The 57,671-nt window shown below is 58.2% G+C and carries 48 protein-coding genes (1 of these 48 running past the window's edge); 19 read left to right on the forward strand and 29 right to left on the reverse strand.

Annotation, left to right across the window (positions count from 1 at the left end; all coding sequences use genetic code 11):
* The 8 genes from RSQ48_RS12980 to RSQ48_RS13015 all read right to left on the reverse strand — a co-directional run.
* On the reverse strand, positions 1 to 837 hold the 5' portion of the coding sequence (locus RSQ48_RS12980) for an acetyl-CoA C-acetyltransferase (protein ID WP_003803235.1). It extends 348 nt beyond the left edge of the window; 837 of the gene's 1,185 nt are visible here — the first part of the coding sequence; its start codon is at positions 835 to 837; the stop codon falls past the left edge of the window.
* Positions 838 to 908: 71 nt separating this feature from the next.
* Positions 909 to 1,655 carry an acetoacetyl-CoA reductase gene (gene phbB / locus RSQ48_RS12985; RefSeq protein ID WP_039943686.1) on the reverse strand — a complete coding sequence of 249 codons (747 nt, stop codon included), beginning with the start codon at positions 1,653 to 1,655 and terminating at the stop codon, positions 909 to 911.
* A 5-nt stretch (positions 1,656 to 1,660) separates the two neighbouring features.
* Positions 1,661 to 2,101 (reverse strand): phasin family protein, encoded by a 441-nt coding sequence (locus RSQ48_RS12990; protein WP_230406189.1) that lies wholly within the window; start codon positions 2,099 to 2,101, stop codon positions 1,661 to 1,663.
* A 54-nt stretch (positions 2,102 to 2,155) separates the two neighbouring features.
* The gene (locus RSQ48_RS12995; protein ID WP_003803229.1) at positions 2,156 to 3,280 is read right to left on the reverse strand and encodes an ABC transporter permease; all 1,125 of its coding nucleotides are present in this window, start codon (positions 3,278 to 3,280) and stop codon (positions 2,156 to 2,158) included.
* Between the two features lies 1 nt (position 3,281).
* Positions 3,282 to 6,023 (reverse strand): ribosome-associated ATPase/putative transporter RbbA, encoded by a 2,742-nt coding sequence (rbbA, locus tag RSQ48_RS13000; RefSeq protein ID WP_415301867.1) that lies wholly within the window; start codon positions 6,021 to 6,023, stop codon positions 3,282 to 3,284.
* A 3-nt stretch (positions 6,024 to 6,026) separates the two neighbouring features.
* Positions 6,027 to 7,106, reverse strand: a complete 1,080-nt coding sequence (locus RSQ48_RS13005; RefSeq protein WP_415301868.1) for an HlyD family secretion protein — start codon at positions 7,104 to 7,106, stop codon at positions 6,027 to 6,029.
* Positions 7,103 to 8,608 carry an efflux transporter outer membrane subunit gene (locus RSQ48_RS13010; protein ID WP_003803222.1) on the reverse strand — a complete coding sequence of 502 codons (1,506 nt, stop codon included), beginning with the start codon at positions 8,606 to 8,608 and terminating at the stop codon, positions 7,103 to 7,105. Before RSQ48_RS13010 ends, RSQ48_RS13005 begins: the two co-directional genes overlap by 4 nt.
* A 136-nt stretch (positions 8,609 to 8,744) precedes the next feature.
* Complete coding sequence (locus RSQ48_RS13015; protein WP_131070819.1) at positions 8,745 to 10,505, reverse strand: PHA/PHB synthase family protein; 1,761 nt, start codon at positions 10,503 to 10,505, stop codon at positions 8,745 to 8,747.
* Between the two features lie 452 nt (positions 10,506 to 10,957).
* Between RSQ48_RS13015 and RSQ48_RS13020 the strand changes: the two genes are divergently transcribed.
* The 3 genes from RSQ48_RS13020 to queC all read left to right on the forward strand — a co-directional run bounded on the left by RSQ48_RS13020 (position 10,958) and on the right by queC (position 13,260).
* Positions 10,958 to 11,620 carry a TetR/AcrR family transcriptional regulator gene (locus RSQ48_RS13020; RefSeq protein WP_003803218.1) on the forward strand — a complete coding sequence of 221 codons (663 nt, stop codon included), beginning with the start codon at positions 10,958 to 10,960 and terminating at the stop codon, positions 11,618 to 11,620.
* A 240-nt stretch (positions 11,621 to 11,860) separates the two neighbouring features.
* On the forward strand, positions 11,861 to 12,535 hold the full coding sequence (locus RSQ48_RS13025; protein WP_003803216.1) for a 7-cyano-7-deazaguanine/7-aminomethyl-7-deazaguanine transporter: 675 nt from the start codon (positions 11,861 to 11,863) through the stop codon (positions 12,533 to 12,535).
* Entirely contained in the window at positions 12,532 to 13,260 is a 729-nt protein-coding gene (gene queC / locus RSQ48_RS13030; RefSeq protein WP_003803214.1) for a 7-cyano-7-deazaguanine synthase QueC, read from the forward strand. Before RSQ48_RS13025 ends, queC begins: the two co-directional genes overlap by 4 nt.
* Here queC and RSQ48_RS13035 read toward each other — a convergent pair.
* The 3 genes from RSQ48_RS13035 to serC form a co-directional block, all read right to left on the reverse strand.
* Positions 13,254 to 14,069, reverse strand: coding sequence for a DUF6216 family protein (locus RSQ48_RS13035; RefSeq protein WP_336579233.1), 816 nt, complete (start codon positions 14,067 to 14,069; stop codon positions 13,254 to 13,256). The genes queC and RSQ48_RS13035 overlap by 7 nt on opposite strands.
* A 51-nt stretch (positions 14,070 to 14,120) precedes the next feature.
* Positions 14,121 to 15,410, reverse strand: a complete 1,290-nt coding sequence (gene glyA / locus RSQ48_RS13040) for a serine hydroxymethyltransferase (protein WP_003803210.1) — start codon at positions 15,408 to 15,410, stop codon at positions 14,121 to 14,123.
* Between the two features lie 72 nt (positions 15,411 to 15,482).
* Entirely contained in the window at positions 15,483 to 16,565 is a 1,083-nt protein-coding gene (serC, locus tag RSQ48_RS13045) for a 3-phosphoserine/phosphohydroxythreonine transaminase (protein ID WP_415301869.1), read from the reverse strand.
* 126 nt (positions 16,566 to 16,691) lie between these two features.
* Between serC and RSQ48_RS13050 the strand changes: the two genes are divergently transcribed.
* The gene (locus RSQ48_RS13050; protein WP_415301870.1) at positions 16,692 to 18,197 is read left to right on the forward strand and encodes a PLP-dependent aminotransferase family protein; all 1,506 of its coding nucleotides are present in this window, start codon (positions 16,692 to 16,694) and stop codon (positions 18,195 to 18,197) included.
* A gap of 12 nt (positions 18,198 to 18,209) precedes the next feature.
* On the opposite strand, the gene glyA (RSQ48_RS13055) is transcribed toward RSQ48_RS13050, so the two are convergent.
* Positions 18,210 to 19,505, reverse strand: a complete 1,296-nt coding sequence (gene glyA, locus RSQ48_RS13055) for a serine hydroxymethyltransferase (protein ID WP_003803204.1) — start codon at positions 19,503 to 19,505, stop codon at positions 18,210 to 18,212.
* Between the two features lie 664 nt (positions 19,506 to 20,169).
* Between glyA (RSQ48_RS13055) and RSQ48_RS13060 the strand changes: the two genes are divergently transcribed.
* The 5 genes from RSQ48_RS13060 to RSQ48_RS13080 all read left to right on the forward strand — a co-directional run bounded on the left by RSQ48_RS13060 (position 20,170) and on the right by RSQ48_RS13080 (position 25,867).
* Positions 20,170 to 21,123, forward strand: a complete 954-nt coding sequence (locus tag RSQ48_RS13060) for an AurF N-oxygenase family protein (RefSeq protein ID WP_003803202.1) — start codon at positions 20,170 to 20,172, stop codon at positions 21,121 to 21,123.
* Positions 21,120 to 22,172, forward strand: a complete 1,053-nt coding sequence (locus tag RSQ48_RS13065; RefSeq protein WP_003803200.1) for a 2Fe-2S iron-sulfur cluster-binding protein — start codon at positions 21,120 to 21,122, stop codon at positions 22,170 to 22,172. The genes RSQ48_RS13060 and RSQ48_RS13065 overlap by 4 nt, the downstream gene beginning before the upstream one ends.
* Before the next feature lie 32 nt (positions 22,173 to 22,204).
* A complete protein-coding gene (locus tag RSQ48_RS13070; protein ID WP_003803198.1) occupies positions 22,205 to 22,927 on the forward strand; it encodes a glutamine amidotransferase in 723 nt (240 codons plus the stop codon).
* Entirely contained in the window at positions 22,924 to 23,790 is an 867-nt protein-coding gene (gene pdxK / locus RSQ48_RS13075) for a pyridoxine/pyridoxal/pyridoxamine kinase (RefSeq protein WP_003803196.1), read from the forward strand. Before RSQ48_RS13070 ends, pdxK begins: the two co-directional genes overlap by 4 nt.
* Positions 23,791 to 23,875: 85 nt before the next feature.
* Positions 23,876 to 25,867 (forward strand): BCCT family transporter, encoded by a 1,992-nt coding sequence (locus tag RSQ48_RS13080; protein ID WP_003803194.1) that lies wholly within the window; start codon positions 23,876 to 23,878, stop codon positions 25,865 to 25,867.
* Here the strand turns inward: RSQ48_RS13080 and soxR are convergent.
* Positions 25,864 to 26,340, reverse strand: a complete 477-nt coding sequence (gene soxR, locus RSQ48_RS13085) for a redox-sensitive transcriptional activator SoxR (RefSeq protein WP_003803192.1) — start codon at positions 26,338 to 26,340, stop codon at positions 25,864 to 25,866. The two genes, RSQ48_RS13080 and soxR, sit on opposite strands and share 4 nt — an antisense overlap.
* Before the next feature lie 331 nt (positions 26,341 to 26,671).
* Between soxR and RSQ48_RS13090 the strand changes: the two genes are divergently transcribed.
* The 3 genes from RSQ48_RS13090 to RSQ48_RS13100 are packed head-to-tail and all read left to right on the forward strand — an operon-like array spanning position 26,672 to position 32,291.
* A complete protein-coding gene (locus RSQ48_RS13090) occupies positions 26,672 to 27,745 on the forward strand; it encodes an efflux RND transporter periplasmic adaptor subunit (protein WP_059318595.1) in 1,074 nt (357 codons plus the stop codon).
* Complete coding sequence (locus tag RSQ48_RS13095) at positions 27,742 to 30,858, forward strand: MexW/MexI family multidrug efflux RND transporter permease subunit (protein WP_415301871.1); 3,117 nt, start codon at positions 27,742 to 27,744, stop codon at positions 30,856 to 30,858. Before RSQ48_RS13090 ends, RSQ48_RS13095 begins: the two co-directional genes overlap by 4 nt.
* The gene (locus RSQ48_RS13100) at positions 30,855 to 32,291 is read left to right on the forward strand and encodes a TolC family protein (RefSeq protein ID WP_336579227.1); all 1,437 of its coding nucleotides are present in this window, start codon (positions 30,855 to 30,857) and stop codon (positions 32,289 to 32,291) included. Before RSQ48_RS13095 ends, RSQ48_RS13100 begins: the two co-directional genes overlap by 4 nt.
* Positions 32,292 to 32,564: 273 nt before the next feature.
* On the opposite strand, the gene RSQ48_RS13105 is transcribed toward RSQ48_RS13100, so the two are convergent.
* From RSQ48_RS13105 to RSQ48_RS13120, 4 genes are all read right to left on the reverse strand, one after another.
* Positions 32,565 to 33,254 (reverse strand): ANTAR domain-containing response regulator, encoded by a 690-nt coding sequence (locus RSQ48_RS13105; protein WP_003803183.1) that lies wholly within the window; start codon positions 33,252 to 33,254, stop codon positions 32,565 to 32,567.
* Positions 33,255 to 33,257: 3 nt separating this feature from the next.
* Positions 33,258 to 34,412, reverse strand: coding sequence for a transporter substrate-binding domain-containing protein (locus tag RSQ48_RS13110; RefSeq protein ID WP_415301872.1), 1,155 nt, complete (start codon positions 34,410 to 34,412; stop codon positions 33,258 to 33,260).
* 134 nt (positions 34,413 to 34,546) lie between these two features.
* Entirely contained in the window at positions 34,547 to 35,029 is a 483-nt protein-coding gene (locus RSQ48_RS13115; RefSeq protein ID WP_415301873.1) for an AmiS/UreI family transporter, read from the reverse strand.
* Between the two features lie 512 nt (positions 35,030 to 35,541).
* A complete protein-coding gene (locus RSQ48_RS13120; RefSeq protein WP_003803175.1) occupies positions 35,542 to 36,465 on the reverse strand; it encodes a LysR family transcriptional regulator in 924 nt (307 codons plus the stop codon).
* A gap of 100 nt (positions 36,466 to 36,565) precedes the next feature.
* Here RSQ48_RS13120 and RSQ48_RS13125 point away from each other — a divergent pair, with 100 nt between their 5' ends.
* From RSQ48_RS13125 to RSQ48_RS13145, 5 genes are all read left to right on the forward strand, one after another.
* Positions 36,566 to 37,912, forward strand: a complete 1,347-nt coding sequence (locus tag RSQ48_RS13125) for an aspartate aminotransferase family protein (protein ID WP_003803174.1) — start codon at positions 36,566 to 36,568, stop codon at positions 37,910 to 37,912.
* A gap of 157 nt (positions 37,913 to 38,069) precedes the next feature.
* Positions 38,070 to 38,906: a glutamate racemase gene (murI, locus tag RSQ48_RS13130; protein ID WP_003803172.1), complete on the forward strand. Its 837-nt coding sequence runs from the start codon at positions 38,070 to 38,072 to the stop codon at positions 38,904 to 38,906.
* Between the two features lie 646 nt (positions 38,907 to 39,552).
* Positions 39,553 to 41,631, forward strand: coding sequence for a LamG-like jellyroll fold domain-containing protein (locus RSQ48_RS13135; protein ID WP_219235038.1), 2,079 nt, complete (start codon positions 39,553 to 39,555; stop codon positions 41,629 to 41,631).
* A 21-nt stretch (positions 41,632 to 41,652) separates the two neighbouring features.
* Positions 41,653 to 41,850: a hypothetical protein gene (locus tag RSQ48_RS13140; RefSeq protein WP_100214876.1), complete on the forward strand. Its 198-nt coding sequence runs from the start codon at positions 41,653 to 41,655 to the stop codon at positions 41,848 to 41,850.
* A gap of 21 nt (positions 41,851 to 41,871) precedes the next feature.
* Complete coding sequence (locus tag RSQ48_RS13145; protein WP_219235039.1) at positions 41,872 to 44,049, forward strand: phosphocholine-specific phospholipase C; 2,178 nt, start codon at positions 41,872 to 41,874, stop codon at positions 44,047 to 44,049.
* Positions 44,050 to 44,429: 380 nt separating this feature from the next.
* Here RSQ48_RS13145 and gspF read toward each other — a convergent pair whose 3' ends face one another.
* From gspF to gspG, 11 genes are read right to left on the reverse strand one after another with little or no spacing between them, the layout of a single operon-like run.
* A complete protein-coding gene (gspF, locus tag RSQ48_RS13150; RefSeq protein ID WP_003803166.1) occupies positions 44,430 to 45,632 on the reverse strand; it encodes a type II secretion system inner membrane protein GspF in 1,203 nt (400 codons plus the stop codon).
* A gap of 14 nt (positions 45,633 to 45,646) precedes the next feature.
* Complete coding sequence (gene gspE / locus RSQ48_RS13155; RefSeq protein ID WP_003803163.1) at positions 45,647 to 47,065, reverse strand: type II secretion system ATPase GspE; 1,419 nt, start codon at positions 47,063 to 47,065, stop codon at positions 45,647 to 45,649.
* Positions 47,062 to 49,374 (reverse strand): type II secretion system secretin GspD, encoded by a 2,313-nt coding sequence (gspD, locus tag RSQ48_RS13160; protein WP_131070831.1) that lies wholly within the window; start codon positions 49,372 to 49,374, stop codon positions 47,062 to 47,064. Before gspD ends, gspE begins: the two co-directional genes overlap by 4 nt.
* Before the next feature lie 13 nt (positions 49,375 to 49,387).
* Positions 49,388 to 50,134 carry a type II secretion system protein N gene (gene gspN, locus RSQ48_RS13165; RefSeq protein ID WP_003803159.1) on the reverse strand — a complete coding sequence of 249 codons (747 nt, stop codon included), beginning with the start codon at positions 50,132 to 50,134 and terminating at the stop codon, positions 49,388 to 49,390.
* Complete coding sequence (gene gspM / locus RSQ48_RS13170) at positions 50,131 to 50,682, reverse strand: type II secretion system protein GspM (RefSeq protein ID WP_415301874.1); 552 nt, start codon at positions 50,680 to 50,682, stop codon at positions 50,131 to 50,133. Before gspM ends, gspN begins: the two co-directional genes overlap by 4 nt.
* Positions 50,679 to 51,641, reverse strand: a complete 963-nt coding sequence (locus tag RSQ48_RS13175) for a GspL/Epsl periplasmic domain-containing protein (RefSeq protein WP_415301875.1) — start codon at positions 51,639 to 51,641, stop codon at positions 50,679 to 50,681. Before RSQ48_RS13175 ends, gspM begins: the two co-directional genes overlap by 4 nt.
* A gap of 4 nt (positions 51,642 to 51,645) precedes the next feature.
* On the reverse strand, positions 51,646 to 52,506 hold the full coding sequence (gene gspK / locus RSQ48_RS13180; protein WP_003803151.1) for a type II secretion system minor pseudopilin GspK: 861 nt from the start codon (positions 52,504 to 52,506) through the stop codon (positions 51,646 to 51,648).
* Positions 52,503 to 53,102 carry a type II secretion system protein J gene (locus RSQ48_RS13185; RefSeq protein WP_003803149.1) on the reverse strand — a complete coding sequence of 200 codons (600 nt, stop codon included), beginning with the start codon at positions 53,100 to 53,102 and terminating at the stop codon, positions 52,503 to 52,505. The genes gspK and RSQ48_RS13185 overlap by 4 nt, the downstream gene beginning before the upstream one ends.
* The gene (gspI, locus tag RSQ48_RS13190; protein WP_003803147.1) at positions 53,099 to 53,458 is read right to left on the reverse strand and encodes a type II secretion system minor pseudopilin GspI; all 360 of its coding nucleotides are present in this window, start codon (positions 53,456 to 53,458) and stop codon (positions 53,099 to 53,101) included. Before gspI ends, RSQ48_RS13185 begins: the two co-directional genes overlap by 4 nt.
* Positions 53,455 to 53,925, reverse strand: a complete 471-nt coding sequence (locus RSQ48_RS13195) for a type II secretion system protein (protein WP_003803146.1) — start codon at positions 53,923 to 53,925, stop codon at positions 53,455 to 53,457. The genes gspI and RSQ48_RS13195 overlap by 4 nt, the downstream gene beginning before the upstream one ends.
* Before the next feature lies 1 nt (position 53,926).
* Entirely contained in the window at positions 53,927 to 54,397 is a 471-nt protein-coding gene (gene gspG / locus RSQ48_RS13200; protein ID WP_003803143.1) for a type II secretion system major pseudopilin GspG, read from the reverse strand.
* Positions 54,398 to 54,522: 125 nt separating this feature from the next.
* Between gspG and RSQ48_RS13205 the strand changes: the two genes are divergently transcribed.
* Positions 54,523 to 54,963, forward strand: a complete 441-nt coding sequence (locus RSQ48_RS13205; RefSeq protein WP_003803141.1) for a hypothetical protein — start codon at positions 54,523 to 54,525, stop codon at positions 54,961 to 54,963.
* Between the two features lie 56 nt (positions 54,964 to 55,019).
* Positions 55,020 to 56,156 carry an HPP family protein gene (locus RSQ48_RS13210; protein ID WP_415301876.1) on the forward strand — a complete coding sequence of 379 codons (1,137 nt, stop codon included), beginning with the start codon at positions 55,020 to 55,022 and terminating at the stop codon, positions 56,154 to 56,156.
* A gap of 93 nt (positions 56,157 to 56,249) precedes the next feature.
* Here the strand turns inward: RSQ48_RS13210 and hppD are convergent, their stop codons facing one another.
* Entirely contained in the window at positions 56,250 to 57,326 is a 1,077-nt protein-coding gene (hppD, locus tag RSQ48_RS13215; RefSeq protein ID WP_003803137.1) for a 4-hydroxyphenylpyruvate dioxygenase, read from the reverse strand.
* Positions 57,327 to 57,671: the final 345 nt, after the last annotated feature.

The raw sequence follows: 57,671 nt of genomic DNA on the forward strand, positions 1-57,671 counted from the left end.
GCCCCGAACCCATGCCAATACGGGCAGGCCCAATGCCTTGGCCTTGTCGGCGCTGGCCAGCAAAAGCACGGCGGCACCGTCATTGATGCTTGAGGCGTTGCCCGCCGTGACGGTGCCCTCTTTCTTGAAGGCAGGGCGCAATTTGGCCAACGACTCCAGCGTGGTTTGCGCACGAGGTTGCTCATCGGTCTCCACACGCAGCGGGTCACCCTTACGCTGAGGCACCTCAATCGGGGTGATTTCTTCCTTGAAACGTCCCGCTTGCAGGGCAGCCACGGCTCTGCGCTGGGACTCAAGAGCAAACGCATCTTGCTGCTCGCGGCTGATGCCGTAACGCTCGGCCAGATTTTCTGCCGTAATGCCCATATGGTAGTTGTGAAACGCGTCTGTCAAACCATCACGCAGCAAGGTGTCATCCATCATGGCATGGCCCAGGCCCAAACCTGTACGCGCCTTGTGAACGGCAAACGGGGCCAGACTCATGCTTTCCTGTCCACCGGCCAGAACCAGATCGGCGTCACCTGCAGCAATGGCCTGCGCCGCCAGATGGACCGCCTTCAAGCCCGAACCACACAGCTTGTTGAGCGACATGGAGGGCACCTCGTAGGGCAGACCCGCATTCACGGCAGCCTGACGGGCCGGATTCTGGCCTGCGCCGGCGGTCAGGACCTGGCCCAGAATGACCTCGTCAATCTGATCGGCGGCTACGCCCGTCGCCTGGAGCACGGCACGAATCAATTGGGCGCTCAAATCGTGGGCGGGCACCGTGGACAGCCCCCCCTGAAAACGGCCGATGGGGGTACGGGTCGCGGCAAGAATCGCGATATCTTTGTGCATATCCATTCCTTTCCTAAGTCACAGGCCCGACAAGCGGGCCCCCTACAGGCAGCCAGTGGTCAGCGTCAGGATCAGTACATATGCTGGCCGCCATTCATGGCGACGTTACTGCCTGTCATAAAACCAGCCGCTTCGCTGGCAATAAAGGTCACCAACGCGGCAATTTCCTCGGGCTGTCCCAAACGGCCCACCGGAATGCCCGCGATAATGCTGTTGCGCACATCCTCGGGCACCGCCATGACCATCTTCGTGGCCAGATAGCCGGGAGAGACGGTGTTGACGGTCACACCCTTGCGTGCCACTTCCTGTGCCAGCGCCTTGGTAAAACCATGCATGCCCGCCTTGGCAGCCGAATAATTGGTCTGGCCAAACTGTCCCTTGCTGCCGTTGATGGAGGAGATGTTGATCACCCGGCCCCAGCCGCGCTCGAGCATGCCATCGATAAAGGGCTTGGTCACGTTAAACACCGAGTCCAGATTGACCCGCAAGACCTCGTCCCACTTGTCCTTGCTCAGCTTGCGAAAAGTGCCGTCACGGGTAATGCCGGCATTGTTGATGAGGATGTCAACGTGCTGGCCGTCCTTTTCAATGGCCTGGGCCATCTGCTGGCAAGACTCGAAATCGGCAACATCAACGTGATAGCCCTGAAACTCATAACCGGCCTCGGCCTGTTCCTTGAGCCAGACCTGGGCATCGGCCTCGCTGCGCGAGTGGGTCACCAGTACCCGATGACCCGCATCATGCAGGGCACGGGCGATCTCTTGACCCAGACCGCCCATCCCTCCCGTCACCAACGCCGTGCGTTTAACCGTAGACATACCGCTTATGCTCCCTTTTGAGTGTCAGAGGCGCTGGCAGCATTTGCCCAAGGCGCGCCCCACTGCTTGAAAATATCCATGACCGGTACTGCAGCACTGGTCTCGCTGACCACGGCCAGCACCGACTTTTGCCAGGCTTCCAGCGCTTCTTGCAAACCGGAGGTGAACTTGGTCTGGTTCTCAATAGCCAGCTGGTTGATGGCCTGGCTGTCATTGACCCCGTGCTGGAACAGACGCCAGAACGTGTCGGCCGGCAGAGTTGCCAACGACTGCCAGTTGCCGGTTTGCAGCAAGTTCTCAATCTCAGCCGTGGTCTGCTCCACGCTTCTCAGGCTGCTTTTCTGTACGGACTCCAGCCAGCGGTGACCGCCCTCCTGCAACAGGCGCGTGATACGCAATTGCAGCTCGACATTGGCCTTGTACAGGTCCAGGGGAAGTGTCTCCATGCTCATCGAAATCTCCTTAAAGGAAAAAAGTGCCCCCTGACGGGGCCCAGTCCATCAAGCCATCTGAGAGATGGTGTTACGAAAACGCCGTAGCGACAGAACGAACAAAACCGTCCCGATCACCAACAGGGCCAAAAAGGGTTGCCACACCGTTTCAATACCGGCACCACGGAACAAAATGGCCTGCCCTAACGACACAAAATGCGTGGTGGGGGCAAGCTGCATCAGATGCTGCACAATTTCAGGCATGCTTTCACGGGGCGTGCGCCCGCCCGAGAGCAGGTTCATGGGCAGCAGGGTCAGCATCAGCAACAGGCCAAACTGGGGCATGCTGCGCGACAAGGTCGCCAGATAGATACCCATGGAAGTCATGGCAAACAGACACAGCACTGCGCCGCACAGAAACAGCGCAATGGAACCTTCAATCGGCACACCCAGCAGACCTTGCACCACAAACTTGAGCGATGCAGCCGTGGCGATCAGAACCACCAGCCCCATGGCCGTCACTTTGGAGGCCATAATCTCGCCCGGCGTGACGGGCATCACCAGCAAGTGTTCAATGGTGCCGTGCTCGCGCTCTCTGATCAGGGCAGCCCCGGTGAGAATAATGGACAGCATGGCAACCGAGTTGATGACTTCGGCAATACTGCCAAACCAGGCTTTTTCCAACGTGGGGTTAAAGCGGACACGCAAGGCCAGGTCCACCGGCAAGGTGTCAACGCTGCGGTAGCGCCGCACGAATTCGTTGACCTCACCCATTACCACCTGCTGGATATAGTTATTGCCGGTAAAGGCCTGGCTCATGCGAGTGGCATCAATATTGAGCTGCACCTCGGGGCTACGCCCCGCCAGGACATCGCGCTGAAAATTGGGAGGAATGTTCAACACAAAAGTGAACTGCCCAGTGTCCATACCCGAATCCATTTCGCCGTATTCGATCATGTGCGGGCGAATGAACTCCGGCGGATAAAAGGCCGACGCAATACGGGCCGACAAGGGGCTCTGGTCCTGATCCACAATTGCGATAGGCGCATTGTTCAAGGTTTCCGGCTGGGCAGTGGCCGAGGTGTAAATCGAGACCGAGAACACGTACACAATCAGCAGCAGCATCATGGGATCACGCCATAGACTCCAGAGCTCCTTGCGACCCAGCAACAGTACATTCTTGAGTTTTCTCATCTCAGCTCTCCTGCTTTCTGAGCAGCATGACCGCAGCGCCCAACACCACCGGGATGGCCAGCAACAAGGCAAACAGGGCGCCATGCAGGTCTGAGAAGGTCAAGGCCTTGTTAAACACCCCACGACTGATGTTGAACATATGCGTGGCAGGGTAAAGCTCGCCCGCCCAGCGACTGAGACCTTGCATAGAGGACACCGGATTCAGCAAGCCGGACAGTTGGGTGGCGGGCAGCATGGTGCCAATCATGGCAAAAAACATGGCGGCAATCTGACTGCGAGTCACGGTAGAAGCCAGCAGCCCCATGCCGGTCGAAATCACGCAAAACATCAAGGTCGCCAGACTCAGGGTTAGAAAGCTGCCCTTGATGGGTACATCGAATATCGTGATGGCCAGCAAGCACATGCACAAAAAGTTGACCATCGCCAGGCCAATATAGGGAATCTGCTTGCCCAGCAGGAATTCCACGCGCGTAACCGGGGTCACGTAGAGATTGATGATGGAGCCCAGCTCTTTTTCACGTACCACAGACAGCGCGGTCAGCATGGCCGGCAACATCAACAAGAGCACAGGAATGACGGCCGGAACCATCGCAGGAAGGCTCTTGACATCGGGGTTGTAACGGTAGCGGTCCTGGATACTGGCGGGCGTCACCAGCGCCCCTGCTCCCAAACGTTCTTTGGCCTGCGTAATCAGCCACTGCTGATGCATGGCTTTCACATAGCCCTGGATGGTCTCAGCACGGGTGGGCATGGAGCCATCCACCCAGGCGGCAATTTCAGGATTGCGGCCACGCAACACATCGCGACCAAAGCCCGGCGGAATCTCAATGGCCAGGGCAATCTTGCCGCGTCGCATTCTATCGTCCAGATCCTGATAATCCGTCAGCGGCGGCTGCTCCAGAAAATAGCGCGACCCTGACAGATTCAAGGCGTAGTTCTGACTGATGCTGGTCTGATCACGGTCCAGTACCGCATAGCGCAAATCCTCCACGTCCAGAGTAATGCCAAAACCCATCACAAACAGAAGAATCAGGGAACCGGCCAGAGCCAGGGTTGCCCGCACCGGATCACGGCGCAGCTCCAGCGTTTCGCGCCAGGTGTAACTCAACAGACGCTGCAGACTGAAACGCTCCTGATGCTCCTGCTGCTCGGGCGCTTCGACAAGCGTCGTCTGTTCGGTCGCGGGCTCGGCCTGCGGCTCGGGGCCACTGGCCTCGAGCAGGTAGCCGATAAAAGCCTCCTCCAGCGTGGCCGCTCCCCGTTTTTTCACCAGATTGGCGGGCGTGTCGCTATCGAGCACTTTACCGGCATGCATCATGGACATGCGGTCACAACGCTCGGCCTCGTTCATGAAGTGGGTGGAAATAAAAATGGTGACCTTGTCCCGTCGGGACAGCTCGATCAACAAACGCCAGAAATTGTCGCGAGCCACCGGGTCCACCCCCGAAGTTGGCTCATCCAGAATCAGTAGCTCGGGCTTGTGGACCATCGCCACCGCCAGAGACAGGCGCTGACGCATGCCCAACGGAATGGCATCGGGCAGGCGATCCAGAATCTGGCCCAGCTCAAAGCGCTCCACCATTTCAGCGACACGCGCTTGCACCTGGTCATCAGGAACGTGGAAAAGCTGGGCATGCAGCACCAGGTTTTGTCGAACCGTCAGCTCGCCGTACAGGGAGAACGCCTGCGACATGTAACCCACACGACGGCGGGTATCGATGTCTTTGGGATTGACTTCGTGACCAAACAGCCAGGCCTGACCCTCTGAAGCCGGCAGCAGGCCCGTCAGCATCTTCATGGTGGTGGACTTGCCGCAACCATTCGAGCCCAGAAAACCAAAAATCTCGCCACGCCGGATGCGAAACGATACATGGTCCACGGCGGTAAAGTCGCCGAAACGGATGGTCAGTCCTTCGGCCTCAATGGCGATATCGTTCGCATCCACATCCAGTGGTGGTATCACAACCTCCTGGTGGCCCTGACGCTTGTCCTCGGGCAAGAGGCGAATAAAAGCCTGCTCCAGATTTTTGCTCTGTGTGCGTTCCAGCAATTCCCGGGGTGAACCCGTTGCCAGAATCCGCCCATCATCCATGGCCACCAGCCAGTCAAAGCGCTGAGCCTCATCCATATAGGCGGTGGCCACAATCACGCTCATGCCTGGGCGCTCACGTCGTATGCGCTCGATCAGGTCCCAGAACTGTTTGCGGGCCAGGGGGTCCACGCCGGTGGTGGGCTCGTCCAGCAGCAAGAAATCCGGGTCATGAATCAGCGCGCAACACAGCCCCAACTTTTGCTTCATGCCACCCGAGAGCTTGCCAGCCGGGCGCGTCAAAAAAGGATACAGTCCCGTGCTGCGTGTCAGATCGTCAATCCGGCGGCGGCGCTCGGCGGCATTGTGCCCAAATAAACGGCCAAAAAACTGCAGGTTCTCTTCCACCGACAAGGTGGGGTACAAATTTTTGCCCAGCCCCTGGGGCATGTAGGCAATGCGCGGGCAAATCTTATCGCGATGGCTTTTATCTGCCATATCGCCGCCCAGTACCTCAATGTGGCCTTCCTGAATCACGCGTGCACCGGCCAGCAAGGACAGCAAGCTGGACTTGCCCACACCATCCGGACCAATCAGTCCGACCATGCAAGCGGCAGGAACATCCAGGCTTAAACGGTCCAGGGCGAGCGTATCGCCATAACGCTGACTGAGCTCCGTTACACGAGCAACAGCCGTCGCTTGCTGCTTGGGCATGGTTTACTCCGTCAGGGTGGAAGTCAGCGACTCAGGCCAGCTGGCATTGGGGTCCAGCTTCACCCAGGCCACCCCAGGCAGGCCTGTCTTGACTTGCTCCAGGTGTTTTTTCAACAGCTCTGGAGCAATCTGAGCCTTGACACGAAACATCAGTTTTTGACGTTCTGACGCCGTCTCGACACTCTTGGGCGTGAACTGGGCCGAGCTGGCAACAAACGACACGGTGGCAGGAACAGGCATATCGGGGATCGCATCGAGCACCAGACGCACTTCGGAGCCCAGGGCCACCTTGCCCGCCACTTCACTAGGCAGAAAGAAGGTCATGTACACATCGGACAAGTCCAGCACATTGAGCACCCGTCCCCCGGCCCCCAGCACCTCACCAGGCTGGGCAACCCGAAACTGCACCCGTCCATCGCGCGGACTGACCAGCTCACTGTCGCGCAAGTCCGCTTCGATGCGGGCAACCGCGGCATGGGCGGCCTCAACCGCAGACTGGGCGCCGATCAACTGGGCCTTGGCCGCATTGATGGCAGCAACCGCCGCATTGGCTTGCGCTTGACTGGCAGCAACAGCTGCCTGAGCGCCCCGCACGCGGGCGCGGTCATCGTCCAGTTCCTGCACCGACGCGGCCCCTTCTTTGGACAAGGTGGTGGAACGAGCCAGACGACGCTGGGCAGCATCCAGTTCGGACTCACGCTGCCCGACCATCGCATTGGCGGCAATCGCATCGCTTTCACGCAGTGCCACCTGGGCCTGCGCAACGGCCACATTGTTCTCAGCCTGCCGCAAACCGGCAACAGCCTCATCACGGGCAGCCTCCAGACTGTCTTGCTGCATGACAGCCAGCACTTCGCCTTTCTTCACAAAGTCGCCTTCGCGTGCCTCAATGCTCTGGATACGGCCGGCAAACTTGGTGGAGATATCAATCTCGGTCGCCTCGATACGACCATTACCGCTGACAAAGCCGTCACCCGGACCGGTATTGGACATTTTCTGCCATGCCCACCAACCCAGGCCTAGAACCCCGGCAACAATCAGGACAGGAACAATGTTTTTTTTCAAGGTAGAGGGTGTGCTCATAACTGGCTCGAAGATGAATCCGATTGAGAAGGGATAGAAATGTTTGTCAGGGTGTCGGCGGGGTCCAAGCCACCGCCCAGGGCGCTGTACAGCGCAATCTGACTGGCTAGCAGTGCGCGGCGCGTTTGCACCACCTGCTGCTCCACATCCAGCAAGTCTCGTTGCGCATCCAGCACTTCCAGATAAGCAGCCGACCCATTGTCGTAGCGCATCTGCGCTAAACGGGCGCGCTCGGTCTGGGCCTGACGGGCGACCAATTGGACCTCCAGCTGCTGACTTAACCAGCGACGCGCCGACAAGGCGTCCGAGACTTCACGAAAGGCACTCTGAATGGCTTTCTCGTACTCCGCCACTCGTATGTCACGGCGTACATAAGCCGCATCCAGGTTGGCACTGCGGCGGCCGCCATCAAAAATAGGCAGGGAAATGGTAGGAGCGAATGTCCAGGCCTTGCTGCCGGAATCGAACAAACCGTCCAACTCAGCGCTAGCCGTGCCGAAACTACCCGTCAAGGCAATGCGTGGGAAAAAGGCCGCACGCGCCGCTCCAATGTTGGCATTGGCGGCGCGCAATGTATGCTCCGCGGCAATAATATCCGGCCGCCACAGCATCAGGTCCGAGGGTAAACCAGGGGCCAGCTCGGCCAACATCACGTTCTCGTTGAGCGGAGCGCCGCTCAGGGGGACGCCCGGGTCCGCGCCCAGAAGTTGCTGCAGGGCATGCACTTGTACCGCCCGCTGCTGCTCCAGTTGAGCCAGTAGCGACTGAGCCTGTGTCAGCAAGGTTTGCACCTGGGTGACATCCAGCCTGGAGGTGGCCCCCACCTCGTAGCGGCGGGAAAAGATACGATAGGACTCCTGACGGCTCTCGACACTTTTGCGGGCAATCTGTACGCGTTCATCCAGTTCGCGCACGACCAGATAGTTATTGGCTACTTGCGAGACCAAGGCCACATGCACCGCCTGACGACCCGCCTCACTTGCCAGCCAGCCCTGCAACGCTGCATCTTCCAGGCTGCGCACCCGTCCCCATAAGTCCAGCTCCCACGTGGTCAAACCGATCTGCGCACGGTAATCCCCGCCTGTAACGGCCTGCCCGGAGGGATTCATATCGCCCGGCACACGCGACCGGGCTGTCTGACCGCCCACCGTAAACGCCGGAAAACGCTCGCTACGCTGCAAGTTCAGCGCGGCGCGCGCTTCCTCAACCCGTAACACGGCCACTCGCATATCGCGGTTATTGGCCAATGCGGTTTCAATCAGCTTGCTCAGAACCGGATCTTTAAAGTACTGACGCCACCCCAGGTCCCGCGCCCGCACCGCCTCGGCCTGCCCTGCGGACAGATCCGGATAGGCGTGCGGAACAGGGGATGCGGGCTGAACATAATCGGGCGCCATCGAGGCACAACCTGCCAGCGTGACCAGCAAGGCAGCCAGCGCGAAATAAGGACGACGCGCAACGCTTTGATGCTTGATACTCACATCGTGGGTCTGTGGAGCCATTTGAAAACATGCCTAATGAGAAAAAGAAAACTGCCGTCAAGGCAATACAGCATGTCAGCAACTGGCGTTGCGCCGGTTGCCGACCTGGAACAAAGCGGCAAGCTCACTGTTGTGCAAGCTTGTATGACCAGACTGCTTACTTCACCAATACGTATTGACCGGGCGCGGGGCCTAGAGGGGCGTAACCCTGCTTGGCGGCACCCATCTGCGGTGGCTTTTTTGTTTGCGCGCCCGAGCGCGCTTTCAGCCATGCACTCCAAGCGGGCCACCAGGAACCTGAATGCGAAGCGGCTTGTGCCTGCCACTCGTCCACCAAAACAGGCGCTGTGCCTGCTGCACGGGTATGAATCTGATAATGACGGCGCGGATGGCCCGGTTCGCTGACGATTCCGGCGTTATGACCGCCTGTGGTCAAAACAAACGTGATCTCGGCAGGCACCAGATAATGCAGCTTATAAACAGAGCGCCAGGGGGCAACATGATCAGAAACAGTGCCGACGCAAAAAATAGGCAAATTAATGTGCGCAAGAGAAACGATACGACCTTCCACCGGATAACGGTTTTGACTTAAATCATTATTCAAATACATGCGCCGCAAATATTGCGAATGCATGGTGGCAGGCATACGGGTAGCGTCCGCATTCCAGGCCATCAGATCGTTAAGCGGACGGCGTTCACCCAATAAATACTTATTGACCAAAGGCGCCCATACCAAATCCGCGGAACGTAGAAGCTGAAAGGCCACTTCCATCTGATTGGCGCGTAAATACCCTTCATCGGCCATCTGGGCTTCCAGCAGACTGACCTGGCTTTCGTCGATGAACAAGGACAAATCGCCCGGCTCTGAAAAGTCCGTCTGCGCAGCAAAGAAGGTCAGGGAAGCGAGGCGCTCATCGCCATCCCGTGCCATGGCGGCTGCCGCGATCGCCAGCAGGGTGCCGCCCAGGCAATAGCCCGTAGCATGAATTTTCTGGCCGGGGACAATCGCGTTGATCGCATCAAGGCTGGCTTTCCAGCCCAGACGAATGTAATCGTCCATGCCAAAAGCATGATCCTGGGCCTGGGGGTTCTTCCAGGACACGCAAAATACGGTATGGCCTTGATCTACCAAGTATTTAATCAGGGAGTTATGGGCCGACAGGTCTAGAATGTAGTACTTCATGATCCAGGCCGGAACAATCAAAACGGGTTCCGGGTGGACCTGCTTGCTGCTGGGCGCATACTGAATCAGCTCGGCCAGCTCGTTGCGCAACACCACCTTGCCGGGTGTAGCGGCCACATCCTTTCCTACCTGAAAATCCTCGGTCCCGACAGGCGGCTCACCCGCTAGTTGGGCCTGCATATCCTGCTGCCAGTTCTCCAGACCGCGACTGAAATTCGCGCCCTGCTCGGCCAGGGTTCTGTCCCATACCAGGGGGTTGGTCCAGGCAAAATTGCTGGGACTCAGCATGTTCAGCCATTGCTCGGCACCAAAAGCGACCAGCTTTTGATGATGCGGCTCAACGCCAGCCACTCCTTCAGTGGCACTTTGCCACCATTGCTGCTGCGCCTGATAGGTCTGTCGCAATAAATTGAATGGCCAACGGTCCCATGCAGGATCAGAAAACCGACGGTCGGCAACAGCAGCAGACGACGGGGTCTGAACAGAGGCGTGAGCAGGAAGTTGAGCCGCCGCTGCCAGCTCTTGGCTCCATTCGCGAAACAACTGCTCCCACTGGCGTTGAGCCAGTTGTCTGAGCTGCTCCTGTTTACCTGGGCTCAAACCCAGATGGCGTATCCAGTCCATCCAGGCTAGAAACTGCGATTCAGGAGAGAGCGAGCTCCAGATACGAGCCCAAGCGGCTCGTGCGGATGCGTCCAGATGCTCAGTCTGATCAGGGGACTGCCTACTCACCATTGTCACTCCGCAAAAAGTACATCCAAAGAAAAAGCAGATACGACCGCTTAGTCTTTTTGATAATACACCAGTTTACATCTAAACTTTTTGCATGCAGGCCTTTTAACAAAAACCCATAAAAAACCTTTGCGTTAGATCAAGCTCATGACACATAAAAACACAACATCCAAGCTGCACTTGTTGTTATACCGTGCCTGAAATGAAATAGGGAAATAAAACGGAAATGAAAATAAATAAACCTTCCCTAAAAAGGGAAGAAACCTAAAAGAAAAACCAATGAAATCTATTGAAACAAATACGGTTTTAAAGTCAGGACAGAACTATTATTTCTGCCGCCATATGACAAAACAAGCATGTGCCCAGGACACGCTTACCTTCTGGCAAACCGGGGCCCGAAACTGACGGCCTGATATACTGCAGGCCCCATCTCTTGCCCATCCCTACAGGATGACATGACAGACTCACCTAGCAATAAATCGACAAAAAACGAAAGCACAAACAAGCGACGCTACCTGTCCTCGGCCGAGCGCAAACGCGAAATTCTGAGCGCCGCCTTTGAAGAGTTTTCTCACCGGGGATTTCTGGGTACCTCGCTGGAACGCATCGCGGCCCGCGCCGGCATTTCCAAGTCCGGAATTTACGCGCACTACAGCAGCAAAGACGAGGTATTCGAGGACATGCTTCGCCACACTCTGCTGCCTGCTCAAGGCCATGCCTTCGAACTATCGGATTCTTACCAGGCCGATACTTTGTCCTGTATCGTGGACGAGTATCTCAAGCAACTGTATGAACGTCTGTCCAGCCCGGATGTGCAAGCCATGTTCAGGCTATTGATGACAGAAAGCGGTCGAGTGCCTGATCTGGCGCATTACTGGGGCAAGCAGCTCCTGAGCCAGAACTACATGGCTAACCAGGCTTTCTTTGAAGCGGGAATACAGCGTGGGCTCATCCGCCCCGATGTCAGCGCCTCGGACTACACGCTGGCTGCCTCGCCCTCCCTGATGTGGCTGATGGTCCTGCTGGTCCTGGGACCGGAAAACTCGCCCGTGGCCTTTGAAGAAGTCCGTCTGTTGCACAAGCGCCTGCTGATGGAACAACTGCAACCCACCGCTTAAATGGGATCGGTCAGCCCAGCCCCAGGCGCCGGGCTGCTGCAAACCGCAAGCGGGGATGCAATCGCCCCACTCCTGCGTTGAGCCATAAGCCTTATCAAGCCAGACATATAAGGCGGTCGGGCGCCCACGCTACACTGGCGACCGGTACACATTCCCTCAAACCGCAACTGCCCGTACAATAATTGGTTGCAGTCCATTTTCAATGGGTTCCCTCACCCCATCCACCAAAAAGGTTCAGACATGATTCTGCCCGCTATGCCGTCTTCACGGCTGTCGCTGTATGTGCGACTTCTCATTGCCTTTCACGTATTCATCGTGATCGCCAGCAATTATCTGGTTCAACTTCCTATTGAGCTGTTTGGCTTTCATAGCACCTGGGGCGCTTTCAGCTTTCCTTTTGTGTTTCTGGCAACCGACCTGACCGTGCGCCTGATGGGTAAATCGCAGGCACGACGCGTCATCACCCGCGCCATGTTTCCGGCCCTGATCGCCTCCTATGTCGTCTCCGTGCTGTTCCATGAAGGCCAGTTCAATGGCTTGCAGGCACTGGGCGAGTTCAACAGCTTTGTCTTTCGTATTGCACTGGCCAGTTTCGCGGCCTATGTGCTGGGACAGTTGCTGGACGTACAGGTCTTTGACCGCATCCGCCGCGATTACACGCAGTGGTGGATCGCCCCGGCCGCCGCCTCAGTTTTTGGGCAGGCACTGGATACTCTGGCCTTTTTCGGCATCGCCTTCTGGCGCAGCAGCAATCCTTTCATGGCGGAGCACTGGGGCGAAATCGCGCTCGTCGATTACGTCATCAAGCTGGGGGTGAGCCTGTTGCTGTTTGTTCCTATGTACGGTGTCTTGCTCAACTCGCTGATCAGCACCATGAAACGCCGCGCCCTGAGCCCTGCGCAGGTCAAAGCATGAAGCCGCAGCTTGCCCGTCGTCGAGCCCTGGTCCTATTTTCGGGGGGACAGGATTCGGCCACTTGTCTGGCATGGGCTCTGGATCGTTTTGCGTTTGTGGAGACCGTGGGCTTTGACTACGGCCAGCGAAACCATGCGGAACTGCAATGTCGCCAGACGTTGCGAGAAAATCTGTGCCGACACTTTCCACATTGGGCAGAGCGCCTGGGCGAAGATCATGTGCTTGACGCCGGTGTTCTGGGACAGATAGGCGGCAGCGCCATGACTGAGCCTATGCGCATTGCGGTGCAGGACGATGGCCTGCCCAATACCTTCGTGCCCGGTCGCAACCTGCTGTTCTTTACTTTGGCCGCTGCCTTGGCCTACCGTCGCGGGCTGGATACGCTGGTAGGCGGCATGTCTGAAACTGACTACTCAGGCTACCCGGACTGCCGGGACAACACCCTTAAAGCTTTGCAAGTCGCCCTGAGTCTGGGCATAGAGCGTCCCCTAACCATAGAGACGCCCCTCATGTGGCTGGACAAGGCTGATACTTGGGAGATGGCCGACCAACTGGGCTCAGATGCTCTGGTCAGGCTGATCCAGCAAGACAGCCATACCTGTTACCAGAATGAGCGGGAAGCGCTGCATGACTGGGGATATGGCTGCGGACGCTGCCCCGCTTGCGAACTGCGCGCCAAAGGATATGCAAACTGGAGCAGGCGGCGTGCCGATCCCGGTCATTGAGCATTTCGGCAGGGATGCAGGATTCGATGCAAACGCAATGCGGTGGACAAAGAGTGGCTTTTCAATAGCAGCAGAACAGAACACCACATCAGAAAAATCAGGATGGGCGCACTGAAATAACGCTGGAATTTCACCGTTGAGTGTAAGCTGGAAAAATAATCTCCTGACTTGACCGCCGCACAAACCCACTCCCTTTCATCCTCAAGAAAAGGAACAGTCTGGGCTTGTTTCGGTAGTGAGCAATCGGAAAGATCATAAACCCATTTTTTATCTCCTGACGCCAGGAAAGAGTGCAAGCCCTTCTCGCCCTGCCATGCCCAAACCTCGCTTTCTTTAAATTTAATAATCGCATCGGGACGGATGACTAAAGTCGCGAAAATCGCGATCAAAAAAGTGATCAAAATCCAAAAAATCGGCAGCACCGCCCGTTGCACAGCCTTGGGTTTCTCTACTCTTTGCTCTTTCCAGTTGACCCAGACCCCTGCTTTGCCCAGTGTTCTCAGAGCAATGGCGCTGGAGTGCGCCCATTTCACCGCGCGATGTGTGTCTTTCACTGTCTGAATATCATCAACGCGGTGGAGCCCGAACATGATCTTGAAACGCTCTACATCCAGCGATTTTTCTCGCTCGGCATCCAAATAAGCATCATAAAATTTGTCGCGATGAAAGAAAGACCATAGCTTATTGAAAAATATGAAATACGCCCCCCTTAAGAACAGGTAGAGCAAGCCCGCCAACACGCTCAGAAAGATAAATAAACTAAAAGCGGCAGAAAAATAAGAAAAAAGACTTGAGATATTATTCATCATAAAAAAACCCAACCACCGAAGTGGCTGGGTCCTTATCAACAGAATGACACATTACAGCTGGGCTGGTTCCGTTTGTACCTGATACACCGGGTACGTACGACACAAGGTGACGATCTTCTCACGAATATCGTGCTTGACGGCCTCCAGCGTGCCCGCCTCATAAGCATCGAGCACATCGCACAAGTAATGCGCCAGTTGCTCGCAATCGGCCACGGTAAAGCCCCGTGTCGTCACGGCAGGCGTTCCGATACGGATACCCGAGGTCACCATGGGCGAGCGCGGATCGTTGGGCACTGAGTTTTTGTTGACGGTGATGTAAGCATCCGCCAGGGCATCACTGGCTTCTTGCCCGGTATAAGGCTTGGTCGACAGGTTAATCAGCATCATGTGGTTATCCGTACCCCCAGACACGATGGTATGGCCACGCTGAATCAGTATCGCTGCCATCGCTCGGGCATTACGCACCACATTTTGCTGATAGGTACGGAACTCGGGTTGCAGGGCTTCCTTGAAGGCAACGGCTTTGGCTGCAATAAGATGCATCAAGGGCCCCCCTTGCACGCCGGGGAACACCGCTGAATTCAAACGTTTGTAGAAATCGTCGCTTTGCCCTTTAGCCATGATCACGCCACCACGTGGGCCGCGCAGGGTTTTGTGCGTGGTGCTGGTAACCACATGTGCGTATGGCAAGGGGCTGGGGTACTCACCCGCCGCCACCAGGCCGGCCACATGAGCCATATCGACCCAGAACCAGGCACCCACCTTGTCAGCGATCTGGCGCATACGCGCCCAATCCTTCACGCGTGAATAGGCAGAGAAACCGCCGATCAACATCTTGGGCTTGGTCTCGATAGCAATCCGCTCCATTTCGTCGTAATCGATCAGCCCGGTTTGGGTATCGACGCCGTAAGGAACAATGTTGTAAAGACGCCCCGAAATATTGATGGGATTACCGTGCGTCAGGTGCCCGCCCTGCGCCAGATTCATCCCCATTACCGTATCGCCAGGTTTGAGCAGGGCCAGAAACACGGCGGTATTGGCTTGTGCTCCGGCATGAGGCTGCACGTTGGCATAATCGCAATCGAATAGGGCCTTCAGGCGCTCGATGGCCAAACGCTCGGCCACGTCCACAAACTCGCAACCGGCGTAATAGCGCTTGTCCGGATAACCCTCAGCGTACTTGTTGGTGAAAACGGAGTTCTGAACCTGCATGACCAAGGGGCTGGCATAGTTCTCCGAGGCAATCAGTTCTACATGATCTTCCTGACGGCTTTGTTCACCAGCCATGGCCTGAGCCAGTTCCTTGTCGAATTCAGCCAGAGTGAGTGTGTTGTCGTACATCGCTTTTCCTTAAAAAATCTTAGGTCAAATCGCAGCCACCTGCCTGGCCGCTCTGAGAGGCGGGCATCGCCCTTAACCGTGCGTGCGCACGAATTCGCGCATGAACAGCGCCAGCTCCTGTACCGCATCCAGGGTGACGGCGTTGTAAATGCTGGCGCGCAAGCCCCCAGTCGACTGATGGCCCTTCAAACCATGAAATCCGTTTTCCTGCGCTTCCCGAACAAATAGATCCTCCAAATTTCTTTCGAAAATATGAAAAGGAACATTATTGATAGATCGATAATCAGGCAAAACATGATTGATATAGAAACCATTACTGCCATCAATCACGTTATAAAGATGGCGTGACTTTTTCTTATTGATTTCATGCAGCACTTCTATTCCACCCGTACGTTCAATCCACTCCATCATCAAGCCCATCACATACCAGGAAAACGTGGAAGGAGTATTTAACAGGGACTGCTTTTTTGCCTGAATGGAAAAATCCAACGCCTGTGGCGTTGCAGCCAAAGGCTTGTCTAAAATAGCAGGATTGAGCAATACGAGCGTGACACCGGCAATACCCATATTTTTCTGGGCTGAGGCATAAACCAAATCATGTGCGGCAATGTCAATCGGCTTGGACATCAGGCTGGAGCAGGCATCACACACTAATGGGATAGACGAAATGGGTGGTTTTGAAAATTGCAAGCCCTGTGCAGTTTCATTCTCCGTGTAATGCAAGTAAGCCGCATCCAGATTAATATGAGATTCATTAATTTCAGGAACACGATCAAATCCAGTTTCATGAGAACTGGCAATGGTTCGCACAATCCCATATTGCCTGGCGGCATTAGCCGCTTGCTCCGACCACAAGCCCGTGTGTATATAGTCCGCTGTGTTTGTTTTATGAAACAGGTTCATCGGAATTTGAGAAAACTGCAGATACGACCCCCCTTGCAGGAGCAACACGTGATAGTCCGATGGAACTGCCAGAACGCGACGCACCGCGGCGTCAGTCGCGTGGGCAAAATCCATAAAGGGCTGGGAGCGATGGCTGATTTCCATCACGGATACCCCCGTGCCGGCAAAATCGAGCAGTTCATCGCGCACTTGCAAGAGAACATCGATCGGCAAGGCGCTGGGCCCTGCGCTGAAATTAAAGGGTCGGGACATACTTGCTGAGATCCTGTACAAACCTGAACGCCGGAACAGGCCCCCCCTATTTCGGCAACGACAATCAAGTCTACGAGCACAATGGTCTGACTAGTCAGACCATTAATCTTCTCTGGAGCAGACCGCATGACGCGTTCGTTTGAACTGGACACCTTGAAAATGCGTCTTAACGATGACGAACTTCAATCCCTGGATCTTCACCAGCGTATTCAACGTGCCCTACGGGCGCTGATTCTGGATGGCGCTCTGGGTCCCGGAGTCAAGCTGCCTGCCACGCGCTCACTGGCCAAATCATTGAGCATGGCGCGCGATACCGTCGAGAACGCCTATGTCCAACTCCACCGCGACGGCTTTATCGTGCGACGTGAAGGTTCGGGCAGTTATGTCTCTGAATCCGTGGGAACCGAGCTGCGAGGCAGCGCCTACCGGCGCATCAAGGCCCAGGATCTGAAACGCAGCGTCATGGAACCGGGTACCGGCTTGAGCCGCCGGGGCCGCGCCGTATTTGAAAGTGGCGGTATTGCCGATCAGCAAACCATCAAGGCCTTTGCCACCGGCTTGCCTGAAACCCGCAACTTTCCGACCGATGTCTGGGAACGCCTGCAGCGTCAGGCCATGAAGGACTTTCGCGCCAACATCCTGCTACATGGTGATCCCCAGGGCACCGAGTCCTTGCGCAAAGCGATTGCCGTATACCTGAATCTGGAACGAGGCGCCAAGGTATCCGCGGATCAGATTCTGATTTTGAGCAGTACGCGCCAAGCTCTGTTCCTGTGTGCGCAACTACTGGTCGATGCGGGCAAGCCCATTCTGGTTGAGAATCCAGGTTACTTCGGCGCGCGCAAGGCTTTTGAAGCGGCCGAAGCCCGTGTCGTACCTATTGGGGTGGACGAACAGGGCCTGCGCACCGAGCTTTTGCATGAAGACCGCAGCGGTGCAAACTGCATTTATGTCACCCCCTCCCATCAGTACCCAACAGGGGCGACCCTTTCACTGGAACGTCGCCTGGAACTGATACGCTGGGCGGCCGAAAATGGCCGCTGGATTCTGGAAGACGACTACGACAGCGAGTTTCATTATGACGGCCTGCCCACCGCCTGCGTGCAGGGTCTGGACAAGTATCAGCGTACGATTTACCTGGGCACGTTCAGCAAAACGCTCTATCCGGGGCTGCGCATGGGGTATATGGCTCTGCCGTCGGAGCTGGTCAAACCCTTTACACAAGCCCGCAGCATCATGGATGGGCACACTCCTCAGATACTGCAGCTGACCCTGGCGCGTTTCATGGAAGACGGCCACTACAACTCGCACATCCGGGCCATGCGCAAGCTGTACACGGGGCGTCGGGAGATCATGCTGGAGGCCATTGAACAACATCTTCAAGGTATTGTGCGCGCCGCCAGACCTGAGGGCGGCTTGCAGATACCCTGTTTCCTTGAGCCCGGCTGGTCGGAAGAACACACCTTGCGCCGCGCCCTAAGCGCTGGCGTACAGCTACCCGGTTTGAGCCGGCTGTATATTGGTGAGGAAAAACAACAGGGGTGGCTACTGGGCTATGCATCCTTGACGGCCTACGAGATTGAATCCGCCATGTTGCGTCTGGCCAACGCCTTGCGTCAGGGCAAGGGTTGAGCCAGGCTGCAGTCAATATGCCAGGGGATATCGCCGGTTCAGATCGGCTACCCCTTCTAAAATGGCATTTTCGGTGCGCGCGCTGCGAGCACCGCTGCGCACGCCGCCCAGCAACGCCAGAATCATGTCGCCAATTTCCTTGAAGTCATCCTCCCCCAGCCCCCGGGTCGTACAGGCGCCGCTCCCCACCCGTATGCCGGAATAGGCCGCATGAGCCTGCTCATACGGCACACGATGTTTGCTCAAGCTGATACCCAACTGCGCCAAGGCCCGTTCTACCAAGGGCCCGGACAACTCCCAGGGGCGCAGATCCACCACGCCAAAGTGGCAGTCCGTGCCTCCCGACACCACAGTCAGGCCACCTTCAGCCAATCGGCGGCACAAACTGCGCGCATTGATGATGACCGCCTGTGCATAGGCTTTATAGGCAGGGCTCATTGCCTCTCCCAGTGCCACTGCCTTGGCCGCCATAATGTTCAGCAAAGGCCCACCCTGCAGGCCCGGATACACAGCCTGACTCAAACGCTCCGCCAACTTGGGCTCATTACATAAAATGATGCCACCTCGGGGACCGCGTAAAGTGCCATGCGTGGAAAAAGTGGTCACATGGGCATGCGGTACGGGCGACTCCATCAAGCCCGCCGCCACCAGTCCGGCGCTATGAGCCAGATCCACCATCAGATATGCATTGACCTCGTTGGCAATCGTTCTGAACTCGGCAAAATCGGGCGTCCGTGAATAGGAGGAGCCACCCGCGATGATCAGGCGAGGACGCTCCTTGTGAGCCAAAGCACGCACCTCGTCCATGTCCACCCACTGGGTCTGGCGATCCACACCATAAGAACAGGTCTGAAACCAGCGCCCCGAAACATTCACATGCGAGCCGTGACTGATATGGCCGCCGGCACTTTGATCCAGCGCCAAAATAGTATCACCCGGCGAGAGCAGGGCCAGATAGACCGCCAGATTGGCCTGGCTGCCCGAGTGGGCCTGCACATTGGCAAACGCCGCCCCGAACACCGACTTGGCCCGCTCGATAGCCAGCTCTTCGGTTTGGTCGGCCTGTTCGCACCCGCCATAAATCCGTTGCCCTGGGTATCCCTGCGCCTGCTTGTTGCTCAGCAAGGACCCCTGTACGTCCAGAACGGATCGGCTCAGGTAATTCTCCGAAGCAATCAGCTCAATGGTGTGCTGCTGTCGGCGTCGCTCGGCCTCGATGATGTCCCAAAGATTGCGATCGCTTTGCTGTAGAAATTGCGAACCCACCACAGGCAGGTGGGAGGTGTCGCCACCGGCAAGACTCTTCATGGGAGTTCCTGTTTAGATATAAGCCCCTTGACGGTCGCGACCGTTTTTCAGTCACGAGACAAAAGGGCAAGCCCGGGCATGTCGTTTTCCAGGGCGAAAGATAAACATCCTATTCTGTTTATCGTCCAATCAAACAGTCCATTAAAAATTAATTCACCAGACCACTTTTAATCATTATTGTCCGGATAAACATTCAAGGCATAAAGAATTAAAAATCCCTTGAAACACAGCAAGAAAGCCAATCCCGATTATTTCAGTCAAGAATTAAAACAGAAATCAAATTTTTATTCTTAAGTGGTCTGTTAAATAGCCTGAAAATGGTCTGTCATTTATTGTCATAGGATCATTAGAATGCAGCCAACGAATACTCAATGCCCATACTTCTAAACGCTCAAACAGATTATCACTCTTTTCAATCTGCGCATTAAAACCATCCCCAGTTTTCCCATAACCACAGGAAACGCCATTGCTTTAACGGCAGTTCAACCGCGCTGATCTTGCAAGGTTCCTAAAGACCCGGTAACGGGCTTTTTTTGAAACCGGGCTGAAAGAGCAGCAAATCCTTTTAAGCCTGCGAATTTCCATTCGGAAATAGAGACAGGTGGAATAACAAAACGATCTGTTCATTTCGAACGGATCGCAACCAACAGCAAGGAAGTTTGAAATGACTATCAAAAGCTACGAAACCGATGATGCTGTACGTAATATGCTGCAAAAGCTGTCTGTACTTTGGAAAAACCGGGCGGCGGTCAATCAGGAGCTGCCGGACTACAACAATTTGGCATTCGATCCGAACAAGGCCGATTTCAGCGAATGTCTGCTGCCTTTCCGTGAGCACCAGGCCTGGCTGGAAGCACCTGAGGAATTGAAATCGCAGTGTCTGTCTTACGCTTGGGGGATCTACAACCTCAAGACCATTTATGTGGAGTGCAACGTCGTCACTCCGTCCTGCGAAGACATCATCAAGACGCCGCCACCGAGCGCCAACCGCAATCTGCTGCAGGATGTGATGTCCCAGGCCTTGCTGGATGAAGCCCTGCACACCCGCATGTCCATCATGGCATGCAACTACATCTATTCCATGCGCGGTCTGCAACCTTTGGATTTCACCAACTTCAACCTGGTGCAATGGCGCAACGACATCCTGAGCCAGTGCAGTTCTGAATCCGAGCGTCGCCTGACCCGCTTTGCCATTGCCTGCGCGTCCGAAACCCTGATTACCGACTACCTCAAGACCATGGCTGAGGACAAGAGCATCCAGACTATCTGCCATGAAGTGACCCGCACGCACGCCATGGACGAGTGGAGCCACTCCAGCGTGTTCAGCTTTGTCGCCTCGGACATCATTCACGGTCTGAGCCAGAAAGAGCGTGAGCATATGCGTGCCGTTATCCTGCGCACCGTGGAAATGTTCGCCAACAACGAAATGGGCGCCTGGGAAAAAGTGTTCTCCATGGTGAACTTCCCCAATGCACGCGACATTTTGCACGACACCGGCGATTCCAACGAAATTGGCGTGTACACCGGTTCGGTTGAAAGCCTGATCGAGCGCATTGGCTTGAACAGCAAATCGGGGCAGGCACAGGCCCAAGACGAGCAACAGGAGGCGCTGCAATGACAGCCATGATTCAGGCGCGCTGCGAGACCGTTCGCCCCGAGGCCGGAAACGTCAAAGTGTTCACCTTGCGCGTGCAAAGTAAGCATTTCGATTTTCTGAGCGCCTTGCGGGCCGGCAAGCATGTCGCCCTGAGCTACCCCGATACCGGTGGCACGATTCAACAGCGTATGTATTCGATCACTCGCGTGGCCGATCCAGACCTGATTGAAATTGCTGTCAAAGGTTCGGGCCGCAATAGCGTCTCCGATCATTTGCACGCCACGTTGCGCGAGGGCATGAGCGTGCCCCTGCAGTATGTGGCAGGCGAGATTTCGGTAGATTCTATTGTCGGTTATGAGCGTATCGCCATGATCGCTGGCGGCATTGGCATTACCCTGCCCATTGCCTTGCTGCGTGAACTGGCGGCGCGAGCCCAGGACGGCTTGCCAGTACCACAAGTACATTTGCTGCTCAGTATTGCCCGTATTGCCGACATTCCCTTTTTGCATGAACTATTGCAACTGGATCTGACCAGCAGCTGGTTCACGCTGACGGTGTTTGTCACGCAGGAAAAAATCCGTGAAAGCGCTCATTTCAAGGTGGGACGCCCCTCCTTTGAAAATATGGAGCAACTAAAAGATCCGCAGGCCGTCGTCATTTGCGGCAGCCACGGCTTTGCTCAAGCCCTGCGCGAATACACCAAACAGGCACACCCCATCTCGCATATGTTGATCGAGGCGTTCTCCCCGCCGGCCAGCTCGGCCGCAGAGATCCAGCCTGCAGCTGGCAGCGCCCCCTTGCAGATCAATGTACGCAGTACCGGACAAACACTCTCGCCCGAACCGGGCAGCAGCCTGCTGGAAATGCTGGAAGCAGCCGATGTACCCATTCGCAGCCAATGTCGGTCGGGCATTTGCGGCGCGTGCCGGGTACAGATCTCGGAGGGCGAATACCGCTCTGAACCTGACTTTTGCCTGAGCGATCAGGACAAGGCGCAGGGCCATGCTCTGGCATGTTGCACCTTCCCGCTATCGGGTGCCATGAATGTAGACATCGGCACCACGAGCTGACATCCTTACCCTCTGGACTGAAAGAAAACCTTATGAAGAAAGTCATCGCACTGCGTCATATTCATTTTGAGGACTTGGGCACGCTGGAGCCTGTTCTGATCGAGCAGGGCTACCAAGTTCACTATATTGACCCTTCCGTCGAGTCTGTGCGTCACTTGGGAGCACAGGATGCGGACCTGCTGGTGGTATTGGGCGGGCCGATCGGCGCTTACGACGAAAAAATCTACCCCTTCCTGAGCGATGAGCTGGAACTGATCCACAAGTTCCTGCTGGCTGGCAAGCCCCTGCTGGGCATTTGCCTGGGCGCACAATTGATTGCGCGCGCGCTGGGCGCCAATGTCTACCCGCTAGGTGTCAAGGAAATCGGTTTCTCTCCTCTGAAACTGAGCGAGGCAGGCAAGGAGTCGCCTTTGGCCGCCATCAGTGGCATTCCCGTTTTGCACTGGCATGGGGATCAGTTCGACATTCCGGATGGCGCCGTTCATCTGGCCAGTACCGATGTAGGCCAGAACCAGGCCTTTTCCTTCGGCACTCAAGTCCTGGGCCTGCAATTTCACCTGGAAGCCGACACCAGCAAGCTGGAGCGCTGGCTGGTCGGTCATGCCAATGAGCTAGGACACGCTGACATCGATCCGCAAATGCTGCGCCTGGAGGCCATGGCAGTACAGAAACGCCTGCATGCCGCTGCCGCTACGGTTCTCAACAGCTGGCTCAGCCAACTCAAGCAAGCCGACAAAGCCGATTGTGCTGCATGAACAATGCGGTAACGTTTGTTGATCGGGAACGACATCCCTACCATGTGGATGTCGTTTCCATTCAGTCCCAAGTGGTTTACGGTCGGGTGGGCAACAATGTTGCCGGCCCGACCTTGCGCAGATACGGCTTTAAGGTGGCGACCGTTCCGACTGTGCTCCTGAGCAATAATCCCCAGTATCCAACCGTCCATGGCGGCGCCGTGCCCGACGAGTGGCTGGAAGGATTCTTGAACGACCTGGTGTTACGCGGTGCTCTGGACCAGGTGCGCGCGGTCCTGATCGGCTATCTGGGCAGTGCCCAGCAGGCCGTCATCATTGCGCACTGGCTCCAAACCTTGCTGCGCCAACACCCGGATGTACTCGTCATCGTCGACCCTGTCATGGGCGACCTGGATGTGGGCGTCTATGTGGACCCGGCACTAATCGACAGCTATCACGACACCTTGCTGCCACTGGCCAATGGTCTGACCCCGAATAACTACGAACTGTCCCTGTTGGCCCAACAGCCCTGCGATACCGTTCAGGCCAGCTCCAGCGCCGCGCACAAACTGCTTAACGGTCGCACGGAGTGGGTCATTGCCACCAGTGCTGCTCCCCAATCCTGGCAGGATGGGCAGATCAAACTGTTAATGGCCCGCAAAGAGCCCCGCGCCGACACCTTGCTGGGTCACCCCCGCGTCGACTGCGCTGCCAAAGGCACCGGCGATCTGTTTGCCTCGACCTTGCTAGCCCATCTGATCCTGGGCGCAGACCTGCATTCGGCCGTGCATACAGCCAGCGCCAGTGTGCTGCATCAGCTGGAGTTGACCCGGCAGGCCGGACACCAGGAACTCATTTTGCCAATAGATCCTTTCCGACCCTGAGCAAATATTTCCTAATCTAACAAACCTTTCAAGCGGCAGTCGTTCTCGGTAAGCTGTGCCCTCTTAGTTACAAACGGAGCATGACATGGGGCTGCCTTTTAAAAGCACGCTACATCCACGGGTGTTCTGGGGATCGACCTTTATCGTCCTGATCTTCTTGCTGATCGGAATTATTTTCCCTAAAGACGCCGCACTTATTTTTGAACAGCTACAAAACTGGGTCATTAAAAGTTTCGGCTGGTTTTATATCCTGGCTGTGGCCCTGTTTTTCTTTGCCGTGGTCTACCTGGCCTTGAGCCGGTATGGCAATCTGAAATTGGGGCCGGATGATTCGGAACCCGACTACCCGTACCTGACCTGGATGGCCATGCTGTTTGCAGCAGGCATGGGCATTGGCCTGATGTTCTTTGCCGTGGCCGAGCCGCTGCAACACTTCTCGGCCCCACCCTCGGGCCTGGCCAGCACCGTCGAGGCGGCACATCAGGCGCAGATCATCACCTTTTTTCACTGGGGCGTTCATGCATGGGCCGTTTACGCGGTTGTGGGTTTATCCCTGGCCTATTTCTGCTTTCGCTATAACCTGCCCCTGACCATTCGCTCGGGACTCTATCCCTTGTTTGGCAAACGCATTGAGGGCTGGATTGGCGACAGCGTCGATATCTTTGCCGTCTGCGGCACCTTGTTCGGTATCGCAACGTCCATGGGCCTTGGGGTGCTGCAAATCAACGCAGGCCTGGAACATTTATTTGGCTGGCCGCAGGAAACCTGGCTGCAAATTGTTCTGATTGTGGTCGTTACCGCCTTGGCCACCCTGTCCGTTGTCAGTGGACTGGATGTAGGTATACGCCGGCTCTCTGAATTGAATCTGCTGGTTGCCGTTGCCCTGATGCTGTTTGTGCTCTTTGTGGGCCCGACGGCCTTTTTGATGAATGCTTTTGTACAGAATATCGGCGGTTATCTCGATAACTTTTTTGCGCGCTCATTCAGTACACAAGCATTCCGCGGGCAAAGCTGGATGAAGGCCTGGACCCTGTTTTACTGGGCCTGGTGGATTGCGTGGTCACCCTTTGTAGGCATGTTTATCGCCCGTATTTCCCGTGGTCGTACCGTCCGCGAATTCGTGCTGGGCGTATTGCTGGTGCCCACGGTGTTTACCTTCTTCTGGATGACCGTCTTTGGCAATACCGCCATCTTTCTGGACATGGGTGTGGCCGCTGGCCAGCTGGCCCAGGATGCTGCTGCAAATGCCTCAGTGGCCCTGTTCGAGTTTCTGGAATACCTGCCCTGGTCCAATGTCACCTCGACCTTGGCAATTATTCTGGTAGCCATTTTCTTTGTGACCTCAGCCGACTCGGGCTCCCTGGTTATCGACACTCTGGCCGCCGGTGGGGTGGAAGATGCCCCCGTCTGGCAACGCATTTACTGGTGCGCCCTGGAAGGCACCGCCGCTTCCCTGCTCTTGCTGGCTGGTGGTCTGACCGCTTTACAAACCGTGACTCTGGTCAGTGCCCTGCCTTTTGCCATCATCATGTTCCTGTTGATTTTGGGGCTGTTCAAAGGCATGAAGGCGGATATGTCCCGGCTACGTCGTCAAGGCCCACTGTCCGGCCCGGCGCCTGGCTCGGAGGTGTCCTGGCGACGGCGCCTTTCCACCATCCTGCACACCCCTAATCAGCGCGACGCCCGTCGTTTTCTGGCTGACACTGTCATTCCCGCCTTGCAGGCTGTGGCAGAGGAACTGGGCAAGCGAAACCTGAATGTCAACCTGGAAACGGGCGAAGCAGACACGGCCCAGTTGACGATTCAGGCCGATAACCAGCGCAACTTCGTCTATGGGGTGGAACTGCGTGCGCGCCGCGTCGCCAGTTTCACCGCGGCGGCCGCCCGTAACGAGCAGACCCGCCCTCAGGAATGGCAGGTGCGCACGGTGTTTGCCGATGGCAGTCGGGGTTACGACCTGATGGGGCTGTCTTCCAGCCAGGTCATCAACGATATCCTGAACCATTTCGAGCGCTACCAGGCCCTGGTTACCTCGGAGGCAACGGCGCTTTACGCGCAGTCGCCCGACCCGAGCTAAGACGCTACGCCGGTCTCCAGCTTTCTTTCCAGAATCTGGGGACCGGGCCCTTGCTGGCCCAAAATGTCAGCCGGATTGCGCAACGGGCATTCATTCATCGACAGGCACCCACAGCCAATGCAATGCATCAGCTCATCTCGCAGACGCGTCAACTGTTCAATACGCTCATTCAAACTGTCTTTCCAGCGGCGCGACATGGCTTGCCATTGCTGTGCGTTGGGCTTGCTGCCCGCCGGCAAGCCACGCAAGGCATCGCGGATTTCGTCCAGCGGAATGCCGGTGCGCTGGGCGACTTTGATAATCGCAATATAGCGCAGCACCACTGAATCAAAGCGGCGCTGGTTTCCACTGTTGCGCGTGCTGGCAATCAAGCCTTTAGACTCGTAAAAATGCACGGTGGAGACAGGCACGCCGCTGCGTCTGGCCACTTCCCCCACCGTCAGGGTACGGCTGGGATCGACTGTTTTTTCCATTTCGGCCCCCTTGACCTCAAGTTAACTTGAGGTTTTATAGTCCAGGTCCCTAGTTAAGGCAAGCCATGTCGGCTGCCTTTTTGTCGTCACAGGAACCTGCCATGTTTTCCCTTTTCTGGACTCTGTTTGCCAGACCGTTAGTCTGCATGCGGCCCGGCATGTCTACGCTAAGCGCGCTCATTGCCATCGTGTTCTCCCCGCCCTGCAAACCGCTTGTGCGCGCCACCTCTTTCAAACCCGAGGACTGGGCACAACGGGACCAACGATCCGGACGGACGCATCCACCCAGACAGCCGCTGTGGCGGGAGCACCAGGCAGGAGGGCAAAGCGCATGAGTTCACGTCGCATCGGAATCATGATTGTCGTTCTAACCAGCCTGGGGGTATTGAGCTGGCGGCTGCTCCCAGCCACGGAACAAACCCAGTCTACCGGGGGCTACCCGCCTGCCGTCGTCGAACTGTCCAGCGTGCAATCCCAGATCCCCCCTCGTCTTTTACATGCAGTCGGTACGCTGGAAGCCTGGCAACAAGTGTTGCTCAGTGCACAGACCAGCGGACGCATCCGCAAGATTGAATTCGCCTCAGGACAAGCGGTTCAGACAGGTCAGCCCTTGCTCCTGCTCGATGATGAGCTCGAACAGGCCGGTGTGCATCGTGAGCAGGCAAAGGTCAAACAGACCGCGATCCAGCTCATGCGAGTGCGCAAGCTGAAAGAGCAGCAGGCGGCCACCCAGGAACAACTGGACCAGGCGCAGGCAGATCATGCGATGGCACAGGCACAGTTGCAGTACCAACAAGCCGCTTTGGGTTTGAAGCAGGTCAATGCTCCGTTTTCGGGCCAGATAGGCATTACCCACTTGCATCAGGGCCATTATCTGCAACCTGGCCAGCCTATCGCCAGCCTGGTCGACGATAGCCGCTTGCGAATCAACCTGACGGTTCCGGAACACAGCCTGCCTGACTTGAGCGTCGGCCAACAACTGCAGGTGCAGCTTGATGCCTGGCCGGGCGAACACTTCCAGGCGCAAATCAGCGCCATCGACCCGCTGATCGGCGACTCGCGCACGGTGCGCTTGCAAGCACTGCTGCCCAATCCAGAGCGGCGCCTCAAGGCAGGGATGTATGCCCGAGTACAACTGAAGCGCCCCGCGCCGTCTTCCGTGCTGACCGTGCCTGAAACAGCGCTGACCTATACGGCCTACGGTCAGACCGTTTTTGTCGCCTCCCCGGCCAGCCAAGGCTTGTGGCAAGTCAAACGTGTGGCAGTGCAAACTGGCGAGCAATGGGATGAGCGCGTTGAGATCACGGATGGTCTGAAAGAAGGTGATCGGGTGGTGAGCGCCGGACAGATCAAGATCCGGGACGGCTCCACGGTACAAACTGCCCAGCGCAAGGAGCCTGTATGAATACCGCTTCCCGTCCCGGTTTTACCGATTTGTTCGTGCGGCGCCCGGTCCTGGCCCTGGTGGTCAGCGCTTTGCTGTTGATGGTGGGTCTGTTCTCCCTGAACAAGCTGCCGATCCGGCAGTATCCCCTGCTGGAGAACTCCACCATCACGATTACCACCGAATACCCTGGCGCCTCTGCGCAGCTGATGCAAGGCTTTATCACGCAACCAATTGCCCAGGCCCTGGCCTCGGTCGAAGGGGTCGATTATCTGTCCTCCAGCTCCGTGCAAAGCCGCAGTGTCGTGAGCTTGCGCATGGCACTGAATCGCGATTCCACCCAAGCTCTCACAGAGGTCATGAGCAAAGTCAGCCAGGTACGTTATCGCTTGCCCGAAGGGGCGTATGACCCGGTTATCGAGCGCTCCTCCGGCGACTCCACCGCCGTCGCATATGTGGGCTTTTCCACAACCTCACTCTCCATCCCGGAACTGAACGATTATCTGTCTCGCGTGGTGGAACCCATGTTCTCCACCATTGACGGGGTGGCCAAAATTCAGACCTTTGGTGGTCAGAAACTGGCCATGCGCCTGTGGCTGGACTCGGACCGCATGGCTGGCTATGGCCTGACGGCGGCCGATATTGCCCAGGCCGTGCGTGCCAACAACTATCAGGCCGCCCCCGGCATGGTCAAAGGTCAACATGTGCTCAGCACCATCCAGCTCAACTCCGACCTGACCAGCGTGGCCGAATTTCAGGACCTGATCGTGCGTGAGGACGGCACCTCCTTGGTGCGACTGCGCGATGTGGGCACGGTGGAGCTGGGCGCGGCGACAAGCGAAACCAGCGCCCTGATGGATGGCCTGCCGGCGGTTCACCTGGGTTTGTTCCCGACGCCCGGCGGCAACCCCCTGCGCATTGTGGACGGCATTCGAGAGCGTCTGCCTGCCATTGAAGCCACCTTGCCGCCGGGCGTGGAAGTGGCCCTGGCGTTTGAAACAGCACGATTTATTCAGGCCTCTATTGATGAGGTACTCAAAACCCTGACGGAAGCCATGCTGATCGTGGTGTTGGTGATTTACCTGTGCCTGGGCTCCTTGCGAAGCGTGCTGATTCCGCTGGCCACCATTCCTCTGTCCATGTTGGGGGCCGCTGCTCTGATGCTGGCGTTTGGCTTTAGCCTCAACCTGCTGACCTTGCTGGCCATGGTACTGGCTATTGGCCTTGTGGTGGACGATGCCATTGTGGTGGTGGAAAACGTACACCGACATATTGCGGCGGGACGCTCGCCCGTAGTGGCCGCCCTGCTGGGCGCGCGTGAAGTTGCGGGCCCGGTCATTGCCATGACCCTGACGCTGGCCGCCGTCTATGCCCCGATTGGCCTGATGGGCGGATTGACTGGCGCACTTTTCAAAGAGTTCGCCCTGACCCTGGCGGGCGCAGTGCTGGTGTCCGGGGTAGTGGCCTTGACCCTGTCCCCGGTCATGAGCTCTTTACTGCTACCCGCGCAACAAGAGGAAGGCCGCATGGCCCATCTGGCCGCACGATTTTTCAACGCCCTATCGGTCCGGTATGGCCGTTTATTAGCGTATTCCTTACGTCACCGCTGGCTTAGCGTGACCGTCGCCCTGGTGATCTTCATCAGCCTGCCGGTGCTCTATCAAATGACGCACAGCGAACTGGCGCCGGTTGAGGATCAGGCCAGCGTGCTCACCGCTGTCAAAGCCCCCCAGAACGCCAACCTGGCTTATGCCCAGCGCGATGGTAAACAGCTGGATGACATTTATCGTGCCATCGCCGAAACCGAGAGCACGTGGCTGATTATGGGAACAGACGGCCCAGCCGCCAGCTTTGGCGGAATCAACCTGAAAGACTGGGGCGCACGCGAACGCAATGCCAGCGAGGTTCAGGAAGAACTGCAAGCTCGCGTCAGCCAGATTGCAGGCAGCAGTATCTTCGCGTTCCAGCTCGCCCCCGTGCCCGGTTCCAGCGGCGGTCTGCCGGTGCAGCTGGTACTGCGCAGTCCCGGCGACTACCGCACGGTGTACGACACGATGGAATGGGTGAAGCAGCAAGCCCGTGACAGTGGCCTGTTCGTCGTGGTCGATAGCGACCTGGACTATAACAAGCCGGTTGCCCGTCTCGAAATCGATCGTAGCAAGGCGGCCAGCATGGGCATCAGCCTGCGTGACATTGCCGACTCGCTGGCCGTGCTGGTCGGCGAAAACTACCTGAATCGCTTCTCGCTGGATGGCCGCTCGTACGACGTCATTCCGCAAAGCCAGCGTGAACTGCGCCTGACGGCTCAAGCCCTGACACGCCAGTTTATACGCAGTGCCAATGGCGAGCTGGTGCCCTTGTCGACCATGGTTCAAATCCAAAGCGAAGTGGAACCGAACAGCCTGCGCCAGTTCAACCAGCAAAACTCGGCCACACTGCAGGCCATTCCAGCCCCTGGCGTCACCCTGGGGCAGGCAGTCGCGTACCTGGACGACCTTGCACGCCAACTACCCGCCGGCTTTACGCATGACTGGCAATCGGAATCACGCCAATTCACCCAGGAAAGCCAGTCGTTGGCCTGGGCCTTTCTGGCCGCGCTACTTGTGATTTATCTGGTGCTGGCCGCGCAGTACGAAAGCCTGTTGGACCCCATCCTCATTCTGGTGACAGTGCCCTTGTCCCTGTGCGGGGCCCTGCTGCCTTTGGCCCTGGGATTGGGCACGCTCAATATCTATACGCAGATCGGTCTGCTCACACTAGTGGGGCTGATCAGCAAGCACGGCATTCTGATGGTGGAGTTTGCCAATGAGCTGCAATCCCGAAAAGGGCTGACCAAACCCGATGCCATCTTGCAGGCGGCCCGCATTCGCTTGCGCCCTGTGCTGATGACGACCGCAGCCATGGTCTTTGGCTTGATACCCCTGCTCTTTGCCTCCGGGGCGGGGGCGAACAGCCGCTTTAGTCTGGGTGTGGTACTGGTCTCAGGCATGTTGATCGGCACCGTATTTACCCTGTTTATTTTGCCTACCTTATATACCTTGCTGGCGCGCAATCACGCTCATCAGGCCAACACTCCTCGGGCACGTGAGCTGGCCCAGGCGCTACGCTCTTGCACCGGAGAACAGGCATCATGACGCGCCTCACTTTACGCCAGTCGCTTGCCCCTTTGACGCGTGCTCTACAGTGGATGATCCCCTGCCTGATGCTCAGTGCTTGCGCCGTGGGGCTGGACTCCTCCATTCCCGCCACCCCTCAGCTGGACGCCCCCACCTGGAGCGGCCAGTTTGCCAATCCCGCCAGCCAGGACAAGAACTGGTGGACGCTGTTGCAGGACCCGCAACTGGATGCCCTGATCGCCCAGGCCCTGGATCACAATCTGGATATTGCCCAGGCGCAGGCTCGCTGGCGAGCCTCCCGCGCCCTGATCGATGAACGTCAGCACGACCGTCTGCCGGCCGTCACGGCTCACGCTAACTATCACCGTAGCGGTTCGCAGTTTGCTGCACCAGACGGGTCGATTGATCATGGCGTTCAGGAAAATTGGCGACTGGGCATGCAGACCTCCTGGGAGATTGACGTTTTCGGCCGCCTGGAACAATTGGCCCGTTCTGCCCAGGCTCGCAGCCAAGCCAGCGCGGCGCAGTTGGACCTGACTCGCCAGGCCATTGCGGCTGAGCTGGCCCGCCAGTATGTGCAGGCCCAAGGTTTGCAACGACGGCTGGCGCTGGCCGAGGACGATGTACGCAGCTGGGAACAGACCATCAGGCTGGTAGAAGCTGGCGTGTCACTGGGCCGGGAGTTGCCCGAGAATCTGGACAATGCCCAGGCCAGTCTGGAGCGTGCAAACGCCGTGGTGCCCCAACTGCGCAGCGAGCTCGAACGAGCCCGTTTGCGCATGCAGGTGCTAAGCGGTGGAAAAGCTCAGGCTCTTGATGCGCCGCTGCCCAGTGCGCAAGCCCCGTTGGCCGCCGCCCTGCCGTTGGGGGATGTGAATGCGCTGCTGTTTAACCGGCCTGACGTACGGGCCGCCCGACAGGAGATTCTGGCCAGCTCGCACGACGTGGCCGCAGCAACAGCAGAGCTGTATCCACGTCTGGATCTGGCAGGCTTTATCGGGTTTTTCGCTCTGCGGGGCAGTGATCTGGGTCATGCCGCCCGGGCCTTTGATGTCTCGCCCGCCCTGCAATGGCCTGCCTTGCGTCTGGGCCATGCCAAAGCTCGTTTGCGCGGCATGCGCGCTCTTGCAGACGAGTCCCGTCTGCACTATCAACAAGTCCTGCTGCAGGCTCAGGAAGAAATTCAGGGGGCTTTGCACCATCTGACTCAACACCAGAAAAGCCTGCTTGGTCTGACCCGCGCCGCGCGTCATCTGGAACAAGCACACGCCCGTGCCGTAACACGCTACGAGATCGGCGCGGGAGCCTATCAGGATGTGCTGGAAAATCAGCGCGACTTAAACCAGACCCGACAGGAGCTGGCGCTGGCAGAAACCGGGTCTTATCTGAACGTGATTGCCTTGTATCAGGCGCTAGGCTGGGGCGTCGCGACCTCACCGATAAGGGAGTAGTGGCAGACCGGATCGGTCCAGGAGCGGTCTGTCTCAAGGACAGACCGCCCTTTGTCTGTGTGCAGTGGGTCTGCCTGGGGAAACTCGTCCTGCTGCGCACGGCTGTTTTGCATCAGCCGATTCGGGCGCTTGCCGCTCACACACCACACAAGGGCAGGTAAAACAACACCCGCAAACAGGGCTGCGCTTGTCCCACTCCTTGAGGCTTCCCGCCCCCCTGAACAACCTTAGGCAAGGACACCGGACAGGAAGAAGCAGAAGGAAAACATCCGCCTAGCTCCCCCGCCAGGGCGCTCCCTGCTGTCCCAGAGAAAGCACTTCACTGGCATTTACAATGGCAATCGAAATATCTTCAATCGTGCTGCGCTTGTTCATCGCCTGCTCGCGGATCAAATCGTAGGCCTGATCCTCGGACACCTGATGAGTTCGCATCAGGATTGTCTTGGCCTGCGCTACATGCCGCTGCCCCATCAGCTTGGTCTGCAGTTTGCTGATCAGGCGACGCTGCTGGCGCAGTTCCTTGTGGTATTTTCGGGCCAGCACCACCGTGGAGAGTAAGCCGAAGGACCGGATCGGCGAAGGCAGAATGGCCTGAATATTCAGATCCAGCACGGCAGAGACAATCGTGGGGTTTTCGTAATTGACCACCGCGATAATGGTGGGCGCATCCTGCTCGCACACCCAGTCAAGACGCAGATGCAGCAGATCGGGCTGCACGGCCAGAAAGACCAGATCCGTTCCGCAGGGCAGATTTTGCGTCGGTGGCCAGATTGTCTGGACGGAACACCCCATGCGCTGCAGTTGTTGGGTCAGCAATCGGCCGTCACTGTCGTCCGGATGCATGACCACCATTGTCAGCTGCCGCAGTTCCTTGAGCTGCGGCGAGGTGGCATGCGGAAAACGATTTCGTGCTCGCAAGGGCTTGTTTGCCGGCTCATCACCGTAGGAAGAGGAGTTGGCCACGCTTTATGTCTCCAAAGTATCCAGCTTGGCAGTCCAGTCACCCAAGGAGTGGGTGACCAGATAGGGGTCGGGCGAGACGGGACGGGTTGCCTGACGCACAATCGTAAAATTGCCCTCGGCGTTGATGCGCCCGATTCGTGGATAGAGCCAGGTGTGATGATTGGAGGGATCGATTTTGATCCGCCCCTGCGGGGCATCCAGCTCACTGCCCAGCAGATAGGGCAGCAAGTCCCCAATGGCATCACTGGCCGATTGTCGATAGGCATTGGCGAACAAATGCATCTGTGAATAGGCGGCCTCCCAACACAGATTAGGGTGACAATCCGCCCCAAAACGCTTGCGCAAACTGGCCAGGCAGCGTGCATTGACCTCGGACTCGATGGATTGGAAATACGGCGCCGCCGTGAAGTGTCCACAGGCAATGTGCGCCCCCATCTGGGCAACTTCGGCCTCGGAGGTCGTCAGGCTGGCAATGGGCATGGTCTGCGGGTTAAAGCCGGCATGGGCATAGGCACGGTACAGATTGGCCGTGGAGTCCCCCACTACGGTGGAGAAAATAAAGTCCGGCTGCTTCTGCCGTATATCATCCATAATCAGGCTGTAATCGCCCTCGCTAGCATCCAGGGGCAGATAGTGTTCGCCCAGCACCTTGCTATCGGGATGCTGCATGACCAGCTCGCGCATGATCCGATTGGACTCGTAAGGGTAGATATAATCCGAGCCGATCATATAGACCCGCGCGCCAAAATTGCTGGTCATGAAATGCGCCAGCTGGACACTATTCTGATTGGGTGCGGCCCCCGTATAGATGACATTGCCCGAAAACTCAAAACCCTCATACAAGGTGGGATAGAACAGCAGCTTGTTCCACTTTTCCACAATCGGGATGACGGCTTTGCGGCTGCTGGACATGTAGCAACCGAAAATCACATTGACACGATCCTGCACGATCAGCCGCTCGGCCTGCTGTGCGTAGCACGCTGGCCGGGAGGCCGGATCGTAGCAAACGGCCACCAGTTCGCGTCCCAGCAGGCCGCCAGCTTCGTTGATCTCCTCTATCGCCAGTTTGGTTCCCTGCCATTGCGACTGACCAATTGTCGAGGTCATGCCGGTTGCCGAATAAAGAACGCCGACGCGTACGGGGTCGTTGTGAGCCAAAGTCCATCTCCTGTCTAGCATGGTAGGGCAGCAAGTCTACAAACCTGCCGGTGAACACTACGAGCGAGCATCAGGTTACTCCAAAAAAACAGCATGCCTGCGGCCTCTCCTCCCGGCCGGTCTGCCCAGCCGCACTACCAGGCATCCATCAACATCAGGGTACCGGGCAACCAGCAGGTCAGTACCCCGATCAGGACGGTGTACAGGGGCAAGATGCGCAAGGACCGGCCCAGCCCCAAGGACAGAAAGAACAAAAACCACAGGCTGGACCACAAAAGCCACAAAGTGACCAGGCGTGGATCACTGGCAGTCCAGGCAAAGGCCAGAGCGCTGATGGCCACAAACAGGCAATACCAGCCAAAACCCACGCCCTTCAAGCCATGCCACTGCACGACGGCCAGATACAGATAAGTGAAAGCAAACAGCAGTCCACCGGCAACGGCAAAATAATCTGCCATGTGCTCGCCGCGCTGCAATCCCAGCAAATTGATGAACAGCGCCAGCAAGCCCACCAGCAAATTGAAGGGAGCCAGGTCCCGACTTTCAATACGCCCGGTCAACCCCACGCCATTCACCATCAGCACGGCCCCAATAAAGAAAAGCGCAACACCCAACATGGCATAAGCCTCCAAAACAAGGTGACGATTCCGGCCTGGCTGGCGTCAGACCGTGCTGACGCTGCGTGAGCTCTGTGTCTCGCAATGACATACTGCCGCGAAGCAGGGCCTCAATTAGTTTGCGACCTAACTGCAAAGTCGGATCTATTTGAGGCAAACGAAAAGGCCCAGACGGATTCAAGCATTGAACCAGTCTGGGCCTTTTTGCCCAACACCCACGCTGGCATCATTGGCAGCGGATGTCGTCTCTATTCGAACAGATAGCAGCGATCTGAAATCGCGATCGAAGCAATTCTTACATAGCCTGCACTATCGTCTGTACTAGCGATTACCCTAGCGGCTGATTATGTGTGGCCTAACACTACGCTGTGTCAGTGCGCTTAATCCTTTTAACGATTTGTTTGCGCTCATCCCTGAGCAGAACACCGTGACCCTGTGCCGACGATTCCGGGCGATTTATGCCGCCCCTGGCTATTTCAGAAATGACGGACTGTCAGCCGATGGGGCAGGTTTCAGAGCCTTGACTCGCTCTCGAGCACACGAAGGAAATAATCCACAATCGCATGGGCCCGCCTGTCCTTGCGCATGGCTAGCGATAAGGGAATCGTAAATCGGCGTTGCTGCGGGTCCACGGCAATCATCTGCTCTTTTTCCACCCAGCGCGCGGCGACGTGCTCGGGCAAGAAACCAATGTATTGCCCCGTCAGAATCAAAAAAGCAATTCCTTCCCGATCACTGGCCGTGGCGACACAGTTCAAATCCTGGTGCTGCCCAATCGCCTCCGGGCTCATACGGTAGGCAGGCGCAATCGCTGCCGCGCGACACAGGGACTGTGCAGAGACCTCCCCCTGTTGTGCTTGCTCAAACAGTGGGTGCTCCCAGGAACAGTACAGAAAATAGGGCTCATCATAAAGCCTGCGGTATTCCAACCCACTGAGCGCATTGGTTTCGGGCAGGACCCCCATGTGCAAACGGCCTTCCAGCAAACCGCGCTCGATCTCTCCCGGCGTACTCATGCTGATGTGTACACGTACCGCCTCACTGTTCTGACGCAAGGTGCGCAAGGCCGAAGTGATGTGCATATGTGGCTGGGAAATCAGACTGTTCATCAAGCCTATGTTCAAATCCCCCCGCAAGCTGGAATGCAGCTGATTGACCTCGCTACGGAAATTTTCTACTGCCGCCATCAGCGTTTCACTGGCCTGCAACACCTGTCGTCCCTCTTCGGTCAAGGCAAAACCTGCCCTGCCACGCTGGCACAGCCGCATGCCACCCAGACGTTTTTCCAGATCACTCATATGCAAGCTGATGGCCGAGCGTGTAATCCCCAACACGCCCTCCGCCGCCGAAAAGCTGCCCACCTGCGCCACCGTTCTGAACACACGCAACAGGCGCAAATCAAAATCGGAAACCTGCAAGAGTCCTTTCAGTTGCATATAGGTGAGTAAAACAATAAGTGAAGTTAAATAAAAACGTATTTTACTCAACAACTTAACCACCTACACTGGGGGTATTCACCGCCTTGAGGAGACCGCTATGAACTCACCCTACTTTGCGCCACAGCAGATTGCCAGTGAACTCAATCTCCAGTCCCACTGGATGCCCTTTACGGCGAACCGGCACTTCCAGCAAGACCCGCGCCTGGTCGTCAAGGCGGAAGGAAACTGGCTCTACGATCAGGAAGGCCGCCAGATTTTTGACAGTCTGTCCGGGCTTTGGACTTGTGGTGCCGGACACGCTCGCCATGAAATCCAGGCAGCCGTACATCGTCAACTCGGGCAACTGGACTACTCTCCCGCCTTTCAGTTTGGACACCCCGCCGCATTTCAACTGGCCGACAAGCTGACCCAGCACACCCCCGACGGTCTGGATCATGTTTTCTTCACGAACTCCGGTTCGGAATGTACCGATACCGTCGTCAAGATGGTGCGGGCCTACTGGCGTATCAAAGGCCAGGCCAGCAAAACCCGTCTGATTGGCCGTGCTCGTGGCTACCACGGCGTGAACGTGGCCGGCACCAGCCTGGGCGGCATAGGCGGTAACCGCAAAATGTTCGGCCAGTTGATGGATGCCGACCACCTGCCCCACGTACTGCAGGCAGACTGCGCCTTCACGCGCGGCCAGCCCGAAACAGGGGGCCCTGCCCTGGCCGACGAACTGTTGAAACTGATCGAACTGCACGACGCCAGCACCATCGCTGCCGTGTTTGTCGAACCCGTTTCGGGCTCGGCAGGCGTGCTGGTGCCACCTGCCGGCTACCTGCAGCGCCTGCGCCAGATTTGCGATCAACACAACATCCTGCTCGTCTTTGATGAAGTCATCACCGGCCTGGGCCGCCTGGGCACCTACACCGGGGCCGAATACTTTGGTGTCACCCCCGACATCATGACCATGGCCAAGCAGTTGACCAACGGCGCCATCCCCATGGGCGCAGTCGTTGCCAGCCAAGAAATCTACCAAACCTTCATGGGCCAGGACTTGCCCCTGCACGCCGTGGAATTCAGCCACGGTCACACCTATTCTGCCCACCCCGTCGCCTGCGCCGCCGGACTGGCTGCCCTGCAGTTGCTGGAACAAGACAATCTGCTGCAACGCTCCGCCGAACTGGCACCGCATTTTGAGCAGGCACTGCATCAACTGCGCGATAGCCCGAATGTGATCGACATTCGCAACTGCGGCCTGGCAGGCGCCATCCAGCTGGCCCCCCGTAACGGCGACCCAGCCATCCGCCCCTTTGAAGCGGGCCTGCAACTGTGGAAACAGGGCTTTTACGTACGCTTTGGTGGCGACACACTGCAGTTTGGTCCCACCTTCACCAGTACACCTGCTCAGCTTGATTCACTCTTTGATGCCGTCGGTGGCGTCTTGAAGCAACTGGCCTAAGCACAAAAAGGGCGGCCTGCCCTGGGCCGCCCCAAACCACGCCCAGTCGTAGCAACTGGAAACCTTAACTTTCTTCCCAAGCAGCCCCCACAGCCTGCTCCAAACCCCACAAACGCGCCATAATACGAGCTTTGCTCCACAAGAAACGTTCAGCGCCATGAGTTCACCCATCCCGCCCCCCTTGGCTCAGGCCCCGATCGGCCTGTTTGACTCGGGCGTGGGCGGCCTGTCCATCTGGCGGGCCCTGCGTCAATCCTTGCCCCAGGAAAATCTGCTGTATCTGGCCGACTCACAATGCGCCCCTTACGGTGACCGCTCCCCGGCATGGATCATTGAGCGCACCCAGCGCATGGCACAACTGCTGGTTGACCACGGCTGCAAAGCACTGGTCATCGCCTGCAACACGGCTACCCTGGTCGCCGCCCCGACCCTGCGCGCCACGCTGAACCTTCCCATCATCGCCATCGAACCGGCCATCAAACCCGCTGCCGCACTGAGCCGCAGCCGTAGCGTTGCCCTGATGGCTACCAGTCGCACCCTGGACAGCAAAGGCCTGCAAAGCCTGATCGACCGCTACGCCAGCGACATTGAAATTATCCGCATTCCCTGCCCCGGACTGGCTGACCGCGTTGAAGCCCTGCAACTGAGCGGCCCGCAAATCGAGGCGGAACTACGCGAGCGCCTGGCCCCCGCCCTGCAAAGCCGGGCCGATACACTCGTGCTGGGTTGCACCCACTACCCCTTCCTGCGCCCCACTATCGACGCCATCAGTGGTTCGCGCTTCCATATCCTGGAACCTTCCTTCGCCGTTGCCGCTCAAGTCCATCGGCGCCTGCAACAAGCCAACTGCCTGAACCCTCAAACACTGGCGGGCACCAGCGCTTTCATCAGCAGCGCCCCCATGGACCAAGCCCAAAAAGTCATCCAAGCACTGACAGGGCTGGCCGAACCCACCATGCTGGCGTTCCCGACGCAACCGCTACACGCGCTGTAAAACCGGCTGCACTCCATCTCCCGATGCATCCAATCAAGAGCAGCCTGAATTGGCTGCTCGACCCGAGTGAGCACCACCTTCTGCCGCCCAACTACAGCTTCACTCATTCATCGTCTACGCCCCACTCCGCGTCCACACCGCCGCCGTGCCTTTAAACCAGCCATCGGCCCAAGCAAAGATTCCAGACATTATTCCTTAGGCCCTTGAGCACTGTTCCAGGTGCATGCACAGGAGGCACAGGCACGTTCGGGCTGCGCCCCGATTGTCACTTTGCCAAGGGTGCCGACGCGCGGCGTCGGCAAGGGGACCGCTGCGCCCCATCCGGCCATCCAACAACAACGTTGAGCCTAAAGCACAAAAACTCGCTCAAAACTCACGCGCCTTCTTCCCCTGTAACAAACCATCCATCAAACCGCCACATCCCCGCCGAGCCGCGGCCCGTCACCACTCCCCGCCCTTCCTATCTGCCCTGAACAAGCCCACCGCATAAAACACAATCCAATCATCGGCGGATTTGCTGATCCGTTCACAGCGCAGTCATACGCCCTTCCTACACTGCCCGCAGTCCTGATCCGATGCCGACTGGGCAGCCCACCCCCACGCACAGTCCGGCCTCTCTTTTTACCTCCTCTTCTTGAGTGGCTGTATGACCTTCACCTCACGTCCCCAAAAATCTCCTACCGTGCAACGCCTGCAACAGGCGGGGCTCTCCCTATCACTGGCACTGCTCCTGACGGCTTGCGGTAGCGGCTCCGGCACCAATGATGGTGCAGCAAACCCCGATGTCAATCCCGAGCCCCCCACTGTAGAGCCGGGCGATAAACCCCAGGCATTGGGTGGTAAAAAAGCCCTGATTGTCACTATCGACGGTCTGAGCTACGACGCACTGCAGCAAGCCCGCCAAGCGGGTCAGCATCCTGCGCTGAAAAACCTGACTATTGCCCCGGCGCAAACCGGCGGCTATACCGGCACCCCCAGTGAACAACGTACCCTGCCCCTGCCGGGCTGGGCCTCCCTGATCACGGGCGTCTGGGCCGATCAACACGGCCTGCGTGGCGTCGGCCAGGAACCGGTACAACTCAAGAGCCCCACTCTGGTTGCGCTGGCCTCCGAGCCAACACCGGCCGCCCTGGCCGTAAGCACAGCAGACTACCGCACGCTGTGGGCGCCAGACCTACAAGAAGGCCGGATCATTGAAGCCGCCAACTGTACCGACTCGGACAGTTGCGTCAGTGAGCAGACCCAGAAATACCTGCAAGAGGGCAAATCCCTGATTCTGGCCCAGATCCAGGCGCCGGCTCGTGCGGCCTCACAAACCGGATTGGGCAGCCCCCAATATCAGGAAGCGGTTCAAGAGTCGCTGGCTTCCCTGGACAAGCTGCTGGCCCTGATTGAGAAGCGCAAGCAGGCTGATGCGTCCGAAGACTGGTTGCTGATCCTGACGAGCAGCTACGGCATGGACGAGTTCGGCAGCGCCACCGGCTCGCAGTTCAACCGCAACAAAACCAGCTTTATCGCCACCAACAAGACCCTGGCGTCCTTGCCTGCCATCGATGGCCAGGTCACCAGCAGCACCGACATGAACACGCTGGCCGCCGTGATCGATATCGCTCCCACTGTTCTGTCCCATCTGGGCGTACAGGGTGAGCAATACGCCTTTCGCGGTTCGCCTTTGCAAGCCCAAACCCGTATCCGCAACCTGAGCTTCAACAAGCCAGCCGATAAAAACATGGTGGACCTCAACTGGGTTCTGGACGGCGATGCCTCGCAGGAAATCCAGATCATGCGTGATGGCAAACTGATTGCCACCCTGCCCGCAGGCTCGACCCAGTACTCCGACCCGCTACCTGTCTCGGAGAACGCCCAAGTCTACTCGCTGAGCTACTCGGTCAAAACGGGTCAGGCTGCCTCCACCTTGCAAGCTGAAGCAGGCTACCAGCCTCCTCCAAAACTGGCCGATACCCTGAGAGACGGCCTGCGCAGCTATTACACCTTCAGTGCTCAGCCTTTTACCGACAGCAAGGGCGGCAGCAGCCTGCAACCAGCCAGCCCGGGCGTTCCAGCCGGCGAACTGCTGGCAGCCGACTTCCTGGACCCTACCCAGCCCCAAGGTGGCTTGCGTCTGCTCGGCAGCAAGGCCGATGCCAATGGCAACCGGGGCTATCGCCTGGCCTTGAGCCGCGAACTGTTGGGAACCGGTGGTGCACAAAAACTGACGATCGGCTTCTGGTTCCGCACCCCGGACAACTGTCACGGCTATGGCGCCTCCATCATGGCCAACAAAAACTACGACTCGGGCAACAACCCCGGCTTTGCGCTCGGCCTGTTTAACGCCAACGGTTGCGACATCCGCTTTAACACCGGTTATGGCGGTGGTCGCAATGAAAGTCAGGGCTACAACATCACCCCTGACCAGTGGGCCTATGTGGCCGTGGTGATCGACAAATCCAAGGGAATCATGCGTGGACATGTCTTCGACACTAAAAAAGGTGCGCAGTTTGGATCGGTCGCCCTGGAAGCCCGCACCATCGCCGCGCTGGGCGGAACCGGCACCAGCGAGCTGGGGCTGAACGAAGACGTCACCGGCCAGTACTACAAACGCTGGGGCCGCAGCGACATCAATATGGACTTTGGCGAACTGGCCATCTGGGACCGCGATTTGAGCACGGACGAGCTGACCAGTATTTATGAATCGCGCAAGCCCCTGTCCAGCCTCCAACCCTGATTGCACAACCAAGGATTTTTCATGACCCCAACACACCCTTCCATCACCGTTGAGCGCCTTAAACGCGCATCCGTCCTGCTGATGCTCTGCGGCCTGCTGGCTGCTTGCGGTGGCGGCAGCGACACGGACAGTTCGGGTGGCTCCGGCTCGACAGAAGAGCCGACAGAGCCGGGCAAACCCACTCCCGAACCCGCAGCACAACTCAAATGCGCCCCTTAATTGTTGACGAGATCACGAACAATGACTTCACGCCGTACCTTCCTACGTAACGTCACTGGCGCCGGCCTGGCTGCCGGATCACTGGCTGCCTTTCCCCCCAGCATTCGCAAGGCCTTGGCCATTCCTGCCAACAACAAGACAGGCACCATCAAGGACGTGGAACACATTGTGGTTCTGATGCAGGAGAACCGCTCCTTTGACCACTACTTTGGCACCCTGAAAGGGGTACGCGGGTTTGGTGACCGATTCACCATTCCCCTGCCCAATGGCCGCAATGTCTGGCAGCAAAACGTCAGCTCGAACGAAACCGTCCTGCCCTATCACCTGGATGCCACCAAAGGCAATGCCCAGCGCGTGAACGGTACGCCCCACTCCTGGTCAGACGGTCAGGCCGCCTGGGACCACGGTCGCATGGATTTCTGGCCCAAGCACAAGAACCGTCACTCCATGGGCTATTACCGCGAAGCCGAAGTGCCGTTCCAGTTCGCAATGGCCAACGCCTTCACCATCTGTGACGCCTATCATTGCTCCATGCACACCGGCACGAACTCCAACCGCATGTTCTTGTGGACGGGTACCAACGGTCCGACCGGCTCGGGCGAATGTACCGTCAACAACGCCTGGGACAGCCTGCGGCCCTCAAGCGTTGGCGGCTACACCTGGAAAACCTACCCTGAGCGTCTGGAAGAAGCCGGAATCAGCTGGAAGGTCTACCAGAACCTGCCCGACAACTTCACCGACAACTCGCTGGCGGGCTTTTTGCAATACCGCATTGCCAACGAGCAATCGGGCAAACCCACCAACACTCCTTACGAACCTTCGGACGATATTGGCAACCCGCTGTACAAGGGCATTGCCAACACCATGCCCGACGGAGGCTTTCTGGAGCAAATCCGCAAGGATGTCGAAGCTGGCACGCTGCCGCAGATTTCCTGGGTCGTGGCCCCAGCCAACTACTCTGAGCACCCCGGCCCATCAAGCCCGGTACAAGGTGCCTGGTACACCCAGGAGCTGCTCGATGCCCTGACGGCCAACCCCGAGGTCTGGAGCAAGACCGTTCTGTTCGTCAACTTCGACGAAAACGATGGTTTCTTTGACCACGTCCCCTCGCCCTCGGCCCCTTCGATTGACCCGGTCACCGGCAAACCGGCCGGCAAGACGACCCTGAGCAAGGAAGAGCTGGCTTTCGAGTACTACAACTACCCCAGCCCTCAGGGTCTGGCCGGCCAGCCCCCGCAAGACGGCAAGGTCTTTGGCCCCGGTGTACGGGTTCCCATGTATGTCATCTCCCCCTGGAGCCGTGGCGGCTGGGTGAACTCGCAGGTGTTTGACCACACCTCTGTCATCCGTTTCATGGAAGAGCGCTTTGGCGTGATGGAACCGAACATCAGCCCCTACCGCCGCGCGGTGTGTGGCGATCTGACCTCGGCCTTTAACTTCGCCAGCCCGAACGATGAGCCACTGCCCACCTTGAATGGCCGACGCAGCCGTCAGGATGCCGATGCCATTCGCAGTGCCCAGGAGCGTCTGGCTCAGGTACCCCAGCCCGTGGACAACCAGCGTATTCCCGTCCAGCAAACGGGTGTGCGTCCATCCCGCGCCCTGCCTTATGAACTGCACGTCAGTGCCCGCTGCGATAGCGAGAAAGGCGTTCAGCTGCTGTTTTCCAACACCGGCAAAGCGGCCGCTGTATTCCACGTTTATGACAAGCTCAACCTGGATCGCATCCCACGCCGCTACATGGTCGAACCCGGCCAGATGCTCGATGATGTCTGGGACGCGCAGGCAAACAACCTGGGACACTACGATCTGTGGGTACTGGGTCCGAACGGCTTTCACCGCCACTTCCGTGGTGATGTCAGCGTGCTGGGCCAGGCCGAGGCCGCCCGCCCCGAGATCCGTGTCTGCTACGAAATCACCAAAGGCGATATCTATCTGGAAATGATGAACGGTGGCCAGTCCGCCTGCACCTTCACCATCCAGTCCATGGCCTATCGTGAAGACGGTCCATGGGAAGTCACGGTGGAACCCGGCCAGCAGTCCAAACAATCCTGGGCCTTGAAATCCAGCGGTCATTGGTACGACTTCGTGGTTCGCAGCAACAGCGACCCCAGCTACTACCGCCGCTTCGCAGGCCGGGTGGAGTTTGGCGCGCACGGCGTCAGCGATCCAGCCCTGGGGATTCCCGCCTACCTGTAAGACTTCAAGGCGCTGAATCTATCGTTCTATTGTCTAACTAAGTGTGTGTGCGCACCACGCACACTTTTTACCCCGATGCCAAATACAGGCATCGGGGTTTTTTTACGCATCCGTAGTAGCAACGACAGGTACCCACGCATGGGGCTGCCATCAGTGAGCTATGCCTGGCAAACGGGCACACCGCCTCAAGGAATGTGAAGTCTCTGTACCTGACCCGCATAGACAAGCGGGCAATGCAAAAGCCAAGCACAGGCTACGGGCTGAACACGCCGCGCCCTACTGACTGCCCCCAGGTGATGGGGCAGGCCCAGCACGGCATGCTGCATCAGGATGAACCGCTCTGCGCCTTTCGCCTTGCATGTGTGTATTGCCACACCCGCTTACTGCACCAACTGATTCATCTCAATAATGGGCAACATGACGGCCAGCACGATCAGCAGTACCAGGCCGCCCATCAGCAAGATCATCAACGGCTCCAGCAAGGCAGTCATGGTCAGGGCCTTGCGCTCCAGCTCGGTCGACAAAGTCCTTGCCGCCCGGTCCAGCATGGGAGCCAGTTCACCGGTTTTTTCTCCACTGGCAATCAATTGCACCAGTAAGGGCGGAAACAGGCCACTGCGTTGCAATGCGCTCGCCAAAGGCAGACCCTCACGCACATGGACCGCTGCCTGATTGACGGCGTCACGCAAGGCCAGATTGGACACCGTGCGTCCGGCAGCTTCCAGAGCAGTCAGCAAGGCCACATTACTGCCAGCCAAAATCGCCAGCGTGGCAGCAAAACGAGCAGTGTCCACCCCCAGCAAATAGCTGCCCAGAATCGGCGCCCCTAACAAGCGTCGATGAAAGGCCTGCTTCAAGGCCGGTTGTCGCAATAGAAACGCCACCAGGGCGCCCCCCAGCAACAACACAAGAAACAGAACCCCTCCCCATTCACGCAGCAAATCGCTGGCGCTGATCATTACACGGGTCAGCAAAGGCAACTGCTGCTTGGCCTGAGTAAACGCGCCCACCACTTGCGGGACCACATAGCTGAGCAAGAACACCACCATCGCCACGGAAATCAGGCTGACGATGGCGGGATAAATAAAGGCCGTCAAGACCTTGCCTCGCAAGGCACCGCTCTCTTCGATAAAACTGGCCAAGCGGTCCAGCACCTGCTCCAGCTCTCCGGACTGCTCGCCCGCCCGCACCAGTGCCCGATAAATTTCCGGGAAGTCGCGCGGGTGACTGGCCAAGGCATCACTCAGGCTATGACCGGCACGGATATCCGCACGCAGGGCTGCCAGCAGCTGGACCATCGGACGTCGGGTGGACTGCTCGATCACCACGCCCAGACTGGCTTCCAGAGACAGCCCAGCCGCCACCAGACTGGCCAGTTGACGGGTCAACCAGGCCAGCTCGGTACGGCGCAAGCCTGCACTACGGGCGCGAGCGGCGGCACGACTTCGTCCCGCTTTCAGGGAAACAGTCAACAGACCACGGGTCAACAACTGCTGGCGTGCCAGACGCTCACTGTCGGCTTCCACGACGCCCCGCTCGCTGCGCCCGGTCTGATCCACCGCCTCATAGTGATAGGTACCCATCTTGTTTGACCCGCCTATAACTCGCGCGTGACGCGCAACACTTCTTCCTGGGTGCTGATGCCCTGCTCCACCCAGCGCTGGGCATCCTCGCGCAAGCTGCGCATGCCCGATTCACGGGCTGCCTGTCGCAAGGCGGCTTCGGCACCCGCGGCATTTAACAGGTGCTGGGCCCGCTCATCAATCCGATACAGCTCGTGAATACCGGTGCGCCCCTGGTAACCGGTATGGCCGCACTGTTCACAACCTTCCGGGCTGGCTCGATACTGCCCCTGGTCCGCGGGCTGACGACAATGCAGGCACAGCTTGCGTATCAGCCGCTGGGCCAGCACACCGCGCAGCGTGGACGCCAGCAAAAACGGCTCCACCCCCATATCCACCAGACGGGTAGCAGCAGACACGGCATCGTTGGTGTGCAAGGTGGCCAGGACCAGATGGCCGGTCAGGGATGCCTGCACCGCAATCTGCGCCGTTTCCAGGTCGCGGATTTCTCCGATCATGATAATGTCCGGGTCCTGCCGCAAGATGGCACGCAAGGCGCGTGCAAAGCTAAGTTCAATACGCGGATTGACCTGCGTCTGGCCTACGCCGGGCAAGTCATACTCAATCGGGTCTTCGACGGTGAGCACATTGCTGCGCGCTGTGTCGACGCGACCCAAGGCTGCATACAAGGTTGTGGTTTTCCCGCTGCCGGTGGGCCCGGTGACCAGCACAATGCCATGAGGCTGGTGAATCAGCTCATCAAGCTGGGCCAGGATGTCCGGGGCCATTCCCAGCCGCTCCAGCTCCAGTTGTCCGGCCGACTTGTCCAGCAAACGCATGACGGCACGCTCGCCATGGCCGGTAGGCAGAATCGATACGCGCAGGTCCAGGGCCCGCCCCCCCACCTTCAGGGCGATGCGGCCATCCTGAGGGAGCCGCTTTTCAGCAATATCCAGACTGGCCATGATCTTGATACGCGACACCAGGGCACCGTGCAAGGCGCGCCGTGGGCTGACAATATCGCGCAAACGGCCATCCACCCGGTAACGCACCACCGAATGGGTTTCATAGGGCTCCAGGTGAATATCACTCGCTCCGTCCCGCACTGCCTGGGTGAACAAGGCGTTAATCATGCGGATAACCGGTGCATCGTCCTGGTTCTCCAGCAAATCGGTCACGGCGGGCAATTCCTGCATCAAGCGATCCAGGTCCACCTCATTGGCCGCCGCATCCACCACGCTGGCGGCATCGTCTCCCTGCGCATAACTGGCATCAATCAGGGTGTCGAGCTGGGCATCGGGCACTTGCCGTTCCTCGAACTCGGGGTAACGACGACGCAACTCCACCAAAGCCCAATCTGGCGTGCGCTCGCTGATGACCCGCGTTCCCACGCCTTGCTGCTGCGTCAGCACGGCCCGGTGCTGACGTGCCCAGGAATACGGCAGACGACTCATAGTGTCTCCCGCAAGTCGACGGCGCCTGGCGCGCCGGCAGCTTGTGGCAGCACCATATGCTCCGCATCCGGATGGAACCAGGTGGAGCGGTCCGGCAAAGTGGTCTGCAGCGCACGCATATAGTTGTAGCGGTCCAGGGACAAACTCTGGCTATCCTGGGCATTGCGCACGATATGGGGGCGCAAAAACACCATCAGATTAGTCTTGCTGCGCTTGCGCTTCTCGTATTTAAAAAGATTGCCCACCAACGGAATATCGCCCAGCAAGGGAACCGACTGCTGACCATCCTCAATCGAGTCTTCCAATAAGCCGCCCAGCACAATAATCTGCCCATCATCGACCAGCACATTGGTACTAAGCGCACGTTTACGCGTGACAGGCGTGCTGGGTGATACCGACGTCGTAGGGTCCAGGCTGCTGACCTCCTGGTACAGAGCCATCTTGACGGTCCCACCTTCGGAGATCTGCGGACGCACTTTCAGGGTCAGGCCCACATCCTCGCGCTGAATGGTCTGAAAGGGATTACTGGCCCCATCACCCGTGGTCGTGTACTGCCCCGTCACAAAGGGCACGGTACGGCCCACCATGATGCTGGCTTCTTCGTTATCGAGCGTCATCAGGTTGGGCGTGGACAGAATATTGATGCCGCCCTGGCGCTCCATCGCCCGGGCCAGGACGCCCAGATTGACAATCTGCTGGCCCAGCACGTTCACCGTACCTTTGACCACGCCCAGACTTAAACCCGCCGCCAACGAATCCAGGGTGGTCACCCCGGCCTTGTTAATCCCGCTGCCGCCCAGATTGGCGCCCCCGACAAAACCTGAACCTCCATCGGCAATATTGCCACCGCCTGTCATCCACTGGATGCCAAACTCGGCCGCATTCTCCGCATTCACCTCCACAATCAAGCTCTCGACCAGCACTTGAGCGCGACGTTGATCCAGTTGATCGATCACTTCACGCAAGCTGCGGTAAACCGGATCGGGGGCCGAAATGATCAGCGTATTCGTGGATGGATCAGCCTGCACAGTGGCACCGCCAGCGCTAAAAGCCACGGTGCCGCTGGCACTGTTTGCGGCGCTCAAACCCATCTCGGCCTGAGGCTGCTGCTTGGCAGTGGCCGACGTGTCCATGGCCTTGGCACCGCCGGTGATACCGGCATTGGCGGCGGGTGCCAGGCTATTGCTATTTGACTGTTGATTCCCGGTGCTCGCGTTCCCCGAAGCCGCTTGACCGGTCAGGGCCCCGCGCAGCACCTCAGCCAGCTGCACCGCCTGAGCATTGCGCAGATAGACCACATGCAAATTGCCTTTATTGCTTTCCGGGCTGTCAATACGCCGGATCAGGTCACGGGCCAGATCCAGCCGGGCCGGACTGCCTGCCCGCACCAGGACCGAGTTGCTACGCGGGTCGGCCACCACCGTAATGCGCTGCGCCACATCGTTGCCGGGCGTATCGAGCATTTGCGAGGCCAGGGCTGCCACATCCAGGGCCACGCCGTAGTCAATCGGGATAATGTCCGTGTTCAAGCCCGCGGGGGTATCGATCCCCGCAATGACCTGGGCGATACGGTCCAGATTGTCACCGTAATCGGTCACCACCAGCGTATTGTTGGACGGGTAGGCATTGATGGGATTATTGGGCGAAATCATCGGCCGCAGCACCGGAACCAAGGCGGTCGCATTTTCATAACGCAAGGTAAACACCCGCGTTTCCAGCTCACCGCTGCCACTGGCCCCGGTACCAGCCGCCCGCACCGCACCGCCCTGCTGGCGCGCTTCGGCTTCAGGGACCACCCGACTGATCTTGCCATTACGCAGGACGGCAAAGCCTTGCATCCGCAGCGCCGACAGCAGCATCTCGTAGGCCGTTCTGGCGTCTACCGGCACCTCTGACACCAGCGTCAACTGCCCTTTCACGCGCGGGTCCACAATAAAATTCTGACCCGTGAAACGGGCCAGAGCCGCCACCACGCCATCCAGCTCCGCATCCACAAAATTGAGCGTAATGTCGTCGCCTTGCGGGAACTCGGCCGGGTCCGGCAAATCGATAGGCGCCGCACTGCCCCCGACCCGCTGCGGTACCCGCCGCGTGACGGCCGCAGAGGCCGTATTGCTATTGGCAAAGCGCGGATCAGCCTGCCCGCTGCGTACCGGCGCCTTGCCCACTGAGGCAAAAAAAGAAGAAGGGTCGGGACCGGGCTCAGGTTTCTGACCATTGCTGGCACAGGCGCTCAACAGCACGGCTGCACCCAGGCTTAAGAGGAAGCGAGGCCGCAGCCCAGGAAGTCGTTTAGTCAAGGTACTCATAGTCAAAATATCGTTAATCCTGCTTGCTAGTCGTTGTGGCTATCCGCCAATGGGTCACGCCCTGACGCTGAGGCCCCAAGGCCTCTAATAACTCATTAAATCGTTGATCGTCGGCCTGTCTGGGTTGAGCGCGCCCTTCAAACAGGCCGCCCTCCGGCCCCCACTGACCTTGCCCGGCCAAAGTGAAGTCTCCTTGAAGTGTGCGCAGACCCAGTTGAACGCCCTGCCCCTTGCGGCTGACCAGCAACTGGTAATCGCCTAACTGAGCCTGTGCTGCCAAGGCAGAGCGCGCATTGCGCCAGTCCAGTTCCAGCAGCGGACCGGTCGTGGCTGCCAACGCCTGACTGGGCCAACGCAGCTGTAACTGACCTTGCGGTTGCACGGTCTGCAACAAGGGATGCAGACGCCCCAAAAGTGCTGCGGGCACCGTCAGGCTTTGGCCGGATATTCGCCAGCCCTGCAGGCTGGCTTGCAGTCGCACAGGCTGATCCAGCCAATCATGGTTCAATTCCATTTGCGGCCAAGGGGTCAAGCGCCAACGCCAGCTCACCGGCCCAGGAACCGTACGGGCCAGCAGTCCCGAGCCCACGACCAGCAAGCCTTGTCCCGAAGCCAGGCTGCCATGCGCGGTTTCAAGCCGCAAAGGCAAGCGCTCCGGCTGCCAGATCAGCATCAGACGGGCTGGCAAAAAAGGCACCGCGGCCAACAACAGTCCCATCGTCAGCAAGGCCAACACGAAAATCTTGGTGAGTTTTTTCATGAGGGCTCTCCGGTGCGCAGCACCATACGCCCATCCAGCAGCCCTGCACGCTCCCGGCTATCCACCACCGAGCGACTGAGACTGAGCTCCTGGACAGCAAAGCCCAAAACACGGGGAGTCTGCAGCAGCCAGTCCATCAAGGCCGGAGCCGCTACGGCCTGACAGATCAAGACACGCTGCCCGGCCGGCGACTCCTCTGTCTGACACTGAGCGCCCAACGTTTGCAAACTGCGCTGCAAGGCCTTGTCCTGCCCCTGCGCATCGACCGACGTCACCAGTGCTTTATCCAGAATCTGAATCTGCGCCAAGACTGTTTGCAACTGCGCCATCTCGTACTGCAGGCGCGGCAATTCCTGTTTGGCCAGGGCCAGATCACGAACGGCGGGGCGCACCAGCAGCAGCCACAAGAACATCAAGGCCAGCAAAGCACCCAATACAGACAAGGCCAGTTGATCCCGGCGGCTCAAGGCCTGCCAATGCTGTCTGGCAATGGCGAGCTTGCCTTGCACGGTCAGCAGGACAGGCTGGAGGGCAGTGAATTTGCTCATTGCTGCGCCTCCTGCTGGCTGGATTGCCCCTCTTTGCGCAAACCTATTTCCCACTGGCGGGCCGAATCCCCCTGCTTCCAGGTCAGTTCGGACTCGGCAGGCAAGGGCTGTGCCGGCAAGTCACTGGCCAGCGTCAGACGCAACTGCTGATCGTCGAAATGCAGTGCGCGCACCTGCCCCTGCAAGGCTGGCCACTGTATGGCGCTGCTCATCAACAAGCGATCAAACGGCGCGGAGGCAGGACTTTTCTCCGCCAGCAAGGCATCACGATGCTGGCTGGCCTGCGTCAAGGGCGCGACGATGACAGGCAAATGCGGCAAGGCTTGTCGAACCGCCTGCTCCATCTGGGTCTGCAGCTGTTTCGTCTGGGACCGCAAGGCCTGTGCCTGCTGCTGCAAAACCAATGTCCAGCTCAGCACGGCGGCCAGCGTCCACCAAAGGCTGTGGCGCACGACGCGACTTGTGCCGCTGGCGGCCATCTCGGGCATCAGCAAGGAACAGGCTGGCACCGTCACGCTCGGCCCCTTGCCCTGTCGATCCTGTGCGTGAGCCTCGGACCAGGGATAAACCGCGTTCAAGGGCAGACCTGCCTGGCGGGCCTGCGCCCCCAACGCCAGCAAAGGCTGCCGCTCTGTCCAGGCCAACTGACTCATCCCGGAAGGATCGGGGGCCGAACACGCCACCCACACCTGTTCAATCGGACTCAGACACAGGGGTTCAACGGCGCTGCAGGCCACAGCCTGCCGCCGCGACGCACTGACCGCGGGAAGGCGCAGCTCGGTCACCGTTGCCATCCCTGCCGGCAAAACCAGCTCCAAGGAGCGGGCCTGGGTCTTGAGCTCGTCAAGTTCTCCTCGCCCGCGACGCAAGACTTTGGCGCGTTTGTCCCGCAGCACAAAGTCCACCGGCTGATCCAGCCTGGGCGGCACGTCCAGATAAATACGCAGCACTTTACTCATCACTTCAACGAATCCAGACAATCCGGCTGCGATCGGCGGCCCTGTGGATCAGGGCCTGAGTCGCCACCCGGCTATGGTCAAGTCGCAACTCACCACTTAATAAAAACCATTCACTGCGCACTGTCAGTGTTTGCCCCTTGAGCCCTTCTTGCGCCTGCAGGCGCGCCTGCACATCTGCCTGATCCCGGAACCATTGCCCCCGGTCACGCTGCTCCAGCAGTCCTCGCCACTCCACCAGACTGACCGAGGGCTGCACGGCGGCGAGCACCTGAGCGCTGGCCGTATTCACATTCAGAGACTTGGCCTGCGGCAAATAGCTCAGATAAGGCTCCAACTGCTTGGCCAGTACGGGTGCATCCGGGAAGAAATCCTGCAAATGAGTGGGCCAGGGTGCCTGCCCCGCCTGTGCCCGCTCCAGGCGCTGAGCCAGCTCAAGCGCAAGAGAAGGCGTTTGCTGAATACTGCGCAGCAACTGCTCCAGCGCCTGCACATACATGGCCTGTACACGCCCCTCCCGCAATAACAGGGCCAGATTGAACTTGCCCTGCTCATCCTGGATGTAACCGGAGAAATAGGCAGCCCGGGTCTTGTCCGGCGTCTCTACCTTGAGCTCACTGAGGGCCTGGGCCCACAGACCACCCTTGTGAGTGACCGCCGTGCGCTGCGAATCCAGGCGCAGTACCAGCACCGCCCAATCCAGCGCACCACGAAGCAACCAGTTGGCCTGAAGATAGTCACGCTCACTGGCCAACTGGCTTGCCAGCCCGCTTTGACGCTGCACAATGCCCATGGTGGCAATGGACACCGCCATCACCAGCACCAACGCATTGATCACGGCCATGCCTTGTTGTCTGGCGCGTGTCATAGCAGCATCACCACCTTGCGATAGGGATGCTCCTGACCTTCGAGCTGCACGGTCAGCTCGATTCCTGTGGCCGCTGCTCCCGCCTGCTCGGGCCAGGGCCAACTTTGCCAGCCGCGCGCCGGAATCCAGATACGTAAATTCCATGCGCTGACCTGCTCCAGAACATCTTGCAAAGGTCCCAGTTCGGGCAAGGGGTAAGCCGTTCCGGCCAGACTCATCGCTCGTTGCAAAACCCCATGCTGCAAACGCCATTGAATATGCTGGGTGCCCGCCCCTGCGTCAGCGCGACGCTCAATCATCAGGATGGCCGGCCCCTCGCCCTGAGCCTGCCAGCGGATACTGGCCGGCAGGACCGCCGTCGCTGCGCCCGGGTCTTGGGCAGACAGCACGGGGGGTAGATGCAGTTCCAGATCGCGCCCCATTTGGGACAGGACATTGAACAGGGCCTGGGTCTGACGCGCCTGACGACTGAGTTGCTCATCGGCGTGCAAGACTGCGTCCAGACCACGCCAGGACATCAGGCTGATCAAGGCCATGATGGTCAAGGCCACCAACATTTCCACCAGCGTAAATCCCTCCTGAGCCGGCTCTGTCATGGCAAGGACGCCAGGGTCGCATGCAGTTCAGTCAGCACGGGGCCATTGGGCAAGAAAGTCTGAATCGTCACCTGACGAAAGAAACGATTGGCCGTGGGTTGCACCGTCTGTCTGCACTGCAGATCCAAGCCCCCTTGGCGACACGACACCACCGTTTCACCGGGCTCGGGAAACAGACGACGCAATCGCATCTCGGCCATCACGCTGTCGGCGGCCAGCAAGGCCAGGCTGCGCTCATGCATGGCCTGGCTGCCCGAGGCACTCAATCCCAGCGCCCGCAGCCCGGCAGTCAGCGCCACCGACACAATGGCCAGCGCAATCAATACTTCTATCAAACTCATGCCGCGCTCAGTCATGACTGCACATCAAAAAGGCCCGTGGGATCGCTGCGCAAATGCAGGACCTCATGCCCATCATCCAGCTCCAGCTGACGCGGCGCAGACAACCACTCATTGACGAAAACCCACGGTCCTGCCGGATCCAGGCGCACACGCAGCGCCTCCAGCGACCAGGAGCGCGCAGGAAACAATTGTGCAAAGCGGGCCTGGTCGCGCAACCAACCCGGCGTTGGGCTGGAACCATCGGTGGCATCCGGAATCAGGCTGAAGCGATAACCCTGCTGATCGGCACTCCAGATCACACTTCGGCCGCTTTCACGCACATAGCGTTGTACATCGGCCAGGCGCAGAGCCAGCTGGCGGGCTTCCCGCTGTATTCCCTGATCACGATCCAGTACCAGCACACTCAAGCCGGCGCTGCTGACGATGCCCACGATCAGCAAGACCACCAAAGTCTCGATCAAGGAAAAGCCCCGTTGTGTCACGTCAGTCCCAGTTGCCTATGTCCGCGTCACTGCCGGACCCGCCGGCCTGCCCGTCCGCCCCCAAGGAGAACACATCGATCTCGCCATTAACGCCGGGTTGCAGATACTGATAGGGATTGCCCCAAGGGTCATTGGGCAAACGGTCCATATACGAGCGCCAGTTACGAGGCTCTGGCGGCTGCGAGGGCCGCTGATGCAAGGCGGCCAGACCTTGGGCCGTGCTGGGGTAGCGACCATTATCCAGGCGATACAGCTTGAGCGCCTGGGTCAGGGCGGCAATGTCCTGACGGGCCGCCACTGCGCGCGCCTGATCGGGGCGATCCATGAGGCTGGGAACTACCAAGGCCGCCATAATGCCCATGATGACCACGACCACCATGACCTCAATCAGAGAAAAACCTTGTTGAGCGCGCGAGCTGGCCGGTCTGGCCAGGGTACGCGCCGGCGTACGAAATAAAATAGGACGAGACATGAAAGAAGTAAGTCACCCAAAAAGACAAGCTCCTGTCATACGGGCTTCATGCAGCACACGCACAATAAGAGCTCTTAAGACAGCCAAACAGGCCGTCTGCCAAAGCACTATGCGATGCAGTCTAAATGGGTATTATTTCCGCCATATTTCCGTCACATCTTTGGCTGCGTTTGTGTCAGGCCGGCGTTGTGCTGGCCTTGATCACGCTGCTGATCAACCTGTTCCTACCTTCGCAGGACACGATTGCTCCCGTGCTGGACGAAGACCACAGTGAGCAGATCAGCACCCGGCAAATCGCGCAATGGTTTGGCGGCAGCACGGCCCTGCCGGAGTTGCGCTTGCACGGCATGATTGTGAGCGGCACGGGCGGCGCCGCCCTGCTCAGTATCAATCAGCAGTCTGTACGGGCGTATCGCCCTGGTCAGGAGCTGGCTCCCGGCGTGTTGCTGGACTCGATACAGCGCGAGCACATCGTGATCACAGTCGATTCCGTCCCTCAGCACATCGCCACCGAGCGCAAAGGTCCTGTTGCCATTCCCGGTATCCGGCAAGGGGCTCAGCCCTGACATAAACAGTTAGCAGTATGATCTGAGGCTGTCGTCCTTCTTTGCCCTGGTGGCTAATGCCCGCTTTACTTCGTCACTGGTTTGACAGCCTGCGCCCCAAGTCCCTGGCCATTGCACGCCCGGAAATGTTGCGTGCCACCTTTGGTGCCACGCTCAGCGTGCTGATTGTTTCCTCCCTGAGCCTGTACCTGTCGGATTTTGCGCATACACATCATTGGCTGGTGGCCTCTCTGGCAGCCAGTGCCTTGCTGATTTTCCTGGTTCCGACCAGCCCCCTGGCTCAGCCCTGGAATGTGTTGCTGGGCAATCTGGTGGGCGCGCTGACGGGCATTAGCTGCGCGATTTTTCTTCCTCATCCGATTGCTGCTATTACGATGGCCGTGTGCCTGAGCATGCCGGTCATGCTGGCCTTGCGCTGCGTCCACCCGCCCAGCCTGGCGATGGCCGTCTTTCCGGCCCTCAATGGCATTCAGAACTATGACTTCCTGCTGTTTCCGGTGATGTTTGACTCCAGCCTGCTGATTATGCTTGGCATGCTGTACAACCGCCTGACAGGCGTGGCTTACCCGCCAGTCCATAAACCCGCCACGCGCGCGGTCACGACACCATCACGCTTTACCGACCAGGATTATGATGCAGCGCTTAGCCATTACAAGCAGACGCTGAATATCAGTCACGATGATCTGGAAAAACTGGTCAGCTATGTGCATCAGTCGGCATTCCGGCGCAATCTGGGCACCCGTCGCTGCGCGAGCCTGATGAACGATGCCCCGCTGTCCTGCCAGGCCGACACGCCCTTGCAACAGGCCTGGGACCTGATGCGCGAGCGCAGGATCAAGGCCTTGCCGGTGCTGGACCAGAACAAGCAGGTGATCGGCATTCTGGCCCTGTCGGACTTTTTACAGCGTGCCGGGCTGGATCAGCCCGATAATCTGCGCCAGCGACTCCGGCGCTTCCTGAGCCCCCGACAGCGTTCGGCACCTACCGTGGCCGATATCATGACCAGTCCCGCCGTCACTGCCAATGCCAACTGGTCGGTGGCCGAACTGATCCCCCTGTTCAGCCAGGGACGGCATCGCCACATGCCGGTGGTCAACGATCACCAAGAGCTGGTGGGCATGATTACTCAGTCGGATCTGATGCTGGAGCTCTTTCGCATTCTGCAGCCAGCCCGCAACATCCAGGGCCAATAGCTAGAACACCCCAAAAAAAATCCCCCTGTTTGCCATCGCCAAACAGGAGGGACAGGTCAGCGCCAGTCGTGTGAGCACTGGCACGGAACCGCTTTACTGTGCCTGCAAGACACCCCGACGCAGCTGGTCGCGCTCAATCGATTCAAACAAGGCCTTGAAGTTGCCTTCACCAAAGCCGTCATCACCCTTGCGCTGGATGAACTCGAAAAACACCGGCCCCATCAAGGTTTCAGAAAAAATCTGCAGCAAGAGACGGCGGTTGCCCCCTTCCGATGTGCCATCGAGCAAGATGCCGCGGCGTTGCAACTCGGCAGTAGGCTCGCCATGTCCGGGCAAGCGGCCCTCCAGCATCTCGTAATAGGTTTGTGGTGGCGCAGTCATAAAACGCATGCCCATCGCCTTGAGCTTGTCCCAAGTGGCAATCAGATCGTCTGTCAGAAAGGCAACGTGCTGAATCCCTTCCCCGTTAAATTGCATCAGGAACTCTTCGATCTGGCCCGACCCCTTGGCGGACTCCTCATTCAAAGGAATACGAATTTTGCCATCGGGAGCCGTCATCGCCTTGGAGGTCAGACCGGTGTACTCCCCCTTGATATCGAAGTAGCGAATCTCGCGGAAATTGAACAGATGCTCGTAGAACTGGGCCCAGTAGGCCATGCGACCGCGGTAGACATTATGGGTCAGGTGATCGATCTCTTTAAGACCTGCACCCACAGGATGACGGTCCACCCCTTCCAGATAAACAAAGTCGATATCGTAAATGGAGTTACCTTCGCCAAAGCGGTCGATCAGGTACAGGGGAGCGCCGCCGATGCCCTTGATGGCGGGCAAACGCAACTCCATGGGGCCGGTCGGAATGTCCACAGGCTGGGCGCCCAGTTCCAGTGCGCGCTCGTACGCTTTTTGCGCATCGCGCACCCGAAACGCCATGCCGCAAGCCGATGGGCCATGCTCGGCTGCAAAATAAGCCGCCTGACTCTTGGGTTCTTCGTTCAGGATCAGATTGATTTCCCCCTGGCGATACAGAGAGACTTTCTTGGAACGGTGCACGGCCACTTTGGTAAATCCCATCATCGCAAAGACGGGTTCCATCAGACCAGGCTGGGGAGAGGCAAATTCGATGAACTCAAAGCCCATCAGGCCCATAGGATTGTCAAACAAGTCAGTCATGGCAGACTCCAGTTGTAATCAGGTAATCAAAGATGGCGTGAAACGCCTTGCAACTTGGACTCAGACCGTGCAGGGGGGCGCGCAGGATACCCCGCGCACACTGCGTGCCAAGTGATCACCAAACAACAATTGAAATCCCAGAACTCTCACAGGCTCTGCTCCAGTGGGCGGGAACCCGAAATGCGCTCCCGATGCCGATTCCCATTATGAGGGGGGCCGTCGCTCAACCGCCATAGAGCATTACCCTAGCGGTCTAAACCACCCGGCCTCTGACACGAAACAAGCGGGCAGAAAAAAGCCTCCACAATGGAGGCTTCCCAAACTGTTACCGGCGTCGGCCAAGAC

The sequence above is a fragment of the Alcaligenes sp. SJTW-7 genome (genome assembly GCF_047716895.1).
GTDB lineage: Bacteria > Pseudomonadota > Gammaproteobacteria > Burkholderiales > Burkholderiaceae_B > Alcaligenes > Alcaligenes ammonioxydans.

What these genes read in the sequence shown, in the direction of transcription:
- phbB (WP_039943686.1), bottom strand. Translation starts at nt 1,655, where the DNA reads ATGTCTACGGTTAAACGCACGGCGTTGGTGACGGGAGGGATGGGCGGT.
- RSQ48_RS12990 (WP_230406189.1), bottom strand. Translation starts at nt 2,101, where the DNA reads ATGGAGACACTTCCCCTGGACCTGTACAAGGCCAATGTCGAGCTGCAA.
- RSQ48_RS12995 (WP_003803229.1), bottom strand. Translation starts at nt 3,280, where the DNA reads ATGAGAAAACTCAAGAATGTACTGTTGCTGGGTCGCAAGGAGCTCTGG.
- rbbA (WP_415301867.1), bottom strand. Translation starts at nt 6,023, where the DNA reads ATGCCCAAGCAGCAAGCGACGGCTGTTGCTCGTGTAACGGAGCTCAGT.
- RSQ48_RS13005 (WP_415301868.1), bottom strand. Translation starts at nt 7,106, where the DNA reads ATGAGCACACCCTCTACCTTGAAAAAAAACATTGTTCCTGTCCTGATT.
- RSQ48_RS13010 (WP_003803222.1), bottom strand. Translation starts at nt 8,608, where the DNA reads ATGGCTCCACAGACCCACGATGTGAGTATCAAGCATCAAAGCGTTGCG.
- RSQ48_RS13015 (WP_131070819.1), bottom strand. Translation starts at nt 10,505, where the DNA reads ATGGTGAGTAGGCAGTCCCCTGATCAGACTGAGCATCTGGACGCATCC.
- RSQ48_RS13020 (WP_003803218.1), top strand. Translation starts at nt 10,958, where the DNA reads ATGACAGACTCACCTAGCAATAAATCGACAAAAAACGAAAGCACAAAC.
- RSQ48_RS13025 (WP_003803216.1), top strand. Translation starts at nt 11,861, where the DNA reads ATGATTCTGCCCGCTATGCCGTCTTCACGGCTGTCGCTGTATGTGCGA.
- queC (WP_003803214.1), top strand. Translation starts at nt 12,532, where the DNA reads ATGAAGCCGCAGCTTGCCCGTCGTCGAGCCCTGGTCCTATTTTCGGGG.
- RSQ48_RS13035 (WP_336579233.1), bottom strand. Translation starts at nt 14,069, where the DNA reads ATGATGAATAATATCTCAAGTCTTTTTTCTTATTTTTCTGCCGCTTTT.
- glyA (WP_003803210.1), bottom strand. Translation starts at nt 15,410, where the DNA reads ATGTACGACAACACACTCACTCTGGCTGAATTCGACAAGGAACTGGCT.
- serC (WP_415301869.1), bottom strand. Translation starts at nt 16,565, where the DNA reads ATGTCCCGACCCTTTAATTTCAGCGCAGGGCCCAGCGCCTTGCCGATC.
- RSQ48_RS13050 (WP_415301870.1), top strand. Translation starts at nt 16,692, where the DNA reads ATGACGCGTTCGTTTGAACTGGACACCTTGAAAATGCGTCTTAACGAT.
- glyA (WP_003803204.1), bottom strand. Translation starts at nt 19,505, where the DNA reads ATGAAGAGTCTTGCCGGTGGCGACACCTCCCACCTGCCTGTGGTGGGT.
- RSQ48_RS13060 (WP_003803202.1), top strand. Translation starts at nt 20,170, where the DNA reads ATGACTATCAAAAGCTACGAAACCGATGATGCTGTACGTAATATGCTG.
- RSQ48_RS13065 (WP_003803200.1), top strand. Translation starts at nt 21,120, where the DNA reads ATGACAGCCATGATTCAGGCGCGCTGCGAGACCGTTCGCCCCGAGGCC.
- RSQ48_RS13070 (WP_003803198.1), top strand. Translation starts at nt 22,205, where the DNA reads ATGAAGAAAGTCATCGCACTGCGTCATATTCATTTTGAGGACTTGGGC.
- pdxK (WP_003803196.1), top strand. Translation starts at nt 22,924, where the DNA reads ATGAACAATGCGGTAACGTTTGTTGATCGGGAACGACATCCCTACCAT.
- RSQ48_RS13080 (WP_003803194.1), top strand. Translation starts at nt 23,876, where the DNA reads ATGGGGCTGCCTTTTAAAAGCACGCTACATCCACGGGTGTTCTGGGGA.
- soxR (WP_003803192.1), bottom strand. Translation starts at nt 26,340, where the DNA reads ATGGAAAAAACAGTCGATCCCAGCCGTACCCTGACGGTGGGGGAAGTG.
- RSQ48_RS13090 (WP_059318595.1), top strand. Translation starts at nt 26,672, where the DNA reads ATGAGTTCACGTCGCATCGGAATCATGATTGTCGTTCTAACCAGCCTG.
- RSQ48_RS13095 (WP_415301871.1), top strand. Translation starts at nt 27,742, where the DNA reads ATGAATACCGCTTCCCGTCCCGGTTTTACCGATTTGTTCGTGCGGCGC.
- RSQ48_RS13100 (WP_336579227.1), top strand. Translation starts at nt 30,855, where the DNA reads ATGACGCGCCTCACTTTACGCCAGTCGCTTGCCCCTTTGACGCGTGCT.
- RSQ48_RS13115 (WP_415301873.1), bottom strand. Translation starts at nt 35,029, where the DNA reads ATGTTGGGTGTTGCGCTTTTCTTTATTGGGGCCGTGCTGATGGTGAAT.
- RSQ48_RS13120 (WP_003803175.1), bottom strand. Translation starts at nt 36,465, where the DNA reads ATGCAACTGAAAGGACTCTTGCAGGTTTCCGATTTTGATTTGCGCCTG.
- RSQ48_RS13125 (WP_003803174.1), top strand. Translation starts at nt 36,566, where the DNA reads ATGAACTCACCCTACTTTGCGCCACAGCAGATTGCCAGTGAACTCAAT.
- murI (WP_003803172.1), top strand. Translation starts at nt 38,070, where the DNA reads ATGAGTTCACCCATCCCGCCCCCCTTGGCTCAGGCCCCGATCGGCCTG.
- RSQ48_RS13135 (WP_219235038.1), top strand. Translation starts at nt 39,553, where the DNA reads ATGACCTTCACCTCACGTCCCCAAAAATCTCCTACCGTGCAACGCCTG.
- RSQ48_RS13140 (WP_100214876.1), top strand. Translation starts at nt 41,653, where the DNA reads ATGACCCCAACACACCCTTCCATCACCGTTGAGCGCCTTAAACGCGCA.
- RSQ48_RS13145 (WP_219235039.1), top strand. Translation starts at nt 41,872, where the DNA reads ATGACTTCACGCCGTACCTTCCTACGTAACGTCACTGGCGCCGGCCTG.
- gspF (WP_003803166.1), bottom strand. Translation starts at nt 45,632, where the DNA reads ATGGGTACCTATCACTATGAGGCGGTGGATCAGACCGGGCGCAGCGAG.
- gspE (WP_003803163.1), bottom strand. Translation starts at nt 47,065, where the DNA reads ATGAGTCGTCTGCCGTATTCCTGGGCACGTCAGCACCGGGCCGTGCTG.
- gspD (WP_131070831.1), bottom strand. Translation starts at nt 49,374, where the DNA reads ATGAGTACCTTGACTAAACGACTTCCTGGGCTGCGGCCTCGCTTCCTC.
- gspN (WP_003803159.1), bottom strand. Translation starts at nt 50,134, where the DNA reads ATGAAAAAACTCACCAAGATTTTCGTGTTGGCCTTGCTGACGATGGGA.
- gspM (WP_415301874.1), bottom strand. Translation starts at nt 50,682, where the DNA reads ATGAGCAAATTCACTGCCCTCCAGCCTGTCCTGCTGACCGTGCAAGGC.
- RSQ48_RS13175 (WP_415301875.1), bottom strand. Translation starts at nt 51,641, where the DNA reads ATGAGTAAAGTGCTGCGTATTTATCTGGACGTGCCGCCCAGGCTGGAT.
- gspK (WP_003803151.1), bottom strand. Translation starts at nt 52,506, where the DNA reads ATGACACGCGCCAGACAACAAGGCATGGCCGTGATCAATGCGTTGGTG.
- RSQ48_RS13185 (WP_003803149.1), bottom strand. Translation starts at nt 53,102, where the DNA reads ATGACAGAGCCGGCTCAGGAGGGATTTACGCTGGTGGAAATGTTGGTG.
- gspI (WP_003803147.1), bottom strand. Translation starts at nt 53,458, where the DNA reads ATGACTGAGCGCGGCATGAGTTTGATAGAAGTATTGATTGCGCTGGCC.
- gspG (WP_003803143.1), bottom strand. Translation starts at nt 54,397, where the DNA reads ATGTCTCGTCCTATTTTATTTCGTACGCCGGCGCGTACCCTGGCCAGA.
- RSQ48_RS13205 (WP_003803141.1), top strand. Translation starts at nt 54,523, where the DNA reads ATGGGTATTATTTCCGCCATATTTCCGTCACATCTTTGGCTGCGTTTG.
- RSQ48_RS13210 (WP_415301876.1), top strand. Translation starts at nt 55,020, where the DNA reads ATGCCCGCTTTACTTCGTCACTGGTTTGACAGCCTGCGCCCCAAGTCC.
- hppD (WP_003803137.1), bottom strand. Translation starts at nt 57,326, where the DNA reads ATGACTGACTTGTTTGACAATCCTATGGGCCTGATGGGCTTTGAGTTC.